This window comes from Tenacibaculum holothuriorum (genome assembly GCF_002120225.1).
GTDB lineage: Bacteria > Bacteroidota > Bacteroidia > Flavobacteriales > Flavobacteriaceae > Polaribacter > Polaribacter holothuriorum.
On sequence record NZ_LAPZ01000001.1, the window covers coordinates 403,701 to 461,371 of the forward strand.

Genomic DNA, 57,671 nt, shown 5'->3' on the forward strand with positions numbered 1-57,671 from the left:
ATTGTGGGGATGCCGGACAAGAAGGAGAATTAATTCAACGTTGGGTAATTAACCAAGCTGGATATACAGGTGAAATTCAACGATTATGGATTTCTTCACTTACTGAAGAAGCAATCAAAGAAGGGTTTGATAATTTAAAAGCCAACGACGATTATAATAACCTTTACTATGCCGGATATTCTCGTGCTATAGGTGATTGGCTGTTAGGTTTAAATGCTACTCGCTTGTATACAGTAAAATTTGGTGGATATAAGCAAGTATTGTCTATTGGTAGGGTGCAAACTCCTACCCTAGCCATGTTAGTGAATCGATTTAAAGAAATTCAAAATTTTAAGCCACAACCTTATTGGGAACTACAGACTTTATATAGAAACACACTCTTTAGTTGTGAAGAAGGTAGATTCTTAAAAAAAGAAGAAGGAGAAGCTTTTGCCAATAAGGTAAAAGAAGCCGATTTCGAAATAACTTCTGTTGTCAAAAAGAAAGGAAAAGAATATGCCCCTAAGCTTTTTGACTTAACAGGATTACAAGTATACTGCAATACAAAATTTGGATTTTCTGCTGATGAAACTTTAAAAATAGTTCAGAAATTATATGAAATGAAAGTGGTTACCTATCCTAGGGTAGATACTACTTTCTTACCGAATGATATTTATCCTAAAGTTCCTAATATTTTAAAAGGAATGAAACAATTTGCGAGTTTAACACAGCCTTTATTAGGAAAGAAAATTCGTAAATCAACCAAAGTTTTTAACGACAAAAAAGTTACAGATCACCATGCAATTATTCCTACAGGAGTAGAAATTAATCTACAATACAATCAGCAACAAGTGTACGATATTATTGCGCGTAGATTTATTGCAGTGTTTTATCCTGATAGCGATATTGCTAAAACTGAAGTAAAAGGTGAAGCTGATAAAGTACCTTTTAGAACTTCTGGAAAAGAAATTTTAACCAAAGGTTGGCGTGCTGTATTTGAGTTTGGAAGTGATTCAAAGAAAGATGAAGAAAAAGACGTACTTCCTACCTTTGAAAAGGGAGAAAAAGGTCCACATGAACCTTCATTTTTAGAAAAAGAAACCAAACCTCCACGCAATTATACCGAAGCAAGCTTATTACGTGCTATGGAAACCGCAGGTAAACAAGTTGATGATGACGAAATGCGGGATTTAATGAAAGAAAATGGAATTGGACGACCATCAACTCGTGCGAGTATAATTGAAACCTTATTTAGAAGAAAATATATAGAACGTCAAAAGAAATTAATCATTCCAACCAAAACTGGAATTGACTTGATTGATTTAATAGATAATGAATTATTAAAATCTGCAGAACTTACTGGACTTTGGGAAAAACGTTTAAAAGAAATTGAACGTGGTGAATATAGTGCCTCTCTTTTTATAAAGGAGATGAAACGAATGGTAGATACCTTAGTATACGAAGTTCGTTCCAATAAAAAAACGGTTCGTTTATCTGCTGAAACTGCAACGAAAACTCCTTCAGCAAGACCTAAAAAAACTTCTAAAAAGAAAGAAGTAGCTGGTAAAGAATGTCCGAAGTGTAAAAAAGGACAATTGTTAAAAGGAAAATCGGCTTATGGTTGTTCTAACTATAAGAATGGATGTGATTTCGTTTTAAGTTTCCAATTTTTAGGAAAAAAGATTTCAGAAACCCAATTAAACCGTTTATTGGATAAAGGATGTACCACCAACCTAAAAGGCTTTAAACAAGGAGATAACAAAATTGAAGGTTTGGTACGTTTTGACGATAATTTTAAATTGAAATTAGAACCTAAAAAAGGCTCTTCAACTCCCAAACAAAGTTCAGCTCAGGACAGTGATAAAATTACGTGTCCAAAATGTAAAAAAGGTAGTGTTTTAAAAGGAAAATCGGCTTATGGTTGTTCTGAATATAAAAACGGATGTGATTTTGTTTTTACGTTTGATAACATCAAAAAAATAGCCAATGGAAAACCATTGACTAAAGAACTGGTGTTACAAATATTACAATCTAAGATTTAACCTCTGCTTCGTAATATTGCTTTAATTTATCAACATTTTTTATAGTACTTTCAACCCATTCAGAATACAATTCAGTTTGTTCATCTTTGGTTAGTTGCCATTCAATATTAGATTTTTTCAGTCTATTGGTAACATCCTGTAAAGTAATCGCTGCTGCTACAGATATATTTAAGCTTTCAGTAAAACCAACCATGGGTATTTTTAAAAATCCATCAGCATTTTCTTTTACATAATCAGAAATTCCATCTTTTTCTTCTCCAAAAACAAAAGCAGTTTTTTTAGTAACATCAAAATCTGCTAACATACAAGAATCTGTATGCGGTGTGGTACCCACAATTTGATACCCTTTCTCTTTTAAATCTTTAACACAAGTTTTTATGTTATTAGTTCCTTCTTTATAACGATGAAATGTTATCCATTTTTGACTTCCTTTAGCTACTCTTCTCGATACTTTACGTATATAATTATCTTCTACAGTATGTACATCTTGAACTCCAAAAATATCACAACTTCTTACCACAGCACTTGCATTATGCGGCTGAAAAATATTTTCTAAAACTACGGTAAAATGTCTTGTACGCTCTGCTAAAACATCTTTAAACTTTTGCTTACGTTCGTCAGTAACATAGTCTTCTAAAAAAGTTAACAAATCTTTATCCATCATACAGCAAACATACTAAAATTTGTTATTTTTAATCATCGGTTTTTATAATGAAACCTTAAAAATTCAACTCAAACTAACTATTTAAAATGAAAAAACTTGTGGTTCTTACTGGTGCGGGAATTAGTGCCGAAAGCGGTATAAAAACTTTTAGAGATGCTGATGGGTTATGGGAAGGACATGATATTTATGAAGTTGCTTCTCCTCAAGGTTTTGAAGCGAATCCGGAATTAGTTCTTGATTTTTATAACCAACGAAGAAGACAATTACTTACTGTAAAGCCAAATAAAGCTCATTTTAATTTAGTTGAATTGGAAAAACATTTTCAAGTTGAAATCATTACTCAAAATGTTGATGACTTACACGAACGTGCTGGAAGTAACAACGTAACACATTTGCATGGTGAGTTATTAAAAGCTAGAAGCACCAACAATATTAATGATACTTTTGATTGGAAAAAAGATATTGTACTTGGAGATGTAGCTGAAGATGGAGCACAAATTCGCCCTCATATAGTTTGGTTTGGAGAAGATGTCCCAATGATTGAGACTGCCATAGAAATTGTAGAAAAAGCCGATATTCTTGTTGTTATTGGTACTTCAATGCAAGTTTATCCTGCTGCTAGTTTGGTAAACTATATACAGCCAAACATTCCAATATACTTTATAGACCCTAAGCCAAGTGTAACTAAAAATGCCTTCAATAACTTAACCATTATTGAAGACATTGCTAGTACTGGAACCGACAAACTTATTGAGTTATTAATCGATTAAAATATTCGTATAATTCTCCTTTTGAAATATTACTCCCCTTCTCTATTAAATCGAATATTTCGGTATTTCTTTCTTGAATATATTTTTTCGAACCACTTAAATATTCAACAGCATTGTCTTTTGGATTCTTCAATAACCATTCGTATCCTTCTTGCTCTTGAACATTAATATCTTTATTAATTTCAATTACAATACGATGCATTTTATCTTCTTCACATTTGAATAAGTTTACTACTTTTTCAGAGAAATGTTCTAAATATTCTGTTCTTGTTAAAACGTCATCCCACACAACATCACTAAACACATTCATTTCATCCTGAGCTACGTGTGGCTTTTCTTTCTTCAATGCTTCCCATTCTTTTTTATCGATACTTTGAGAAGCTAAAAAGCGTGCAAATTCTTCGTGCAAACTTTCGAATTGTTCTTTTGTAAGCTGTCTATATTTCATAAAAAAACCGCCTCTTTTTAGGCGGTTCAAATATCTGAATTTCTAAATGAATTCAAAAATTCATATAAAATTATCTAGATACATTTCCTGATATTGCTTTACCTGCATAATTATTATCAACTGTAAAGGCTGTACTTACTGCTTGGTTATTTAATGCTTGTACAAATGGTTTTAATCCGAAAGGAGCTTGAGCGTCATTCGTTGTTGGTTCTATACTAATAACAACCGTAGCACTCGTCAAATCTATAGGGAAGGTTACATTCGGATATCTATTATTTGGATCCACAATATAATCTTCTCCAGGAAATGGTGGCACCCCATTTGGTCCTTTAAACTCATTGTTATTTGCAGCTCCGAAGAAACTAACATCAGCTGCATTCGGGTCTGAAAATCTTCCTGTAGAAACTGGAACTTTATTTCCATCTTTCCCATCTACAACTACCCAACCTTCATAAATCCAACCATCTGCTAAAGTTGGTAAGTTTGTAAATCCTCCAGAAGTTGGTGGTAATGCATTAATAAACCAAATTCCGTTTGCATCACCACCAACTGTTCCTACTGATGGAGCTTTTAAAAATGCTTGAGCAGTAGCTGTTTCTAAATTAGTAGCTCCTTTATATAATGCATCATCGGTAGAAGGAGCTGCATTATTTCCTGTAAAAGCACCTTTTGAGAAAATCCAACCACTAGGGATTGCTAAATCTGCTCCTGTTTCGTTCGTAGACTCAATTGTCAATACATACATTGTAGCTGCTGATACTTTTGCAATATCTAAAGCACTACTTGTATGGTTTGCTCCTTCTGTATGTGAAAATCTTCCTGTAGAAATTTTCTCATTACCAACAATTAACCAACCTTCATATACATAATTGGATCCTAAATCAGGTAAATTTTGAAAAGACTGAGTAACCGTTTTTGTAGTTGGTAAATTATCATTATCGTCACTACAAGCTGTAAAAATTAACGTACTAATTACAGCTAAACTTAAAATTATTTTTTTCATTGTTTTTGTATTTTAGATTTTACAAAAACAAAGATATTTTGGATGTTTTTTTTAAAATGTCAGCTAGCTTACACTTAGGCAATTTTTTTGAGCAGTCTAATTTCTTTTCTGTTAAAATCAATTATTTGATCTTGTTTTAACTCATTCATAATTGCATTTAAAGTAGGGCGAGAAGTTCCAATTAATGTAGCTATATCCTTTTGAGTGTATGGATGTTTTATTACATTATCTCCTGTTTCATCACATTCATAACCATAATCTTCACATAGTTCATTAAAAAACTCTAATAATCGTGTTCTAGTATCTTTAAATAGTAGTAATTGTAAACGACGTTCTAATTTTTTAATTCTTAAACCTATGAATTTATATATTTTGAAACTTACTGAAACATTGTCTCTCATTAAAGAATACATAGTATCTTTTGAAACAGGACATATTATAGTAGAATTATCAATAGACTGGGCAAATTCACTTCTTTTTTCTATTCCTAAAATTGCCTTTTCCCCGAACAATTCTCCTTTAGTTAAAATGGCTTTTATCATTTCTTCTCCTTCTTCTGTATAATAGCCTATTTTAACTTTTCCTTTGTCTATCAAATAAATTTTATTGGCTGCATCTTGTTCAAAATAAATGTAATCGCTCTTTTTGTAGGAATTTAGCACGTGGTTTTTCTTGTACTCAGGATATTTATGAGGACAAAGTAGTTTGTAAAGGTTAATATCTTCTAAAAACCAAAGTGCAGACATAGTTTACTTTTACTTTAGAGTCGAAAAGTAAGCTACTTCCTTACAGTGTTTAAATACTAATTTTCTTTACAATATTTTCAATCATTTGTACTCCAAGGTTTAATTGTTCTATAGATACAAACTCATTTGCTCTATGTGCCTGTTCTATTGAACCTGGTCCGCAAATAATGCTCTCAAATCCAGCTTCAGCAAATTGTCCTGCTTCAGTTGCGTAGGCTACATAACTAGGTTTATTATTTCCAGTTACTTCGGAAATAAGATCTACGACAGAAGCTTTTTCATCGGTTTGTAATCCAGGAACTGGTGGGTGTAATAAAGTATTTTCTATTTTAAAATCTGGAAATAGTTTTCTTTTTTCTTCTTGTAATTCATCGCAATAATCCTGATATTCATTTACAATATCCATAATACTGTCTTCTGGAATTGAGCGAACATCCCATTGAAAAGTAGTTTTTCCTGCAACTACATTGGTTGCTATTCCTCCATTTATTTGTCCTACATGCATAGTGGAATATGGTGGTAAAAAGGATTCATTTCTACTTTGTTCCGACAACTCCTTCATTTTATTTTCTAGCCAAAGTATCAATCGAGTACTTTCATGAATTGCACTTACCTCCTTTTCTATTCTACTGCTATGCCCTTGACTTCCGTTTACCTCTGTTTCTACATATAATATCCCTTTTTGCCCCACTATAGGTTGCATCATTGACGGTTCTCCAATAATTGCATATTTTGGTTTTTCTGTATAATATGATTTGATATGTTCAGCCAATTCAGGAGCCCTTAAACACCCTATTTCTTCATCATAGGAAATGGCAAAATAGATGGGTATTGATAAATTAGCTTCGACCATTTGTGGTAATACAGATAAGAAACAAGCCAAATAGCCTTTCATATCACAAGCACCTCTTCCAAATAACTTTCCGTTTTTTTCTACCAACTCAAACGGATTGGTATCCCATGGTTGTCCTTTCACAGGAACTACATCTGTGTGTCCTGATAAAATAATTCCTCCATCTACTGCTGGACCTATTCTACAATGTAAGGAAGCTTGTGTTTTTTCTTCATTATACACATATACTGTTTCTACACCATATTGCTTAATATAATTATTGATCCAATCAACTAGATGTAAATTATTTTCTTTACTCAATACATCAAAACTCACAAGTTTTGCTAAAATCTCTTTGGCTGTCATTCTAATAATTTATTAAAGTAGCAATCGTTAAAACAGTCCATGAAAGTACTAATATTATAAGAACTAATGGTAAAATAAATTTAAACCATTTGTTCAAAGGTACTCTACACATACTCAACATGGCTATAAGCCCACCTAAAGTTGGGTTTACCAAATTGGTGACTCCATCTCCTATCTGAAATGCTAAAATAGTTGTTTGTCGGGTCAATCCTAATACTTCTCCTAAAGGAATCATTACGGGTAATGTCGCCAAAGCTTGACCACTACCAGAAGGAATGAATAAATTGATTACTCCTTGTGAAATAGACATCCCTACTGCTGCAAAATACTGCGGTAAACCTTGTAAAACATTTGCCATTTCAAAAGATATAGTATCGCTAATATTGCTCATATCCATCAATACTTTAATAGAAGTAGCAAAGCCTACCATAAATGCTCCTGGAGCAGCTTTTGCTACTGATTCTAGTACTGTTTCACTAAATACTGTTGGATTCATCCTTGATACCGAACCACAAGCTAAGGCTATCATTAAAAAAATTGCAGAAAGCTCAGTAAAGTACCAACTATGTGTAAACACTCCCCATAGTATAACTCCTAATCCTATGATAAAAATAGCCAATACCATATAGTTTTCTTTAGTTATGGTATATTCTGAAATCTCTTTAGACAACTTAATACCTTTTTCATCCAATCCTTTTCCTAAGGATTTTTCTGGATCATTCGATATTCTTTTTAGATATCGAATATTGTACAATGCCAACATACACAAAGCTAACAAACACAAAAATGTTCGTAATCCTGCACCTGAAAACAAAGGTAATTCTGCTATTTTATGACCAATTCCAACAGTATAAGGGTTTATGGGAGACAGACCAAAACCTACAGTAATTGCAGCAACTGATATTCCTGCGGCTAAAATTAAATCACCACCAATTGCAATACTCAATACTGCTGCCAATGGTACCATCGCAATATTATGTTCATACCCCACAAAGACGCCTAAAAAACCATAAAAGAAAGTGATTAAAAACACAATGAGATATCTCTTTTCGTTTCCTAGTTTTTTCACCAAAGTTCCTGCTGCATTTTCTATGGCTTGTGTCTTTTCCATAATTCCAAACATAATTCCACCTGTCAATACAATGAAAATAATATTTACAGCCGTTTTAAAACCCAAAGGAATTGCTTTAAATATCTCAAAAAAGCTTACCGGAGTACTTTGAATTACTGCATACGAATTGGGGATTACTCTATTTCTTCCTTCTACCAAAACTCTTTCAAATTTCCCTGCGGGAATTACATGTGTTAATGCAGCTATAAGAAGTATTATTACAAATAATAAAGTTAAGGCATGTGGTATTTTTATTTTATTCATAGTTTACACAAGCTTAGCGGATTTGGACAATTCTTTTTATAAAAATCTAAATCATGGATATTACAAACTCCTGGATAGTCTCCTTTATAATTTTCTATATCTATGATAATTTGAAAATGTAAATGTGGAGCATAATCACCATTTTCATTAGAAGTTCCTAACTTAGCAATCGCCTCTCCTCTACGAACCTTTTTCCCTTTTTTTAAACTTTCTATAGATTTAGCTGATAAATGCCCATATAATGAATAAAACTCTTTGCCTTCAATTAAATGCTTTAAAATAAGCGTTGGGCCATAATCTCCATAATTCTGATTGTTTCCAATACTATGTACTTCGCCTTCTAATACAGCTAAAACATTCGTACCTGCATCACACCAAAAGTCAACACCCAAGTGAATGTTTCTATCGTTCCCTTCAAAATAATCACTTCTACTATAAATATCTCTCTTTTCAAGATAACCTCCAAAGGCTACTTTTTTATTATTCCTTTTTAAATAGGAATCAATATAAACTTCCCATTCTTTGGAAGAAGAAATATCAAAATTTAAATCTGGATTGTCTGATGAAATTGAAATTGGAATATACTCTAATAAGCCTATTGAATTGTCTATAACCTTTAAAGGCTTCGTAGAAATTGAGTGTAAGAATTGTTCCATGAATTTCAAAAATAAAAAAGTGCAGTTAAAAACTGCACTTTATCTATAAAATATTTGATTTTAAGAATATTAAGCGTTTTGTTTCTTTATTAAATTCAACGCAGAACCTTCTTTAAACCATTCTATCTGTCCTTCATTATAAGTATGATTTGCAACAATGATGTCCTTAGATCCATCGGCATGTACTGCTTCAATCGTTAAAGGCTTTCCTGGTGTAAACTCATGTAAGTCTAAAAAGTTGAAGGTATCGTCTTCTTGAATTAAATCGTAATCCGATTCATTAGCAAAGGTTAAACCTAACATTCCTTGTTTTTTTAGATTGGTTTCGTGAATACGCGCAAAAGATTTTACTAAAACTGCTGCTACTCCAAGGTGACGTGGTTCCATCGCTGCATGTTCACGAGAAGATCCTTCTCCATAATTATGATCTCCTACCACAATTGTTTTAATTCCTGCTGCTTTATAAGCGCGAGCAGTCTTTGGAACAGCATCGTATTCTCCTGTCAATTGACTCTTTACAAAATTGGTTTTCATATTGAATGCATTGACAGCTCCAATTAGCATATTGTTAGAAATATTATCTAAATGCCCACGATAACGCAGCCAAGGTCCTGCCATAGAAATATGGTCTGTGGTACATTTTCCAAAGGCTTTAATCAACAACTTCGCTCCCTTTATCGTATCTCCCAAGGGTACAAAAGGAGTTAGCAATTCTAATCGTTCCGAATTAGGATCTACCACTACGTCTATTCCACTTCCATCGGCTACAGGCTCTAAATAACCATTATCGTCTACTTCAAATCCTTTTGGTGGCAATTCCCATCCTGTCGGTTCGTCTAACATCACTTCTTCTCCATTTTCGTTGATCAACGTATCTGTTAATGGATTAAAATCTAAACGACCAGCAATGGCAATCGCTGCGGTTAATTCTGGTGAAGCTACAAAGGCATGGGTATTCGGATTACCATCAGCACGTTTTGCAAAGTTTCTATTGAAAGAATGTACAATAGAGTTTTTAGGTGCATTTTTAGGATCTTCATAACGTCCCCACTGACCTATACAAGGTCCACATGCATTGGTAAAAATGGTCGCATCTAACTTTTCAAATACTTCTAAAATACCATCTCTTTCGGCTGTATAACGTACTTGTTCAGATCCGGGGTTAATTCCAAATTCGGCTTTGGTCTTTAACCCTTTGTCCAAAGCTTGCTGTGCTACGGAAGAAGCTCTTGACAAATCTTCGTACGATGAATTGGTACAAGAACCAATCAATCCCCATTCTACTTGTAAAGGCCATTCATTTGTTTTGGCTTTTTCCGTCATATCTTTACCTACAGCAGTCGATAAATCTGGTGTAAAAGGACCGTTTAATAAAGGTCCTAATTCCGATAAATTGATCTCAATAACTTGATCGAAATATTGCTCTGGATTTGCATACACTTCTGCATCTCCTGTTAAGTGTTCTTTAATTGTATTTGCTGCGTCAGCTACATCATTTCTATCCGTTGCACGTAAGTAACGTTCCATAGAATCGTCGTAACCAAAAGTAGAGGTAGTTGCTCCTATTTCTGCTCCCATATTACAAATGGTTCCTTTTCCAGTACAAGACATTCCAGTAGCACCAGGTCCAAAATACTCTACAATAGCACCCGTTCCTCCCTTTACAGTTAAAATTTCAGCTACTTTTAAAATCACGTCTTTAGGAGCTGTCCACCCAGATAATTTTCCAGTTAATTTTACCCCTATTAATTTAGGAAACTTTAATTCCCAAGGCATTCCTGCCATCACATCTACCGCATCTGCTCCTCCAACACCTATAGCTACCATTCCTAATCCTCCTGCATTTACGGTGTGAGAATCGGTACCAATCATCATTCCTCCAGGAAATGCATAGTTTTCTAATACTACCTGATGAATAATTCCTGCGCCAGGTTTCCAAAATCCAATTCCGTATTTATTAGAAACCGATTCTAAAAAGTTGAATACTTCATTAGAGTTATTTAATGCTGCTTGTAAATCTTTATCTGCTCCTAATTTGGCTTGAATTAAGTGATCGCAATGTACTGTGGTTGGTACTGCTACTTTTTTCTTTCCTGCTTGCATAAATTGCAGCAATGCCATTTGTGCAGTTGCATCTTGACAAGCAATACGATCAGGAGCAAAATCTACATAGTCCTTTCCTCTTTGGAACGCAGTTTCAGGAGTTCCATCCCAAAGATGTGCGTATAAAATCTTTTCAGCTAGTGTAAGTGGTTTTCCTGTAAGTTTTTTGGCTGCATTTACTCGCTCTTCAAACTTACTATAAACCGCTTTAATCATTTCAATATCAAATGCCATGTGTCTGTTTAGTTTTTGTTACCCTCTAAAGTTAGCAAAAAAAGGTGTAACCTGTTTTACTCAGCTATAATTAATACAAATACTAGTATCTGGTTTATTGATTGAAATTCTTTTAAAACAAAAAAAGTCCGAGCTATTAACTCGGACTTCTATTTATCTTAAAAGCATTATAATTATTACATTACTAATTGCTTCTGAGAAGGCTTAAACTTTGTTAATTCAATTCCTTCAACAGCAGCTTGATACTCTTCTATAGTTGGAGTTCTTCCTAAAATTGAAGATAATACCACTACTGGTGTTGATGATAATAAAGATTCTCCTTTTTTCTCATTGGTATCTCTTACCACACGACCTTGGAATAAACGTGTAGAAGTAGCCATTACGGTATCTCCTGGCTCTGCTTTTTCTTGATTCCCCATACATAAGTTACAACCCGGACGCTCTAAATACAATACGTTTTCATATTTTGTACGTGCTGCTGCTTTTGGCGCGTCATCATCAAATACAAAACCTGAATACTTCGCTAACACATCCCAATCTCCTTCGGCTTTTAATTCATCTACAATATTATAAGTTGGAGGTGCTACTACTAATGGAGCGTTGAATACTACTTCTCCTTGTTGTGCTTCGATATTCTTTAGCATTTGCGCTAAAATCTTCATATCTCCTTTGTGAATCATACAAGATCCTACAAAACCTAAATCTACTTTTTTAGTTCCTCCGTAGAATGATAATGGTTGAATATTATCGTGCGTATAACGCTTTGAAACGTCCTCATTATTTACATCAGGATCAGCAATCATTGGCTCTACAATCTTATCTAAATCGATTACTACTTCTGCATGGTATTTTGCATCAGCATCTGGTCTTAAAGCAGATCTTGAACCTGATTGAAGCTCAGCAATACGATTGTTCGCTTTATCTACTAACCCTTGTAATACTTGCTTCTCATTATCCATTCCTTTGTCGATCATAATTTGAATACGATCTCTTGAAATTTCTAATGATTCGATTAATGTTTCGTCCTCTGAAATACAAATAGAAGCTTTTGCTTTCATTTCAGCTGTCCAATCTGTAAATGTAAACGCTTGATCTGAAGTTAATGTACCAATGTGTACTTCAATAATTCTTCCTTGGAATACGTTTTCACCATCAAACTGCTCTAACATTTGCTGTTGCGTCGCATGTACCACATCACGGAAATCCATATAAGGAACCATGTTTCCTTTAAAGGTTACTTTAACTGACTGAGGAATTGGCATTGTAGCTTCTCCAGTAGCTAAGGCTAAAGCTACAGTACCAGAATCAGCACCAAAAGCAACTCCTTTTGCCATACGTGTATGTGAATCTCCACCGATAATTACATCCCAATCATCAACTGCTAAATCATTTAATACTTTATGAATAACATCTGTCATTGGATGGTATTTTCCTTTAGGATCACGACCTGTAATTAAACCAAAGTCATTCATAAACTTCATTAATCTTGGAATGTTCGCTTTTGACTTATCATCCCAAACTGAAGCGGTGTGACATCCTGATTGGTAACCAGCATCTACGATTGGAGAAATAACAGTTGCTGCCATCATTTCTAACTCCTGAGAAGTCATTAAACCTGTAGTATCTTGAGACCCTACAATGTTTACTTCTACACGTGTATTTGATCCAGCATGTAAAGTAACTCCAGGTGTATTTCCTACCGCATTTCTATTGAAGATCTTTTCTACTGCTGTTAAACCTTGTCCTTCTATTGAAATTTCTTTAGATGGAGCATATACTTGAGGAACATCCATTCCTAACGCTTTACAAGCAAACGTTTGTAATTTCTTACCAAATACTACTGCATAAGAACCTCCTGCTTTGATAAACTCCATTTTTTGAGGAGTTAATGCTGTAGAAATATCCTTTAACTCTTGAGTTCCGTTATATAATTTTTTCTCTTTTGTATTAATTTTTAGAACTGTACCCGTTTTAACAGAGTATACTTCTTTTAAGATTGGATCTCCATCTTCATCTACAATTGTATTTCCGTTCTCATCTTTCTGCTTTACCCAATTCTTTAAATCGATTCCAATACCTCCTGTTACTCCTACCGTAGTTAAGAAGATTGGTGCGATACCATTCGTTCCAGCAATTACTGGAGCAATGTTGATGAATGGTACATATGGGCTTGAAGGAATTCCTGTCCATAAAGCCACATTATTTACTCCTGACATTCTTGAAGAACCTACTCCCATGGTTCCTTTCTCAGCAATTAACATTACACGCTTGTTTGGGTGTTGCTTTTGTAATGCTAATAATTCGTTTTGCATGTCTTTATTATGCTCAAACATAGATTGTCCGTGTAATTCACGATCAGATCTTGAATGTGCATCAGCTCCTGGCGATAATAAATCTGTAGAAATATCACCAACTCCAGCTACATACGTTACTACTTCAATCTCTTCTTCAATCTCTGGTAACTTTGTAAAGAATTCAGCTTTTGCATAGCTTTCAATAATATCTTTTGCAATTGCGCTTCCAGCTTTCATAGCTTCTTCTAAACGCTCTGTATCTGCTTCATATAAGAACACTTGCGTCTTTAATACTTTTGCTGCTTCATTTGCAATAGCTTTATCGTTTCCTAAAGCTAGGTCTAACAACACTTCGATTGAAGGTCCTCCCTTCATATGAGATAATTGTTCGAAGGCAAATGTTGGAGTGATTTCTTCAACAACAGATTCTCCTAAAATAATTTCTTTTAAAAACTTAGCTTTTACACCTGCAGCACTAGTAGTACCAGGTAAAACATTATAGATAAAAAAATTAAGAGACTCTTTTCTGTGCTCGTTATTTACATCTTTTATCTGAGAAATAATACTGTTTAATAATTCGCTACCATCAATTGGTTTTGGATGAAGTCCTTGACCTTTTCTAACTTCTATCTCTTTTAAATAATCGTTATAAATGCTCATCTATATGTTATGTTAATTTTTGCAGAGCAAAAGTACAATTTTTCATCAAAAATTAAAAAATAACCAGCTTTATGCTGATATTATTAAATAAATTTTAAAATAACACCTCATTAAAAGTAATTCAATAATAACAGTCTTGTTTTAGATTTAAATTTTACGAATATGATAATTATACTTTTCGTTTTTTAGGCATAAAAACACGATAAATATTTGGAATAAATATAAATAAGAAAAAAGCAGACCAGTAAGCCGGATTCTGTTCTTCAATAAATTGAAGTCTTATCATTTATCTAGAATTGAAATTACTTTCAATTTCAATCTGCCTACCCCTTAGAATCGTGCGAGCACACTCAAGCTCTAATATACGTGGCATTGCACCGTATAGAGTTTACCTGATTTCACTACAGCATTACCTGTACATACTTTCTGTTGCACTTGTCCTCGGTTTTCACCGGACGGATGTTATCCGCTATACTACTCTATGGTGTCCGGACTTTCCTACTTAAATCTAGTTTAAGTCGATAAGAAAGGTCTGCTTATGTTGTATAATTTCTGATTCATAAAAAAACCCACTCAAAAATTGAGTGGGAAAATTGCTATGAAAAAGAAAAAGTATCTAGAACGTCTTCTAGATGGTACAAATATAAAAACTTTTTTTCAGTTTTTACAAAAAAAAATAAAAAACTTGGATTTTTTACAAAATAAAAAACCCACTTAAAAAATTAAGTGGGAAAATTGCTATGAAAAAGAAAAAGTGCCTAGACTAAGATGTCTAGACACTACAAATATAGTATTTTTTTTTCTCTTACGAAAACATATCTTTAACTTTATCAAAGAAAGATTTATCTGACTTCTGCGGATTAGGGCTGAAATTTTCATCAGCCTGCATCTCTTCAAAGAATTTTCGCTGCTCTTTTGTTAATTCTTGAGGTGTCCAAACATTAATGTGAATTAAGAAATCTCCGTTACCATAATGTTCGATACTTGGTAAACCTTTTCCTTTTAATCGTAAGATTTTACCAGATTGTGTACCCCCGTCAATTTTAATTTTAACCTTTCCTGTTACTGTTTCAATCTCTTTACTTGTTCCTAAAACAGCTTCCGAAAAATTAATATATAAATCGTAGTGAACATTGGTTCCTTCTCTTTTTAATTTATCATGTGGAATTTCTTCAATAAGGACTAATAAATCTCCTGAAATTGAATTTTTACCAGGAGCTTCATTTCCTTTTCCGGCTACTTTTAACTGAACACCTTCGGTAACTCCAGCTGGAATTTGAATAGAAACTGTTTCTTCTTTAGAAACCATTCCTTGAGCATCTGCTCCGTTAGGTTTAGAATCAATTATTTCTCCAGCTCCATGACAAGCGCTACAAGTTGTAGCAGTTTGCATTCTACCTAAAATAGTATTGGTAACACGCATTTGCTGCCCTGAACCGTTACACGTTGTACAGGTTTTATAACTAACTCCTTCTGCTTGAACTTTACGACGAACTTTTACCTTTTTCTCTACTCCTTTGGCTATTTCTTCTAAAGTAAGTTTTACACGAATACGCATGTTACTTCCTTTAACTCTAGCTTGACGCTGACCTCCGCCACCGAAACCACCAAAGCCTCCACCGAAAGCTCCACCAAAGATATCTCCAAACTGACTAAAAATATCATCCATGTTCATACCCCCACCGCCGAAGCCACCATGACCGCCTTCAAATGCAGCATGACCATACTGATCATAACGAGCTTTTTTATTCTCATCACTTAAAACTTCGTAAGCTTCTGCAGCTAATTTGAATTTTTCTTCAGCTTCTGCATTATCAGGATTTTTATCAGGATGGTACTTAATAGCCATCTTACGATATGCTTTCTTTATTTCTGCTTGTGTTGCAGATTTAGAAATTCCTAATATTTCGTAATAATCTTGTTTTGCCATTTTATTTCAATTGACAATTAACAATTAACAATGTACAATTGATAACTGGTAATTGGTAATTATTAATTGTTTATGCTTGCGCCACCACTACTTTTGGATGACGAATAATTTTATCTCCTAACTTATATCCTTTCTCTACACAGTCGATTATTTTTCCTTTTAAATCGTCAGACGGAGCAGGAATTTGTGTAATTGCTTGGTGTACTTCTGCATCGAAAACATCACCTTGCTTTACTTCAATTTCTTTTAACCCTTTTTGCTCAAGAGCTTTTACCATTTTTTGATAAATTAATAACACTCCTTTACGTAATTCTTCTGCTTCTTTATCTTCTTCAATATGTGTCAAAGCACGTTCAAAGTCGTCTAAAATTGGCAGTAAAACTGTCATTACTTCTTGTCCTGCCGTTTTAAAAAGCTCCATACGTTCTTTAGTGGTGCGCTTTTTATAATTTTCAAATTCTGCAAATAAACGTAAATACTTATCTTTTTCTACCTGAATTAACTCTTCAGTTGTTGGCTCTTCTTTTTTATCTTCAGTAGCTTCAACCTCTTTATTTTCTTGAGTTTCTTCATTATTTTCATCTAAATTCTGCTTGTCTAAAGCATCTTTTAGTTCATCTTCTTTTGTATATTGATCTTTACTCATTGTAAATCGTTTCTTTAATTTCTTTAGCATTCTTTTATCAATAATATTGCCAATGCAATAATCGTGTCAACATGACACTCTTGTTTTTAAGTTTTTGCAAACATAATTTTTTTATATTGTAATTCTAATTTAATCTCTTATGAAATCACCCTTACAAAATTCCTTATTGTTTTTATTTGTTTTAATAGTGTTGTCTTGCAAACAAAATCCTGCTGATTCTGATGAACATAAAGCTGTGGTTATAGAGCATGAAAAGATGATAAAAATACATGACGAGATGGAGAAATCTCATGCTCATATGGATCATGACCATTCTTATATGATGAAAGCTCACAAAGATGTAGAAAACGACTCACTACATTTAAAAATGGAAAAAGCACATAAAGCTATTTTAAAATCTCATGATACTTTAGTTAAGAAGCATAATACATTAATAAAAAAACATAAAGCTCTTGAAGAAAAACATATGACGGGCAAAATTTCTTTAGAACAAATGATGAAAGATCATAAAGAAATTCAAGAAGAACAAAAACAAATGATTGAGGATCATAAAAAAATAGTACGAGAACACAATACTATTAAAAAAGAAGATCATAAAATGATTTCTGAAGAAAAATCAAAAGAGCATCATGATTATTAAAATTTATCGAACTAGATAATTACAAAAAAGGGTGACTTATTAAAGTCACCCTTTTTTGTTTTAATCTTCAATTCTTTCAATCTTAGCTCCGATGGATTTTAAACGAGCTTCGATATTTTCGTATCCTCTATCTATCTGTTCTATATTATTAATTATTGAGGTTCCTTTAGCAGAAAGCGCCGCAATTAATAATGAAATACCTGCTCTAATATCTGGCGAAGTCATCTTAGTTGCTTTTAATTGGCTTTCAAAATTATGACCAATTACTGTTGCTCTATGCGGATCACATAAGATTACCTTAGCTCCCATATCGATTAATTTATCGACAAAGAATAAGCGGCTTTCAAACATTTTCTGGTGAATTAACACCGTACCTTTTGCTTGTGTAGCTACTACTAATACAATACTTAATAAATCTGGTGTAAATCCAGGCCAAGGAGCATCGGCAACTGTTAATACAGATCCGTCAATATAATTTTGAATTTCGTAAGAATCTTGTTCTGGAATAAAAATATCATCACCTTTTTTCTCTAACTTAATTCCTAATTTTCTAAATACATTTGGAATTTGTCCTAAGTCTTTCCAGCTAACATCTTTAATAGTTAATGCAGAACGCGTCATAGCTGCCATACCAACCCATGATCCTATTTCAATCATATCTGGTAAAATTCGGTGCTCGCAACCTCCTAAGCTTTCAACTCCTTCAATAGTTAATAAATTAGAACCAACTCCAGAGATTTTTGCTCCCATAGAATTCAACATTTTAGATAATTGTTGAATATAAGGTTCACAAGCTGCATTATAAATTGTTGTTGTTCCTTTTGCTAAAACCGCAGCCATAATAATATTTGCTGTACCAGTTACTGAGGCTTCATCTAGTAACATATCGGTTCCTACTAAACCTGTTTCGGTTTCTACTCCGTAAAAGTATTCTTCTTTATTATAACGGAACTTTGCTCCCAAATTAATAAACCCTTCGAAGTGTGTATCTAAACGACGACGGCCTATTTTATCTCCTCCTGGACGTGGAATATATCCTTTACCAAAACGAGCTAATAACGGACCAACAATCATAATTGAACCTCTTAAAGAACTTCCGTCTCTTTTAAACTCAGCACTTTCAAGATATTTTAAATTGATTTCATCTGCTTGAAAACTATATGAATTTGGTGCTAATTTTTCAATTTTAACTCCTAATTCTCCTAATATAAATATCAGTTTATTTACATCAATAATATCAGGAATATTGTTAATTATTACTTTTTCTGGAGTTAATAAAACTGCACAAATAACTTGTAAAGCTTCATTTTTTGCTCCTTGTGGTGTAATAGTACCGTTTAATTTATGTCCTCCTTCTATTTTAAATGATGCCATTTATTTTTTTCTGTATTTATTGTTATGCTTATTGTTTTTGTTTTTACTGTTTTTGTGTTGTCCTTGAGAACTTCTTTTACGCAGTAAATCTTTGCTTTCTGTTAAAGCTTCTTCTGTATTTCTGATATCTAATTTCCCATCAGATAATTCGTATAAATGATCAAAAATCACAGTATCTTCAACAGTATCTTTATTCCAGTTTAAGTAGCATTTTTTCATGTGATTTGCTATTGTAAACACTAATGCTTCTTTCATATCTCCATCATCCCAAGTTAAAGCAACATCTATCATCGTTTGAATATTTGTTCCGTAAAAACGATATTTTGATGCAGATTTAGGATAATCCATTTTCTCTGGCTTCTCTGTTAATTCTTCTTTAGATGGCGTTTCGTAAGGTGATTCTACATCTAGTTTAAAATCTGCCATGATATGTAACTGATCCCACAATTTGTGCTTAAAATCTGGTACATCACGTAAGTGAGGTTGCAAATTACCCATCACTTGAATAATAGCTTTTGCCATGGTATTTCGTTCTTCTTTGCTTTCTAATGAAATACAATGATTTACGAGTTTTTGTATATGTCTACCATACTCTGGAATTATCAAAGTAGGTCTTTCTGAATTGTATTCTAAATCAAATGTCATTGTCGTATGATAAGTATTTTTTGAGCGCAATTTTGAAGTAATTCATAGATAGAAATTACGCCCAAATCAATATGATTTTACTAAACTGCAAATTAAGTATTTATTTTTACTTGCACGCTACAATTAAACTAAATATTTAACCAATAACTTTAAGTTTAGCAAATTGTAATAATAACTTCTTTTTTCCTACAGTACCAAACTCAATTTCAGCTTTTTTATTAGGTCCTTTCCCTTCTAAAGCTAACACTTTACCTGTTCCGAAACGATTATGCTCTACCAAATTGCCTACTGTAATTTCACTGTCGAATAAATTGGTTTTAGAACTTGCTTCTGAAACTTTTTTCAACCTGCTTTTCGATGGAATTAAAGTTGATTTATCTTTCTTATCCATGAATTCTTTTCGCTTCTTTTGAATTGGTTTTTGAAAGCGAATATTCTTAGGAGAATCGTCAAATAAGCTAGCATCGATAAACCTATTTACAGAAGGTTCTGGAGTTTTAGGTGTTAAGTATTCTAAAAACTGATCGTCTATTTCTTCTAAAAATCTACTTGGTTCACCATCGGTTAATTTACCCCAACGATAACGTGTTTGCGCATAGGTTAAATAAGCCACACTTTCGGCTCTGGTTAACGCTACATAAAATAAACGACGTTCTTCTTCTAACTCACTACGTGTGTTCATACTCATTGCTGATGGAAATAAATTTTCTTCTAAACCAACAATATACACGTAAGGGTATTCTAATCCTTTTGAAAGGTGAATCGTCATTAACGAAACTCTTTGTTCATCATCACCTTTTTCAGAATCAAAATCGGTAGCTAAAGCAACATCTTCTAAAAATGCGGTTAATGAAGCATCTAAACCTTCTTCAATTTTATCGGTAATAAAGTCTTTAATTCCGTTTAATAATTCCTGAACATTTTCAACTTTATTTACTCCTTCTGGAGTTCCGTCTTTCTGTAAATCTTTTACTAATTGTGTTTGTTTTACGACTAAATCGGCTACTTCAAAAGCATTTTTTGTTTGCGCTTCAATTTGAAAACGCTGAATCATACGAACAAAATTCTCTAACTTGGTTTTTGTTCCTGAGTTTATCTTGATATCTATTTTGTCAAGATTCAACAGTATTTCAAAAATTGATTTTTTATAATGATTGGCAGCAATTACAACCTTATCTAATGTTGTTGCTCCAATTCCTCTTGCTGGATAATTGATGATTCGTTTTAAAGCTTCCTCATCACTTGGGTTGATTAAAATTCGTAAATACGATAATAAATCTTTTATTTCTTTACGCTGATAGAATGATATTCCACCGTAAATTTTATACTTAATATCCTTTTTACGCAACGCATCTTCAATAGCTCTCGACTGTGCATTGGTACGATATAAAATTGCAAACTTATCACTCGTTAATTGATGATTCATTTGGTTTTCCCAAATAGATTGCGCTACGAAACGTCCTTCTTCTCCTTCAGAAATCGTACGCATCACTTTTACTTGCTCTCCAGCATCATTTGCTGTCCAAATTTCCTTATCTAATTTGGTTTTGTTTTTATCAATTACGCTATTTGCTGCACGAACTATATTACTACTCGAACGATAATTTTGTTCTAATTTAAAGGTTTTTACATCTGGATAATCCTTCTGGAAATTCAATATATTTTGAATGTTCGCCCCACGGAAACCATAAATACTTTGAGAATCGTCTCCTACTACACAAATATTTTGAAAACGATCTGCCAATGCACGTACAATTAAATATTGCGAGTGGTTGGTATCTTGGTACTCATCTACCATGATATATCGAAAACGATCTTGATATTTTGCTAACACATCAGGAAAACGGGCTAACAATTCATTAGTACGTAATAATAAATCGTCAAAATCCATTGCTCCTGCCTTAAAACATCTATCTACGTACTCTTTGTAAATATCACCTGTTTTAGGTCTGCTTGCCTCTAAATCGGCTTGTTGTAAATCTGAATTATTAAAATAAGCTCTAACGGTAATTAAGCTATTTTTAAAAGAGGATATTCTACTTAATATTTGCTTTGGCTTATAACGATCTTTATCCAACTGCATTTCTTTGATAATAGCCGTTATCAAACGCACAGAATCTTGTGTATCGTAAATGGTAAAGTTAGATGGATAGCCTAATCTATCTGCTTCAGAACGTAAAATACGTGCAAAAATAGAGTGAAATGTTCCCATCCATAAGTTTTTCGCTTCACTATAGCCAACTACAGAAGCAATACGCTCTTTCATTTCGCGTGCTGCTTTGTTGGTAAATGTTAACGATAATATGTTAAAAGCATCAACTCCTTCTTGCATTAAATGTGCAATTCTGTAGGTTAATACCCTTGTCTTTCCCGATCCTGCTCCTGCAATGATTATCATTGGGCCTTCTTTTTGCAAAACTGCAGCCCTTTGTGGTTCGTTAAGTTGCTCTAAATAAGTATTCAATGAAAAATATATTGAAGAATTTACAAAATGGAAAATTACGGATTCTTTTAAGTTAAATAAATACTCTACCAAACATTTTATCCACATTTTATTTTAGTAACGAAAATCTTATTCTTAATTTCGTTTTCACAGTATAAAAATATGGAAGATAAAATTATTGAAGGCTTAGCTTATGCCCTACCAGCTTTAATTACCGGAGGTGTTGCGTATTTAATTTTAAGTCGATTTATAGATCAAGATAATAGTGAAAAAAAGTTTAATGCTTTAGTTGAAAAAAAGCGAGAAAGCTTACCTGTTAAATTACAAGCGTACGAGCGTATGTTACTTTTTTGCGAACGTATTAACCCTGCAAAACTATTATTACGTGTTACACCTTTAAATGATAGCCCGAGTGATTATTTACAATTACTTATTGGTAATATTGAACAAGAGTTTGAGCATAACATGGTACAACAGTTATATATTTCGGAAGAGGCTTGGAAAGCTGTTTTAGGAGCTAAACTAGCAATTATTGCTAAAATTAGAAGTGTGGCTGAAAAATCTGAAACTTCAAAAGAAATGAGAGAAAACATTCTGATAGATTATTCTCAAACAGTGAGTCCTACGGAAACTTCAGTAGGAATTCTAAAATTAGAAGTAAAAAAGTTAATATAAAAAAAGCTCGCAATTGCGAGCTTTTTTATTGTTTATTATTCTTTGATTAAGATTTTGTATTCCCAAGGGGCTAGTTCAAAAGCATCTTTATTTAATGTGATGTTCGAATTAGCCATATAATCTTTAAATGTACCTTCTACTGGTGCAGCTATCTTAGTTCCTTCCTTAGAAAGGTTTGCAATAAATACAACTTCCGTATTTCCTTTTTTACGTACAAAAGCCAATATGTTTTTATCGGTTTCTAAGCGCTCGTATGAAGCTGCTTCTTTTCCTCCGTTTAAAGCAGTATTTGTTTTTTTAAGTTTTCCTAATTTCTGCAATACTTCCCACTCTTTTCCTTTTTCATGTGGTATTTCATCTTTTTCAAAAAACTTTAATCGATGTTTCATTCCGTATTCTTGTCCAGAATAAATTAATGGCATTCCCGGTGCTACATAACTTAAAGCAGTCATAGCTTCCCAAGCATCTCCCATGCGCTCTTCAATAGTTCCGTTCCAAGAGTTTTCATCATGGTTGGTTACAAACGTCATTAAAATATCATCATTTTCATAACGTGCAGTATCTTTTGCATAGTTTTCATCCCAAGCTTTTGCTCCACCATCTTTCGCTATGTGATTCATGGTATGATGACGATCCCATCCGTAAGCCATATCAAATAAACCTTCTTTTAATAATTCTGGTTCCCAAGCTTCTGCTAACATAAAAATGTCTTTTTTAGCTCTTAATTGCGGAATTGCTTCTTGCCAGAAATCTGTTGGTACCGATCCTGCAACATCACAACGGAATCCATCTACATTTTCTTTAGTAATCCAATGTTGCATGTCTTTTACCATTGCCTTACGCAATTCTTTATTGTCATAGTTTAAGTCAGCAACATCTGCCCAACCTACTGGAGTTCCATCTGCATTTAAAGGATCTGTAATTTCTCCTTTTGCATTCTTTGTATAAAATTCTGGATTGCTTGTTAACCAAGTATGATCCCATCCTGTATGGTTTGGAACCCAATCTAAAATTACATACATGTCATTTTCATGTGCTCTTTTTACTAATTTTCTAAAATCTTCTATGGTACCAAATTCAGGATTGATCTTAGTAAAATCTGTTACGGCATAGTAACTTCCTAAGTATTTTTTTCTTTCCTCTTCTGGAAACTCTGAAGCAAACTTATCTCCTGTTGCTTTTCTCTTCGTTTCTGAAATTGGAAATATTGGCATTAACCATATAATTTTTACGCCTAATTCTTTTAATTGAGGAATGTCTTTGGTGAATTGATCAAAGGTTCCTTCTTTTGAATACTGTCTAATATTTGCTTCATAAATAACCGCACTTTCCATCATGTCATCTGAAACAGGGGCTATTTTAGCTATCTCTACTGGAGTAGTAACTTTGGCTTCTTCCTTTTTTTCAGTTTTACATGCAAAAACGATACATAAACTTGCAATAATTAACGTTAGTTTCTTCATACTCTTTAGTTGTTTTCTAATAATACAATTGTATAAGGGGTGTTTATAACTATTTTTCCGTTGGTTACTTTTACTTCTTGATTTGAATACGCGTCTTTTAATAAAGTTCCGTCTTTAAATACAGCTTCTACATCAAGAATTTTCTCTCCTTTAGGTAGGTCTAAACCGATTACTACTTCTTCTTTAAAAGTGCCTTGCTCAAAGCTTCTTTTGAATAAATATGGTGTTTCAGAAATCATTTGATGTTTTCCTGCTCCAACCGCTGGGTGATTCTTTCTAAACTTTCCTAACTTCTGCCAATGTGCTAGCAATTCTTTGGTCTCTTGATTTTTTAGCTGCTCCCAATCCATTGGAGAACGTAAATTAGCATCTCCTTCTGCTCCTTCTATGATTAAAGGACGTGCTACTTCATCTCCATAGTATATTTGTGATGTACCTGGTGATAATAACAGTTTTGTAGCCGTTTCATAAGCTTTTTCTCTTTTAGGATCAAAAGGTTGTCCATCATCATGAGAGGTCATATAGTTTAAGGTTTCAAAACCTTTTAACTCATTATGCAAGGCTTTATCATATTTGCTAAACAAAGCTTCGTAACTCGGTAGTTGCTTTGCATTCCATTTAAACTCAAAGTTAATTAAACTGTTGAATGCCTTGTCGAAATAGTTTACTTTCTTATCTCCGAAATCATAGAACTGTCCGCCACTAATTCCATATCCATATACTTCTCCAACTAGATAAAAGTCTTTCCCTAAGTATTCTGTTGGATGTGCTGATTTAAACTCTTCGTATGCGGTATCACAAATGCTTTTAAACTCTTGCCATACATTTTCTTCTACATGCTTAACAGTATCCACACGATACCCATCAATTCCGAATTCTTTGACATAATCTGCCAACCATTTCATAATATAAAATCGTGGTGCTCTTGGGTATCCTGTTTTCTTAAAAAACTCGTCTAGTTCTTTTACTTCTTGCTCATAACGTCCTTCTGCTTTCCATTTCTTTACCAATTCTTCTGGCAAGGCCACTTCTTCGTTACTTTCTGTTAATACATCTGGTAAGTTTCTTACAAGTGTACAGGTTACTGTAGTTTCATAGTTTTTATAAACACATTGCGGAGTTGTACGTACCCAATTTTCTTCCCAAACCTTGTCTTTGGCTGTTACTGGGCCTATGTGGTTTACCACGGCATCTAACAAAATTCTAATTTTGTGTTCATGTGCTGTTTTGATAAGTTCTTTAAGATCTTCTTCGGTTCCAAAATTCGGGTCTAATCGTGTCCAATCTTTTGTCCAATAGCCATGAAAACCATAGGTATACCCCGTATCTTCATCGGTTCCATCATGAATTTGTTCTACAATAGGCGACATCCATATGGCATTGATTCCTAATTTATCAAAGTATCCTTCTTTTATTTTTTGGGTAATTCCTTTTAAGTCTCCTCCTTCAAAACCTCTGTATTTTGATGGTTCATGGGTTCTATCAAAATTCACATCATTGGAGGTGTCTCCATTGTGAAACCTGTCAGTAAGTAAGAAGTATAGGTTTGCTCCATTCCAAACAAACGGAACTTCCTGTTTTGGTTTTTTCTCTTCTTTTTTACAAGAGAATAAGGTAATACATCCTATGAAAACAATGAGTAGTTTCTTCATTTTTATAGTTTTATGGTAATTTTTTCGGTCTTTTTTGTATTCCAATCAAAAGATACTAAAAGACTTTTATTGGTTTGATTCCAAACAATTGCTTGTTTCTTTCTTCCTATTTTTACTTCTTTTGGCGCTTTTCGTACGTTGTGTACAATTAGCTTCATGCTCTTTTTTGATGCCTTGAATTCTTTTCCAATGACATCTTTCAGTTCAATAGTTAAACAATTCTTCTCAAATTGACTATTAAAACTTAACAATTCATATTGCTTTTTCTGAATCGCATTTGCCGTGACACCATCGTCATTGTACAAGTCTCTTTTACTTTTCTCTACAGATGCATCATGGTAATAGTGTACTTCTAAATTATTTCCTTTATAGCTATCTGTAGATTGTACAAGTTTGGTCATCGGTATAAACGCACCTGCTCTTACATAAGTAGGGATCGAATTCTCCTTAGTCGCTACTTGTTTTTTCTGTCCTCCGATAACTTTATCATCAGTATAAAAATCAAACCATACAGCATCTTTCGGAAAGTGTACTTCTTGCTTATCCACTTTTGAGTTTAAGATAGGTGTAATTAAGAAATCATTTCCCCATAAATAGGTCGAAGCTAACTTTTGTAATTCTTCATTGGATGAATTCTCAAAAAACAAAGGTCTCATTAAGGGGTTTCCAAACTGACTATTTTCATATACTAAGTGATAGTTATATGGTAATAATTTATAACGTAGTTCTATCGATTGCTTTGCAAGTTCTTTTGCTTTTTCTGAACGAAACACCGGTTCACTAGGTACTTCTTCTTGTGCATGAGGTCTAAAAATTGGTTGAAATACTCCATATTGTAACCATCGTGTATACAATTCGTCATCTAAGTTTGCGCCTGCGAAACCTCCTAAATCAGAATGCATATATCCTATTCCTTGCATTCCCATTTGCAATGATATTTCTGGCTGACTTTGTAAGCCTCCCCAAGTTCTATTTACATCTCCAGACCACGGCACCAAACCAAAACGTTGAGAACCTGAATATCCTGCACGCATTAGAATGAATGGTCTTTCATTTGGATATTCTTTTTGAAACCCTTCTGCAATTAATCTTGCCCAATCATGTCCGTAAATATTATGTACTTCATCGGCTGTTCCTGTAGCATGTTGTACCCATGATGGGTGCACTTCTGGTTCTCCTAAATCTCCCCAGAAACCTTGCACTCCCTTATTTTTGATTCCTTTATAGATGTTCCAAAACCACGCTCTTCCTTCTTTTTTATAGATATCTACAATACCCGTATTTCCGAAGTAAAAGTCGTATCTCGCTGGTTTTCCAACAGAGTCTTTTGCTAACACATCTTTCGCTACAGCTTCTTTCCATTTTTTAGATGTGGATAACACAAATGGTTCTGTTATTAAGACTGTTTTTACTCCTTTGTTTTTAAGGTTTTGTACCATCTGCTTCATATCAGGAAATGAGTCTTTATAGACTTCTAAATTCCCCATGGTTCCTTTTAAGTCTTTTCCGAACCAATATAAATCAAGGATGATAGCATCTACTGGGATTTTCTCTTCTTTGAATTTTGCGATGGTATTTTCGGTTTCTTTTTGAGAGTGATATCCAAACCTACTTGAAAAATTACCAAGCGCCCAACGAGGTAACATCGGTTGTTTTCCAGTTAACTGGGTATAATTTCCTATTAAATCTAACCAAGAGTCTCCTACAATTACTTGATAAGTTTTTCTTCCTGAGATTGTTTCATAGGTCAAGGCATTGTCTTTATGACTATCTAAGTCTAAATAACCTATAGGAGCGTTGTCAAAATGAATTGCATATTTCTTTGACGATAACACCAATGGCATTGAAAAGTTCATCAGTTTAGACCTATCTTCATATCCATAATGTGCTTTGTTATACAATTCTAAACGGTTTCCTCTACGGTTCATCCCTAAAGCTCTTGCTCCTCCTCCATATAAAACTTCTTCTGGAGTTAACGAAAATCGTAAGGTTTCGTAATCATCATTTTTTTGGTACCCATTTTTTTCTTCTGTTACTTTTTTTCCCTTGTACCAATACGAAACTTTAAATGGTTGCTTATTTATTACAATGGATAATTGATTTGTTTTAAACTCAATTTGTTTATCATTCTCCACAAACTTAGCCTTGCTATATGCTGATGTTAATACTACTGCATGGGATGCTTTGGTCGTTTCTTTTTCTCCCTTCGGAATAAAGGTTGTTTCTGAAATCTCAGGAGCATAAAATTGCATTTTATAGGTTCCATCAGACACCTTTATATTCAATTGATTATTTCCATAAGTAGCTCCTACGAATGTTCTAGGTTGCATGCTATCTTTAAACAACCAAGCAATAGCTTCTTCAAAATTGGTTCTCCAAAGTTTTTCATCATGTTTTCCCTCTGGAACTACTTTAGATTTGATATTCTCTGAGTTAAAACCTTCTTCTTTTAAGGTTTTAACCATGGCATTCATATCTCGTGCAGTTTGGCTGATTTCGTTAAAAGCAACATTGTTTCCTTCTTTAGCTCCTGCTAAAAAATACATCTTAGTATCGTTTAGTTTTCCATGTGTTTGAGAATATTCCTTTACTTCTGGAGCAAACCAAAATGCTGGAGAAAACACACCTACTTTTCCAAATACTTTTGGGTGTTTTAATGCTGCATAATGAGAAATTAGCCCTCCCATTGAGCTTCCAATAATTCCAGTATTAGTTTTATCTTTTAAAGTTCTATAGTTTTGATCGACATATGGCTTAAGGTTTTTTACTACAAAATCTAAATAAACATCTCCTTCCCCTCCTCCATATTTACTGTTGGTCCAAGGAGAATATTCATCTAAGCGTTTTTTACCACCATTATCAATTCCTACAACTATTAATTCTAAGTTTTTGTCTTTAAATAATTTATTTAGTGTTTCATCTACTTCCCACTCTCCAGAAAAAGATGTTTTCTTATCAAATAAATTCTGTGCATCATGCATGTACACTACTGGATACGATTTTTTAGAAGCATTGTAATTTGGTGGTAAATACAATCGAACCGTGCGTTTTCTGTTTAATTGAGGTATTTCAAACTCCTTTGTTAAAACTGTTACGTTTTTTGAAGCTGTAGATGCTTCTTCTGGACTAAATAAATGCGACCAACCCGCAATTTTAACCTTTATGATATCCTTTCCAGTGTTAAAATTATGGATTCTGTTGTCTATACTTTTTCCATTCGCATCACACTCAGCAGTTTTCCAAGTTCCTTGTGTGAACTTAAATAATACATTATTTGATTTTTGCGGAAGTGTTATGCTATACTTTCCATCTTTCTGGGTTAACTGATATTTTTCATTTCCACCAGTCCAACCTTCAAAATCACCTGAAATATAAATTGGTGCATTTTTAGGTGTACCTTCTGGTAATTCTTCAACAATAATAGTTACTTGTCCGAATAATGTGAATCCTATAAATAGGAATGCTATGTTTAGTATGTTTTTCACTTAGTTATTTTTCTTTGTTGTTAATAACAAACTTCCTTTTTCATTAAGCGTTATGCTTTTCTTCCACTTTAGTTTTTCTCCAGAAATTATATTCTGAAGTGTTGTATTTTCTAAACCTATTTCTTTAAAACGATTTAAATCAATCGTAACAGGTTTTACGTTCTTATTTAAAATCAACACCACGGTTTCATTCTCAGCCATTCTAGCCAATATGTAAACTCCGTTTAATGGTGCAAAATGTATGGTTTTACCTGTATGAATTGCTTTACTAGACTTACGATAATTTAAGAGTTTTCGCGTATAATCTTGCATTTCTTTTTGTTCAGAAGTTAATCCTTCTCCTGTAAATGCATTTACAGTATCTCCTTCCCAACCTCCAGGGAAATCGGTTCTAATTAAACCATGATCTCCTGGTTTTTTAGAATCATCCATTAAGATTTCTGTTCCGTAGTATACTTGTAAAATTCGTGGTAAAACAGCATAGGTGGTTAATGCCATCTTTGTATTTACCACATCTTCTTTGAGCTGTGTGTAAATTCTGCTTTTATCATGATTATCTGGAAAAATTAAGATGTCTTTCGGTGAAGCATAATGAAAATCATTTGCCAACCCTTCATAAATCTTTACTAGTCCTTTATTCCAACTTTCTGGTTCATTTAAAGCATCTACCACATTCTTTTGCATCCCAAAATCCATCGTTGATTTTAGATTTGACACAAAATCATCTCTGTTTTTAGCTCCTTTCTGCCAATATCCAATCAACAAGGGATTATAACTCCATTCTTCTCCTACAATAGAAAACTTTGGATACTCATTCATAATAGCATCTACCCATTTGGCCATAAATTCTTTATCTGGATATGGATAAGTATCTTGCCTTATTCCTCCTAAACCTATGGTTTCTATCCACCAAATTGAATTTTGAATAATATAGGTAGCCATAAATGGATTTCGTTGGTTCAAATCGGGCATGGTAGTCACAAACCAACCTTCTACATTTCCTTTTTTATCTATTTCTGAAGCATACAAATCTTGATTCGTTGTTCTTCTATGATTGGAAGTATGTACCGTTTTCCATGACCAATTTTCTTTGTTCTTTTCATAATACGCTTGGTCATTTACCCAATCTTCAAAAGGCAAGTCTTTCATCCACCAGTGTTCCAATCCACAATGATTGGCTACTTGATCCATGATTAACTTCATACCTCTTTTAGAAAGTTCTTCTGAGAGTTTTTTATACTCTTGTAAGCTTCCAAAACGAGGATCAACTTGATAAAAATCGGTCATTGCATATCCGTGATAAGAACCGCGAGGCATATCATTGGTTAAAACTGGTGTTGGCCAAATAGCAGTAAACCCTAAATCTTTTATATAATCTAAATGCTTAGTAATTCCTTCTATATCTCCACCATGTCGTTTATAATCGTGTGATCTATCAACTTCTGTTTCTTTTAAATTCTCAAAACGATCGTTTTTCGGATTCGCATTCGCAAATCGATCAGGAGTGATTAAATAAATGGCATCTGAACTATCAAACCCAACATAAGAATCAGCTTTCTTTTCTCTAGATTTTAATTCGTATGTATGTGTCTTCTTTGTACCATCTTTAAAAGTAAATACAATATCAAACTTCCCTGCTTTGGTCGTTTTATCAATCTTTAGATCTATAAATAAATAATTCGGACTTCTTCCTGTATGTACTTTATTTATATGTACTCCTTCATAAGAAATGCTTGGTGTTGAATTTCCTATATTTTCTTCCTTAACTAATAATTGAAGGGTATTGTTTTTAAAACCAACCCACCAATTAGGTGGTTCTACTCTTTCTAAAAAAGTATTAGAAACTTTATGTTCGGTTTTCGCATCACTTTTCTGTTTCGTTGTAGTATTACACGAAATATAAATGATTAAAACAATATATAAACCAATGTGCTTCATAAGATAAAAAACCTCACAAAAAATGTGAGGTTAGTGTCTAACTTCTAACTATACGGTTATTAAGTTATTAGGGGAAATTTTTATTAATTTATCATTTACTAAAATTTCTAAAGCGCTACCATTTTCTAACTCAAATTTGGTATCATCCTTACAAACAGAAATTTTAAGTATTTGTCCTCTAAAGTTTACCTTGAAAGAATATGCTTCCCATTGTTCTGGAATTTGCGGTGTAAAGCTTAAGGTATCATTTTTTACACGCATTCCTCCAAATCCTTCTACAATACTCATCCAAGTTCCTGCCATTGAGGTAATATGCAATCCTTCTTCTACTTCTTTATTATAGTCATCTAAATCTAAACGAGAAGTTCTTAAATAAAACGTATAGGCTTGTTCCATTCTACCTAATTTAGCAGCCTGAATACTATGTACACAAGGAGATAATGAACTTTCATGTACCGTAAATGGTTCATAAAAATCAAAATGACGTTCTAATTCTTCTTGACTAAATTGATCTTCGAAAAAATAGAATCCTTGTAAGGTATCTGCCTGTTTGATATACGGCGAGCGTAAAATACGATCCCAACTCCATTTTTGGTTAATTGGACGTTGCGCTTTGTCTAAATCAGCTACGGTGATTAATTCTTTATCTAAGAATCCATCTTGTTGTAAAAACACTTGGTGTTCTTCTGAATATGGGAAGAACATATGATCTGCTACTTTTTTCCAAGAAGCTAATTCTTCAGCATCAAACTTTACTTTTTCCTTGATTCTGATATAATCTGAAATATGATCTGACTCTACTTTTGCTATGGCTTCTAAGGCATAATCAATACACCATTTTGCAGCATAATTGGTATACCAGTTGTTATTTACGTTGTTTTCGTATTCATTTGGTCCTGTAACACCTAAAATTACATACTTATTCTTAGCCGTAGAGAAGGTTGCTCTTTGATGCCAAAAACGTGCAATACCAATTAGTACTTCTAATCCCTTTTCTGGAACGTAGGATGCATCTGAAGTATATCTTTCATAGTTGTACATAGCAAATGCTATAGCAGCATTTCTATGAATTTCTTCAAAAGTGATTTCCCATTCATTATGACATTCTTCTCCATTCATAGTTACCATTGGGTATAATGCTGCTCCGTTCGTAAAACCTAATTTTTCAGCATTTTCAATGGCCCTATCTAAATGATGGTAACGATATTCTAATAAGTTTCTCGCTACTTTTTGGTCTTTTGTAGCCATGTAAAATGGCAAACAGTATGCTTCAGTATCCCAGTAAGTACTTCCACCATATTTTTCTCCAGTAAATCCTTTAGGGCCAATGTTCAAGCGAGCATCGGTTCCTAAATAAGTTTGATTTAATTGAAAAATATTGAATCGAATACCTTGTTGCGCCTTCACATCACCAGAAATGGTAATATCTGACATGTCCCAAATTTGCTTCCATGCCTGAATTTGAAGTGCCAATAAATCATCAAAACCAATATTTAACGCCTTATCTAACGCTGTTTTCGCTGCAGATACTAACGCTTCTTTTTGATGATTTCTATCTACTGTATATCCAGCAAATTTATGCAATGTCGCTGTTTGGTTTTGTTGAACATCCACCTTATATGTGAATGCTATTTTACTATCAGATTTTTCTTCTTCTTTTGTTACATCTAACATTTTCCCATCAACAAACACTCGAGATTCCATAAATGTACATGTATGGAAATTTGTTTTCATGGTATGTGACTCTATGAATGCTTGATCTCCTTCTGATGTTACATTAAGGATATTCCAAAATTTATCATCCCAGTTTGAATCTTCATTGGTAATACCAGCATCTAAATACGGAGAAAAAGTAATAGTTGCGCCTGAATTTAAAGGGGTTACTTTATACTCAATTGCACCAACTTCATCCAATTCTAAACTTAAAAAACGCTTAGAACTTACTTCTAATTCAATACCATTAGATAAGATTGCTGTAAATGTTCTAGACAACCACCCTTCTTTCATATTCAATTCTCGCTTAAAGTTTTCAACTTTTTTACATGTATTTAAATCGAAAACCTCTTCGTTAATTTTAACATGAATACCAATCCAATTGGGTGCGTTTAATACTTTGGCAAAGTACTCTGGATATCCGTTTTTCCACCATCCTACTCTTGTTTTATCAGGATAATACACTCCTGCTATATAGCTACCTTGAAAAGTAGCTCCTGAGTAATCCTCTTCAAAATTGGCACGTTGTCCCATCGCACCATTTCCAATACTAAAAAGACTTTCAGACGATTTTACACGCTCTTTATCAAATCCTTCTTCAATAACACTCCATTCGTTGGGTATGATATAATCTTGATTCATTTCTTATTGGATATATAAGTAAAGATGAATACCTCTTTACTTTAAATTCTTTATTCTTTTTGTTAGTTGTTGTCATTGAGTGAATACTGATTCCTTCACTTCACTGGCAATGACATCTGTTTTATGGTTAATTCATTTCAATTATTTGAAATGATACTTTTTTCTTATTTTTTGATAATGTCTTCTATGAATTCTATTGAGATTTCTGTAAAGTCGTTGAAAACATAATCTGCTTCATGTAATACTTCTTTACTTCCAATTCCTATTGAAATCATATTTGCCGCATTTGCCGCTTGTACTCCTGCAACTGAATCTTCAAATACAACACAATCTTTTGGCTGTATTTCTAATTCCGTTGCTGCATTTAAAAACACTTCTGGATCTGGTTTTGCTTTAGATACATTGGTTCCATCTACAATTGCTTGAAATTTTTCAATCAAGTGTACCTTTTCCAAAATTGCTCTTGCGTTTTTACTTGCTGATCCCAATGCAATACCTTGTTCATTATCTATTAAATAGTGTAATATCTTAGGTACATCAGGTAGTATTTCAGAATCATCCATTTGGGCTATATAACTTAAATAGTCATCATTTTTTTTAGCCATTAATTCTGAAAATTCTTCTGGAGATAAGGTTTTGTTTCCCCAGCTTAATATTTTTTCTAATGATCTTACACGACTCACTCCTTTTAGTTGTTCGTTTTGTTCTGATGTAAAATCAATTCCTAAACCGTTTGCTAGCTTTTTCCAAGCTAGGAAATGGTATTTAGCAGTGTCTACAATAACACCGTCTAGATCGAAAATAAATCCCTTCTTCATTTTACTCTTCTACTGTTTGGTAAGTAATTGCTTTTGGATTGGTAATTAATAAATTAGCGATACCTGCAATAATTAAGCTGATACCTGCTACGGTCATTGCGTTAATAGCTTCGCTTCCTATTAAGTTTGACACAAAGTTCACTCCTCCTAAGGCAGCTACAATTTGAGGAATTACAATAAACATGTTAAAGATTCCCATGATAACTCCCATTTTCTTAGGGTCTACTGAACTTGATAGCATTGCATATGGCATTGATAAAATACTACCCCAAGAGAATCCGATTAGAACGAAAGAAATTGTTAAGTACTCATGAGATGGAATAAATTTCATCATTAGAAATCCGATTCCTCCTAAAATTAAAGATCCCATGTGTACATACTTTCTGTTGATTCTTCTTTTTGAAGTATATAATACTAAAAGCAACGCAAATGCCATTGAAGATAAACCATAAGTTCCCATATATGACCCCACCAAGTTTGATGATTTCTGGAAGGCAGTATTGGCAGTATTAAAAGCTTCTGCCTGTGCTGCTACAGTCATATCATAATTAGCCTCGATAGGTGCTGGGGTTTGGAAAACATGTTCAGTAAGTGCTGGATTTGCCATACTCCACATAGTAAAAAAGGCGAACCAACTAAAAAACTGAATTACTCCTAGTTTTTTCATGGTCATTGGCATACTACCAATATTGTTTACTATATCTGGAATAAATTGATTCTTCTTTGCCTTTTCTCTTTCAAACTCTTCCATGTCTTCTGGAGGATACTCAGTAGTTGTAAATACTGTGTAAAGTATACTCAACAGAAATACAAAAGCTCCAATTGCAAAAGCCACTTTAACCGACATTGGAACCACACCTGATGGAGCAGCGTCACTTACTCCGAATTGAGAAACCATCCAAGGTAAATTACTCGCTACCCAAGTACCAATACCAATAATTAAAGTTTGCACAACAAAACCATATGAACGCTGAGATTCTGGAAGTTTATCGGCTACCAAAGCTCTAAATGGCTCCATCGAAATATTAATAGAAGCATCTAAAATCCATAAAAATCCTGCAGCTACCCATAACGTTGGCGAGTGGGGCACAAAAAATAATGCTAATGAGCTTAACACAGCTCCAATTAGAAAGTAAGGTCTTCTTCTCCCCCATTTCGGACTCCAAGTTCTATCACTTAAATATCCAATAACTGGTTGAACAATTAACCCTGTTAAAGGAGCGGCTATCCATAACAATGGAATATCATCTTTTGCAGCACCAAGAGTTTGAAAAATACGAGACATAAAGCCTCCTTGTAAGGCAAAACCAAACTGAATTCCTAAGAACCCGAAACTCATGTTCCAGATTTCCCAAAAACTTAACTTACGCTTATTCATTATCGTAATTATTAATTAATATATAATACGATAAGCGCTACGACTTATCTTATTCTTTTTGTGGAAAGTAAATTTATTGATAAGTCTGTTTGTTGGTGTAAATATATAATTTTTCTTCTTATAGAATATAAAAATCTACTATTACGATTTCGTAGATTCTCTCGATTTAATATTACTTGAAATTACTTTAGTTTGAGATTCTTTTCGTTCTTCTTCGTTTTCTATTCTATCAATTAACATTTCTGCTGCTTGTTTTCCCATAGTAAATCCATGCTGTACAACCGTTGTTATTGAAGGAGAAGAATATTCGGAAATTAGTCCATCTGTAAAACCTATCACTGAAACATCTTCTGGTATACTTAGACCTCTTTCTTTAGCTATTCGAATAGCAATAGCTGCATAAATTTCATTTACTGCAAAAATTGCATCAATCTTATTTTCAAATAATTCCTCAATTTGATCTTTGATATTACAGTCTTCATCAACTTCTATTATCAACTTCCTATTAACCTTTATCCCTTCTTCTTTCAAGGCTTTTTCATAACCTTGTTCTCTATGAAGCCCAACAGTAACGTGCTCTGGAGTTGTTATTATTCCTATATTCTCACATCCACTATTTAATAAGTGTTTTGTAGCTTTATATCCTGCACCAATATCATCTACAATTACTTTATCACAATCTATTGATTTATGAGTCCTATCAAACAATACTAATGGAACTTCATTATCAATTAATCTATTAAAATGAGAAAACTTTCCGTTCTCAAGAGTTTCCTTTGCAATTGAAACTAATAAACCATCTACACTTCCATTTGTTAGTACATCAATAGTTTCAGCTTCTTTTTGCTCTTCATTGTTAGAGAAACAAACCATAATATTATATCCTCTATTAGAAGCCTCGTTTTCCACTCCTTTAATTACAGTAGAGAAAAAATGATGCACAATCTTCGGTAAAATAATACCGATTACCTTGGTTTTTTGATTACGTAATTGTAATGCTAAATTATTAGGTCTATAATTATAATAATCAGCATAAGCCTTAATACGATCTTTGGTTTCCTGACTTATTTCATGACTATCTCTCAAAGCCTTTGAAACTGTGGAGGTTGACACTCCAAGCTCCTTAGCTATTATCTTTATGGTAATTTTTGGTTTCATATTTTACAAAACTCATAATTTTTTTAATCTTATTTTATCAATACGTTAAGTTAAAGTTAAAAAGTTATCAACACGAAAACGTTTTCGTAGTGTTTTCAATAGTTACAGAGTCACTTTTATTTCTATCTTCACAACGTGGAAAGTGAAATTATTGATAAATTTTATATCAAAACTTTATGTATTTAATCTAAAATAATGAAAGATTTTAAAATATTTTTATTTAGTATTCTTTTATTGATTTCCTCTCAAATGTTTGCTCAACAAACTCTTAGAGGAACAGTGATTGAAAAATCTACAGGCCAAGGTTTGCCTGGAGCAAGTGTAGTTATTAAAGGAACTACCAAAGGAACATCTTCAGACTTTAACGGAAAATTCGAATTGAATGACGTTAAATCTGGAGATGTTTTAATTTTTACCTCTATTGGTTTTATTAATAAAGAGGTAACCATCAGTAATAGCTATAACATTACCGTTAGTTTGGAAGAAGATTCTCAACTACTTAACGAAGTTGTAGTTGTAGGATATGGTACAACGACCAAAAAAGATGCCACGGGTTCAGTGGAATCTATTACCTCTAAAGGTTTTACAAAGGGTAACATTGTTACTCCTGAAAACTTATTAAGTGGTAGAGTATCAGGTGTAAGTATTACTACAAGTGGAGCACCAGGTTCAGGTTCGGAAATTAGAATTCGTGGTGGTTCATCATTATCTGCTTCAAACTCTCCATTAATCATTATTGATGGTTTACCTATTGATAATAATGGAACTACAGGTTCTAGAGGTGTTTTAGCAAATATTAACCCTAATGATATCGAATCTTTTTCAGTATTGAAAGATGCTTCTGCTACAGCTATTTATGGTTCTAGAGCTTCTAATGGTGTTATAATTATTACTACTAAAAAGGGAAAATCTACTTTTAGTTTTAACTATGATGTACAGTATACCTTTGGAGAAATTAAAGATCGTATAAATGTGTTTTCTGCAGATGCTTTTAGAAACATTGTACAGCAACAGCAACCTAGTATGATTAATCAACTAGGGAACTCTGATACAAATTGGCAAAATGAGGTTTTAAGAAAATCTGTTTCTTCATTACATAATTTATCTTTAAGAGGTACAATTTTTAATACTGTTCCTTTCAGAATTTCTGCAGGTTTTACAAATCAAGAAGGAAATATTATAACTTCTGATTTTAAACGAAATAATGCTTCATTATCATTAACACCTAGCTTCTTTGAAGATCATTTAAAAGTTAATTTTAATGTAAATAGAGTTCATGAATTTAGTAGATTTGGAGATTCAGGGCAATTAGGTGCTGCATTACGTTATGATCCTACACATCCTGTTTATGATTCTAGTTCAAGGTTTGGTGGTTTTTATCAACACTTAACAACTAGTAACGGTACTACAATTGTAGAAAACGGTACTACTAACCCAGTTGCAGCTTTATTACAAAGAACTAACTTAGGTCAAGCTAGTAGAACTTATGGAAATATTCAATTAGATTATAAATTCCATTTTTTACCAGAGTTAAAAGCTGTTCTAAATTTAGGATATGATGAAACTAATGGTATGGGAACAGATATAACTACTAAAACTGTACCTGTAACTACTTCAAACCCTAATTTTATTGGCAATGAATCTTTTAGTAATCAAAAAAGAACAAATAGGTTATTAGATGGTTATTTAAATTATAAAAACAATCTTACTAAAAACATTATAGGGGATTTTACAGCTGGATATTCTTATCAAAAATTTACTAATGAGGGATTAAATTCTGGTAACAGAAGAGACCCGAATAGTGAAGCTGACCCCTATACAGATGATCCATTAGTTTTAATTGGTTTCTTTGGAAGAGCTAACTTAACTTTTTGGGATAAATATTTAGTTACACTAAATTACAGGAGAGATGGTACATCTCGTTTTTCAGAAGCTAATAGATGGGGTAACTTTGGTGGTGCAGCTATTGCTTGGAAAATTAGTGAAGAAAGCTTTTTAAAAGATTCAAAAATAATTTCTGATTTAAAATTAAGAGCTAGTTATGGTACTACTGGTCAACAAGATATTGACGCTAGAGGTTTATTTTTAGAAAAGTACAGATTAGGAAATAACAACTCTCAATATATACTTGGTGGTAATCCAATTACTATCGCGATTCCATCAGCAATTAATCCTGATATTAAATGGGAAACAACTAGTACTATTGAAGTTGGAGTAGATTATGGGTTATTTAACAATAAATTTACTGGAGCCGTAAGTGCATTTCAAAAAAATTCAACAGATTTATTGTTTAATGATGTATCTGTTGCTGACGGTAGTAACTTCTCAAATACGATTACTAGAAATATTGGTGAATTACAAATTAGAGGGTTAGAATTTTCTATTAATGGAGATATTTTAAAAACAGAAGATTTTGATTGGAACTTTAACTTTAATGGAATTATTTTTGACAGAGAAATTAAAGAATTAGCTCTAGGTCAAGATGTTAGAACTGGAGGTATAGCTGGAGGTACTGGAAACAATATTCAATTATTAAGAGAAGGATTTGCTCCAAACTCTTTTTATGTGTTAAAACAACTTTATAACGCTGATGGTACTCCAATAGAAGGAGCTTATGCTGATTTAAATGGAGACAATATCATCAATGATGACGACAGATATTTAAAAGGGAATCCAGATGCAGATATAGTTTTAGGTTTTCAGTCGAACTTCAATTATAAAAACTTCGATTTATCATTTAACTTAAGAGCAAATATTGGTAATTATGTTTATAACAATGTAAATTCAGCAAGAGCTCAGTTCGATTTATTACAAGATAATGCAGTTTTAGGAAACATTCCTACGTCTGTTTTGAATACTAACTTTCAAACCACTGCAGATGTGATTACTTCTGATATATATTTAGAAGATGCTTCTTTTGTAAGAATGGATAATATTACATTAGGTTATACATTTAACCCTATTAAGAAATTCTCAAACACTAGTTTACGTATTTGGGCAGGTATGCAAAATGTATTTATTATTACTGATTATAGTGGTTTAGACCCTGAAGTATTTGGAGGTATAGATAACACTATATATCCAAGACCTCGTAATATATTATTAGGAGCTAATATTAAGTTTTAAATTAGTTAAGAAATGAAAAAATATATAAAAAATATTAAAACTATAACTTGTACAGTTTTATTATCTGCATTAGCATTAACATCATGTACAAAAGATCTTAACGTAAATCCACAAGATGACGATAACTTACTAGCAAGTCAACTTTTTTCTAATGAAAACTCTTACAAACAAGCGTTAGCTGGAGTCTATGGAAATTTAGCTTTAACAGGTACAGATGGAGCTGGTTCTTCTATAGTAAAAGGGTTAGATGCAGGAACAAGTCAATATGGTCGTGTATTATTGTATCTGCAAACGTTATCTACAGATCAAATGGTATGGTCTTATGAGAATGACCCAGGAGTAAGAGAAATTCAACGTAATATTTGGACCGCTCAAAATCCATTAATTACTGGTATGTTTGGAAGAGCACACGTGTCTATTGCTTTAGCAAATAATTTTTTAAGAGAAACTACTAATGAAAAATTAGATGAACGTAATGTTTCTGCCGATGTAAGGTCAAAAATTACAAATTATAGAGCTGAAGTACGCTTCTTAAGAGCTTTATCATACTATCATATGATGGATTTATTTGGTCAAGCAAATTTTATAACTGAAGCGACACCTCTAAATAGCCAACCAGAAGCAGCAAATAGAGCTAGATTATTTGAATACATAGAAACAGAAGTAAAAGCTATAGAAAATGATTTATTAGACCCAAGAACTAATGAATACGGAAGAGTAGATAAAGGAGCTGCATGGATGTTATTAGCTAAAATATATTTAAATGCTGAAGTTTTTATAGGAGAAAATAAATATGCTGAGTGTTTAAGCTATTGTGAAAAAATTATTAATGGTGGTTATTCTTTGGCTACTGATTATTTACACAATTTTATGGCTGACAACAATACCAATAGTGCAAGAAACGAAATTATCTTTCCAATAATTTCTGATGGAGTAGTTACTCAAAACTACGGACCAACCACTGTTATGATTAATGGTGAAGTTGGTAGTATCGAAAAGAATGGTGCATCTTTAGGTGTTGGAGACGGCGGCTGGGGTGGAGCTTTAAGAATAAGAAAACAATTTGCTGAATTATTTAATGGAGCTAATTTTACTAATGATACTAGAAACACAATAATTTCGGCTAATAGAGATATTGAAATTGCTGATATTTCAGATAGAAATTCTGGTTATATCGTTACTAAATATTCCAACAAAACTTCAACTGGAGAAAATGGAAAAGACCAAACTTTTGTAGATACAGATTTCCCATTATTTAGATTAGCGGACGTTTATTTAATGTATGCTGAAGCTCATTTAAGAGGAGGTGGTGGTACAGCATCTACAGCTGTAAATTATGTAAACCAATTAAGAAGTAGAGCTAATAACTCTCAAACCATAACTACTGGAGACCTAACTTTAGACTTCATTTTAGACGAAAGAGCTAGGGAATTATATTGGGAAGCTAAAAGAAGGCAAGACTTAATTAGATTTGGAAAATACAGTAACGGTAACTTTAATTGGGCTTGGAAAGGTAATGTAAGTGGTGGAATTCCTATTTCTACAAATTTAAATGTATTCCCTATTCCAGCAAACAGTTTAGCTGCAAACCCAAACTTAACTCAAAACACAGGTTATTAATAATTATTTATAATACTACAATACAATGAAAAAAATAGTATCATTATTATCATTCATTTTAATATTTAGCTTTGTAGGCTGCCAAGAAAATGATAATTTAGAATTTACAGTACAACCTCCTAAAGATAGTGTTGAATTTACCAATGCTTTTTTAGACGAATATATAATTACTCAACAAACTTCAAATAACATTGCAGAACGTTTTGTTTGGAATCCTGTTGTTTTTGATGGTATACCTACACCTGTAACATATGAATTACAAGTGTCTTTAAAAAGTGATTTTACAGATTTACAATCTTTAGGAACTACTAATCAAACTAACTTACCAGTTAGTGTAGGTAAATTTTTAAGTTTAGCTACAGAGGCTGGTTTAGATAACGACCCTAATACTGATGATAAACCTAATACTGGAAAAATTTATTTTAGAGTTAAAGCTTCAGTTGGAACTAATGGAGGTCCAGAAAGCTTATCTTCAATTAAAGAATTAACTATCACTATTCCAGAAGTAACTTCAGGAGGTTCAGGAGTACAAATTTCTTCTTGGGGAATTGTAGGGTCAGGTTATAACGATTGGGGTAATGGTGGACCAGATGCTCCTTTTTACACTACAGATGAAGCTAATGTTTTTGTTTCTTACGTTACATTATTGAATGGAGAAATTAAATTCAGAGAAAACAACGACTGGGCAAATAATTTTGGAGATACTGGTGCCGACGGTACATTAGATGCTGGCGGTGACAATATAGTATCTACTGCAGGTAATTATAAGGTTACTTTAAACTTAAATGATAATACATATACAATTGAAGAATACTCATTTGGTATTGTAGGTTCAGGATTTAATGATTGGGGTAATGGAGGTCCAGATGCTGAATTCCACTATGATTATACTACAGATACTTTTAAAGCTGGTGTTAAATTATTAGATGGAGAAGTTAAATTCAGATTAAACAATGACTGGGGAACTAACTTTGGTGACACTGGTGCTGACGGAACTTTAGATGCTGGTGGAGATAATATTGCTACTACTGCTGGTTTCTATACAGTTACTTTAGATTTAAAAAACAACTCTTACACTATTGAAGCTTCAGATGTTTGGGGTATTGTAGGTTCTGGTTACAACGATTGGGGTAATGGAGGTCCTGACTTTAACTTTACAGAAGTTAATCCTGGAATCTTTGTTGCAAATAATGTAACGCTGTTAAACGGAGAAATTAAGTTCCGTTTAAACGAAGATTGGGGAACTAACTTTGGAGATACAGGTGCAGATGGTACTTTAGATGCTGGTGGTGATAATATTGCTACAACAGCTGGTAAGTACAGAATTGTAATGGATTTAACAGATTCTGCAAGTCCTAAGTATACTATAACTTCATTATAAATCATATTTTATTTGAGTTAGAAACCTGTATATTTTTTATATACAGGTTTTAACTTTTATAAATAGCAACTTTTCAATTATGAAAAAAATTCTTCTCCTTTTTAGTTTTATAATAAGTTACTCATTATTTGCGCAAGTAATAACTTCACCTGGTACACCAACTGTGCAAGATGAAATAACTATTACCTTAAATACTACTGGTACCGAATTAGAAAATTCTTCAACCGACATTTATGCACATACAGGAGTTACAGTAGATGGCACTCAATGGGAAAATGTAATTGGAAGTTGGGGAAATAATAGTACTCAACCAAAATTTACAAAAACAGCTGCTAATACGTATACCCTAACGATAACTACGAACGTTTACTCATTTTATAATGTAGATAATTCTAAAACGATCTCAGAAATTAATTTAGTTGCTCGTTCTGCAGATGGCTCTAAACAAACAAGACCCGATATTCATATCAAAATATTTTCGGCAGATTTGAATATTCAAATTACAAATCCAACCAACAATACTGTTTTTGATGCAAATAGCTCTGTAAATTTTACTGCTGAAGCTACTAAAAATGCTAACCTAGAATTATTTGTAAATAACAATTCTGTTGAAACAGCAAATAACACAAAAACAATTTCAAACAATTATACATTTACTACCACTGGTCAGCATACTTTAAAAGCTCAAGCTACCGAAAATTCAAATGTAAAAACTTCTGAAGTAAATGTATATGTAAAAACTCCTACACAAACAGCTACAAAACCAAACGGAATAAAAAACGGTGTAACTGTGAATGCTGATAAATCTGTTACCTTCGTTTTATTAGCCCCACAAAAAAATGATGTTTTCCTAATTGGTGAATTCAACAATTGGAGTTTACATCAAGATTACCAAATGAAAAAAGATGGTGACTATTTTTGGATTACCGTAAATGGTCTTGATGAAAATAAAGAATATGCATATCAATACTTTATTGATTACAATAAAAAGATAGCTGATCCTTATACCGAAAAAGTATTAGATCAAGCGAATGATAAATATATTTCTGCTGCAAATTATCCTGATTTAAAAAGCTTTCCAGAAGGAGCTTCAGGAATCGTTTCTACATTTAAAATCAACGAAACTGATTATACTTGGCAAAATACTTCGTTTACGAAACCAGCTAAAGATAAATTAGTTATTTACGAATTACTTGTTCGCGATTTTTCTGATAACGATAGCTACCAAGCTGTAATTGATAAATTAGACTATTTTGAAAAGTTAGGTATAAATGCTATTGAATTAATGCCAGTAAATGAGTTTGAAGGAAATGATAGCTGGGGGTATAACGTATCTCAATTTTTCGCTTTAGACAAAGCTTATGGGACAAAAAACAAGTTTAAAGAATTAATCGACAAATGTCATCAAAAAGGAATTGCTGTAATTGTAGATGTCGTTTTCAACCACTCATACAGTCAGTGTCCTCTTTTACAAATGTATGATTTCAATATTTCAAACGGTACAACGAGTAACAATCCGTTTTATAATGACGATCATAACTTTCAAAATGGTGCATTACGTTTTGGTTTCGACTTTAATCACGAATCTACTTACACGCAACAATACTTTAAAGATGTAATGTCTTATTGGATTAATGAATATAAAATTGATGGATTTAGACTAGATTTTACTAAAGGATTTACCAACACCTTTTACCCTACTTCAGGAGATCAATGGGGAAATGCATACAATCAAAATAGAATTGATCGTTTAAAAGACTATGCAGATTACGTTTGGAGCAATCACGGAAATGACTTCTACTTCATCTTAGAGCATTTAGCAGATAACTCTGAAGAAAAAGCTTTGGCAGAAGCTGGTATGATGCTTTGGGGAAAGATGACCAATAATTATAACCAAAACACCATGGGTTATAGTTCTGATGCTGATATTTCTTGGGGATATTACAAAAACAGAGATTATACAACTCCGAATTTAGTTACTTATATGGAAAGTCATGATGAAGAGCGTTTAATGTATAAAAATCTTCAGTTTGGTAATTCTAACGGTAGTTATAGTGTAAAGAATTTAAATACAGCTTTAAGCAGACAAGAATTAGCGGGAGTGTTTTTCTTCACAATTCCAGGACCAAAAATGATTTGGCAATTTGGTGAACTTGGTTACGACATTAGTATTGACCAAAACGGAAGAACGGGAAAAAAACCTGTTAAATGGGATTATTACGATGTAGCAGAGCGTAAGAAAATTTACGATGTTTGGGCCACTTTAATTGCCTTTAAAAAGAAACACGAAGTGTTTTCTACCGATAATGTTACTTTAGATGTTAACGGATTGGTGAAACGGATTAATTTAAACCATAGTAGTAATAATGTTGTGGTTGTTGGAAATTTTGATGTAACTGCTAAAACTGTAAATCCTAATTTTTCACAAACAGGTACTTGGTACGAATATTTTACGAATAGCAGTATGAATGTTACCAATACAACAGCTCCGATAACTTTACAACCTGGTGAATATCGTTTGTATAGTACAGCAGCATTTGAAAATCCACTATCTACAAATGATGAGTTAATTAAAGATAATTCAGTATTTGTGTATCCAAATCCTGCTGAAAATAATTTTAAAGTAAACTCGTATGTAGAAAAGCTAACTGTTTACGATTTATCAGGTAAAGTTGTGAAACAGTTTAATGGGAATTTTGCACAAGAAAAAGTTTATGATGTTTCTAATTTAAAAACTGGAATGTATTTGGTAAAAATAACAACAGATACCAACAAAACATCAGTTAAGAAACTATTAATTAAATAGATTAAAAAAATCCCAATTCAATTTGAATTGGGATTTTTATTTTATTTCAGATATTATTCTATAAATAGCATTGAAACCTATTAAGGCTAAACACACATAAAAATAATTACCCCAATAAATATCAAATACATAGAATACAAATGCCCCAGTTAATAATTTATAAATTAAATATAGATAATCATACTTTTTAATTGATTGTGGGTTTAAGCATTTTAATCTATCATCAAATGATTCTTCACTTAAAAGAAATTCTTCATGAAGCAATGTTAAAAACCAAAAAATTACTACTAAAAATATCCCCCCAAAAAAACTATCAATGTTTTTTAAATTAAATCCTAATTTAATAGAAATACAAAAAATATTTATAATATGAATAAATGATATTATATGTATAGTATATTTTGTAGGGTAAAGAGAGTTTCTTTTATAGTAATAACTAGATGTTAATACTTTTTCATATAAGTTCATAACTACCCTTAACTACTTCTTTAAATTATCTAAAATAAAATTAATTGTTTGATTTGTGTTTTTATTTTCGGCATACGAATCGGTAATAAATTTCGATTCAACTGCGTATTTATTATCTATTAAATATTGAATGTCATCAATAAAGTCTAACGAGACTTTTCCTGTTAACAAAATACTTAAATCTTTTCCTTCTTTATAATAATTATAAATCTTCTTTAAGCCTGTTAAGTATCTGTAATCCTTAGTAAAACCTCCTCCTCTATAGGCTCTTACTGTGATATAAAAAGCATCTTCTCTATTTAAATCGTAGGTATTATGTAATGATCTAAAGGTTTTAGAAAACGAATACCCTTTCGCTAATCCATTAACTGCTAAAACTCTATATGCTAATTCTTTTAACCTTTTTAACGTTAAATTCCCCGACATATACTCACTAAAAACTGCCAATCCTTCTTGAGTTTCTACATTATTAGGAAAACCGTGAGAAAATATTTTTAAAGGATGCTCTAAACCGTTCATAGTTGTTACCATATGAACACCTATCTCATGATTGGTTAACACTGCCATTTCATTTTCAGAAAAAGTATGATTTGCATTTATAACCAAAGTTTTAATATTATTTAAAACCATAGCTATAGCACTCATAGTAGACGATTGTTTTATATTAAAATCGAAATCGTACTTTTTACTATATTCTCTAAAAATTTCTTCGGCTTGGTCTGGAGAAAATTTAGGTTGAAATATTTCTGATTTTAAATCTTCATCTTCAAAATGAAGAATAAATTTTGCATTTTCAACATCTTCTTCTGTTGGCGTACCAAAAGAACGCAAACTATTGTAATAAAACTTCTTCCCTTCTCCAATAGTTTCTATACACTGAATTAATCCTGAATAAAAGTATATGATTTCTTCATACAGATTTCTTATCTTATTATCTTCTATTAATTCTAATTGAAGTGTAAAAAATTCTCTGTGTAGTTTAAACTTATCAAAATCTCTTTTGGGATACGTAAAAACAGGATCGGTTAGGTATTTTGATGCAAAAAACTTCTCCTTTTCCTCTTCAATATTAGTAGGATTCACATAACTTAAAAGCTCTATTTTTTTTACAAGCTTATCTATGTAAGAATCAATATTTAGTAATGCTTTGGTTGCCACATTGGTCTCACTCATCATTTCTCGATTTTGAAGTATGCAAAATTACAATTTATGTTCTTTATAAAAAGTTTCTGCGTGATTTTTCAATTCAGTTTGTAGGTAGTTTTCTACAGCGTTTACCACTTCTGGATACATTATTTGATTTAATTCATCACAATACACTTTGGCTATTTCTGTAGCCAATACCAATGTATTCTTAAACTTTTGAGTAATGAACTTTAAAAAGTACCCGTTTCCTTGAAAAGTATCGTTAATCTTCGATGTTGATTTAATTCCGTTAGGCAACGGCATTTTTTCTAAGGTCAACCTCCAAGATTCTATGACTTCTGAAAAACGATTAGTATCAACATTTGCGGTTCCTAAATTCCATGTTGGTACTTCCCTATCCCAACGCTGCCAATTGTAGGAATGCATATCGTATACGATACAAATTCCAAATTTTTCTTCAATCTTACTAATCAAAGCTTCCACTACTTTATAAAAGTTTTTATGTTTATCTAAACTTTTATTTTTCATTTCTTCAGAAAGTGGCTTGTACCATAATTGCTTCCCCCAAGCATCTTCGTAAATTGCAGTATCTGGTGCTCTATTTAAGTCATATTCAAAACGAGAATCTAACCCAGCAATAACAATCGGATGAGAAATTACCATGTTTTTAGTTTCTGGATCTTCCTCATACCAACGTTCGTATTCAGTATGCTTGCAATTAGTCCATAATTCTTTTCTAAATTGGTGTCCATCATGTACTGCTCCACAAACGTAATGCACATACGAATCTATCTTTAAAGTGAATGAATAATCATTACTAACAGCTTCAAAAACTTCTTCGTTTTGTATTTTTTTAATTATTTCTTCAACGGATAACTTTAGCATTTAATTCAATATTTTTTGTAAAACACCAAATACTTTTTTCTCCATAACATCTACTGTGCCATCAGCAAAAAATACTTTTTTAATATCTCTTATTAATTTTTCTTTTTCAGCTTCTGAGTACTTATTGTCTCTTAGATACAGTTTTATCTTTTCTAGATTAATATGATCGCTTTCTGCTACAATTTCTGTATGCATTTTATTATAAGTAGCTTCGTCTACTTTAGAAAGAATATAGTTTCTTTCTTCTTCTGTTTCTATAAAATTACAGTGAGCCGCGTATAATAAAACGTATACTTCAAACTCTCTTTTACTCCAATCTAAACTCATTATTTTTCTATTGGTAATTCTAATCTACTCGCCCATTCTGTCCATGAGCCATCATAAACTTTATAATTTTTCTGTTCTGAAACTTCGGCTGCTAAAGCTAAAATACAAGCTGTAATACCAGATCCACAAGAGAAAATTAAAGGTTTGCTATGTACATTCTTCTCATTGAATATTGCCCTCAACTCTTCTTTTGATTTCATTTTACCATCTAATTGCACTTCGGCATGTGGTAAACTTTTAGAAGTTGGTATATGTCCTCCTCTTAAATCTGCTCTTGGTTCTGGGATAGTTGCATAAAATCTTCCGCTAGAACGAGCATCTAAAATTGTATATTCTTCTTTATTTATTTGTTCTAAAACTTCTTTAGTAAAACTGATTTTCTCTTTTTGAAAACTTGCTTGGAAGTTTCCTCTTTCTAATGCCCTTTTCTTTGGTTTTTCCACTGGAAAATTTAGTCTTTCCCATTCTGGTAAACCTCCGTCTAAAACGGCTACATTTTCAAAACCAAATAGCTTGAATAGCCACCAAGCTCTGGGTGAAGAATAAATTCCTAAATCGTCATAAACAACAATACAACTATCCTGATTTATTCCTAGTTTTTGAGCTTCAGTTTGAAAATGTTCTTCAGTAGGAATTGTATTTGGATACTCTCCTTCTACATTCAAAAACACTTTCTTTAAATCAAAAAATATAGCCGTTGGTATTTGCTTTTTTTCAATTTTCTTTTCAGTTTTGGTGCCAACTTTTTGAATTGTTGCATCTAAAACAATTAAATTTTCACAATCTAAATTGTTGTATAACCAATTAACAGAAACTAAAGAAGATGGAACTTTAAGCTTCATCAACTGTACGTTTAAGGTTTGTCATTCTTATAAAAGCAGCATTCTTTTCAAGAACTTTACTTTCTAAGAAATCTATTACTTTTTCTTGTAGTTTTGTTTTAGAAACCTTGTTTATGTATGTAATTCCTCCAGGACTCATTACATTAACCTCTACTAATTTACCTCCAATTACATCAATTCCTACAAAGTATAATCCGTCTTTTACTAATTTAGGACCTATCTTTTTACATAATAACTTTTCTTCAGCAGTTAATTTATGTTTCTCTACTCTACCTCCTGCAGTTACATTAGACCTATGATCTTTATCTCCTGGTATACGCTTCATTGCTCCAATTGGCAAACCGTTTAACAACAAGATACGAACATCACCTTTTTCTGCACCTTCAATATATTCTTGAAGTATTACATAATCTGAAGAACCATCACTTTTACTAATATAAAAATCTAATAATGAATTAATATTTCCCATTGCAGACTTTTCTATTAAAATTACTCCAGAACCACCATAACCATTTAATGGTTTTAAAATCATTTTATCTGAAGTAGACTCTTCAATAGTTTTTATCAAATAATTCTTGTTCTTAGATACATGAGTTACTGGAATAATCTCATTGTTTGGATCATCAAAAACAGCTGTATATAACTTGTTATTTGCTTCTCGCATTCCTTGAACAGAGTTTATCACAAACACATCGTCTTTAACTGAATCTAAAAAGTTTAACATCAGTGGGTCTAATGGTGGATTTGCTCTCATAAAAATAGCATCAAATCCTGCTAAAGGAAGCATTTCTTCTCGTAAAGTTGCTTTTTTGTAATATGATTTAATATTTGATGGTACTTTATCCATTCTGTTTATAATGGAACAAAATGCACTTGTAACACTATTACGAATTGTTAAATTAGAAGGTGTACACATCGCTACACCATGTCCTCTTTTAGCACATTCATGAATAAGTGCTAATGTAGAATCATTTTCTGCATCTATCTCTTCCCATGGATACATTAAAAAACAAATGTTCATGTTTAAAATTTTTATAATGTTTTGGTTGTTGTTATTTTGAACTATAAACACCAAATACTTTACAGTATTTGGTGTTTATAAATATAGTCTTTTTTTAGACTGAAAAAATAAAATTTTATTTTACTTCATCGTAGTTATCATCCCAGTTTTTAGGATTCGGTTTTCCTAGTTTTCCTACTGATTTTGCTACTAAAGTAGATACCGTAGCATCTCCTGTAACATTAATAACTGTTCTACACATATCTAACGGTCTGTCAACAGCAAAAATTAACGCTAAACCAATTGCTAATTTTTCAGCAGGAAAACCTACTGCTTCTAAAACAATTACTAACATTACCATACCTGCTCCTGGTACTGCTGCAGAACCAATAGATGCTAACAATGCTGTTAAAATAATAGTAAGTTGATCTCCAAAAGTTAAATCGAAACTTAGTGCTTGAGCAATAAATACTGCAGCTACAGCTTGATATAAACTTGTACCATCCATATTTATAGTTGCACCAACTGGTAATACAAAACTCGATACTTCTTTATCAACTCCTACGTGTTCTTCAACACGTTCCATAGTTACTGGTAAAGTAGCAGCACTACTACTTGTTGAAAAAGCTAATAATTGTGCAGGACTAATTTGTTGTAAAAACCATAATGGGTTTTTCTTGGTAAATACACTTACTAAAATCATATAGAAAACTACCATAATCAACAATCCTCCCACAACAGTTAACGCATATTTTAATAAGGCTAACAATAAATCTGGATCATTTGATGATACTACCACATTAGCCAATAATGCAAATACTGCATAAGGTGCAAACAACATGATTAAGTCTACCATTTTTAATACTACTTCATTCAAAGAATCGAAAAACTTCTTTAATGGTTTCGATTTTTTCTCTCCAACCAATAACATTGATATTCCTAAGAAAATAGTAAAGAAAATAACTTGTAGCATAGCTTTATTGTTACTCATTGCTTTCATAGCATTATCAGGAACCATATCTACTAAAAACTGTAAAGGTCCACTAGATTTTTGCTTACTAGCCTCAGCTATTTTTGCTTGTACACTTCCGCTATTTGCATAGGTTTCTGTTAATCTGCTAATAGTTTCTTCAGAAATTCCATCACCAGGTTTCACAATATTTACTAATAATAAACCAATAGTAATTGCTATAACCGTTGTACCAACGTAAATACCAATTGTTCTTAATCCAATATTTTTAAATTTTGAGATATCTTTTAAATCTGAAATACCTTTTATAAGAGAAGCAATAATTAAAGGAACTGCAATTAATTTTAATAACTTAACGAAGATTGTTCCGAAAGGTTTAATCCAATTTCCAACAAAACCTGCACCTCCATCAATCATTGTCATTGCTAAACCAAATAAAATACCTAGAACCATTCCTATAAGAATTTTCCAGTGTAAAGCGAGTTTTTTCATGTATAAAAAGTAGTATTAATAGTTTAAGTCGTAAAAATAATTATTTAAAATTAATGTGACTTTTAATTTGTATATTGTGTCACAATATATGAAAACAGATTACTAATCTTATAACAAAAAATAAAAAATGGCAGGAATATTAGATTTATTAAACAGTGATTTAGGAAAAACCATCATCTCTGGTGTAGCTGGTTCTACTGGTCAAGATACAAATAAAACAAGTAGTGTTTTAACTATGGCATTACCAGTTTTAATGAAAGCTATGCAACGTAATGCTTCTTCACAACAAGGTGCTGAAGGGTTAATGGGAGCTTTAAACAAACACGATGGCGGAATCTTAGATAACTTAGGTGATTTATTTAAAGGAGGAGTTAATGCCGATGTGTTACAAGATGGTGGAAAAATTTTAGGTCACGTATTAGGAAACAAGCAACAAGGTGTTGAACAAGTTATTGGACAAAAAGCAGGTATGGATGCTGGTTCAGTAGCTAACATTTTAAAAACTGCTGCTCCTATTTTAATGGGAGTTTTAGGTAAGCAATCTCGTCAAAACAATGTAAGCAATTCTGGTGACTTAGGTGGTTTATTAGGTGGTCTTTTAGGAGGAAACTCAACTCAAAGAGAACAAAGTTTCTTAGAGCAAATTTTAGATGCTGATGGTGATGGTAGCGTTGTTGATGATGTAGCTGGAATGGTTTTAGGAGGAGCTAGTAACCAAAAATCGGGAGGTCTTTTAGGAGGTCTTTTAGGAGGTTTATTTGGAAAGAAATAAGATAAAGAACATCACATTCTTTTTGAAAAAGGGTAAGCAAATTGGTTGTTTACCCTTTTTCTTTTAATTACTTTTGCCCCATGGAAAAATTAAAACAACGTTGGGGATTAAAAACTACTTGGGATGTTATTGCAGTCTTATTAGTTTTTTCTATCAATGGTTCTTTTGCAGCAAAAATAGGTGGTCCTATTTTATCTTACTTCGGAGTAACTTCTGATAATACACATTGGTTTTTATATTTTCTTTATAGATTTTTATTAATATTCCCTATCTATCAAACCACACTTCCTTTAGTTGGTTGGGTATTTGGAAAATTTGATTTCTTTTGGGAATTTGAAAAGAAATTTTTAAGCCGATTAGGATTTGGATTCTTATTTAAAAAATAAAAAAAGCTCCCAATAATTATTGGGAGCTTTTTAGTCTTATAAAGTTTTACCTTTATTGATTTCCTAAAATAATAGGCATTCCGTTTTTACCTGAACCAATAATAACTACTTTACTATTGTTAGATTCTGCCAACTTATTTGTTGCTTCAATACCTTTATCTTGTAAAATTTTATCAGTTAATGAAGCACTTAAAATTTTATTTGCATCTGCCTTACCTTTTGCTTCAATCCTTTGACGCTCAGCTTCTTTTTGAGCTTTTTCAATTCTAAACTGATATTCTAAAGCCTCTTGTTCTTGCTTTAATTTTCGCTCAATAGCATCACGAATAGTGTTTGGTAATTGTACATCTTCTACTAAAACACGTTCTACAACTACATATTGATCTTTTAATTCTTCTCTAGCTGCTTCTAATATTTCTTGTTCAATTACATCTCTTTTACTAGAATATAATTGTTCTGGTGTATAACGACCTACAACACTACGTGCAGCAGCATTAATTGCAGGGTCTAAAATTTCTGATATATAATTAGCTCCTTTTGTTTTAATTAAAAAACCTAGTTTATTGTATTCTGGTTTAAACCAAACTGTTCCGTCTACATTTACTTCTAATCCGTTTACAGAAAGTACATTCATTTTATCAGAAATAGATTGCTGACGAACTTTTTGAACAATCATTTCATTCCAAGGAGCAACGATATGAAATCCTTCTCCGTACGTTTTATCCGTATTAATACCATCTCCGAAACGCTCAAACAATACTCCAGCTTCACCAGGGCCAATAGTTTCTGTTGATTTTGCGATAAAAAATATAAGCGCTATAGCTACAGGAATTAATAGACCTGCTTTTGGTAATTCAAATTGTTGTCTTGCCATTTTAATTTATTTTTTATCAAATGTACGACTAATACCGTTTATGTGTCAATAAATAAACTGAGTTAAATTATAGCGTAATTAAAATTCCTGTATTAAAAATAAATCCATCGGTTGGAGCCCAAATATCTGTAAACCCAGGATTATGATGCGGTGGCATTATCATGGATTGATAATTCTGTTGTTTAGTATCTGTAAAGTTTTCAAAATTCATGTAAATACTAACCTTTCCAAAAGTACGCATTACCATAAACCCCATAGTCCAATAGTTTGGTGTAGTTGTTAAATTATTTCTTAATTGTGAACTTTTATAGTACGCTTCATAACCTATACGCCACTTATCATGAACTTCATACATTAATACTCCACCAATACTATGTTTTGGTGTTAGAGCTTTTTGATTTCCATTCATTTTTACATTATTATACGCATAATTGGTAAATAATATAAAATCTTTGTATTTCAGTTTTACATTCGTTTCCGCTCCATAACTATTTAAAGAATTAGAGGCATTTGTAAATTCATATTTAGTTCCATTTTGTTGAAGTAATAATGAGTTTTTTAAACGTGTAAAAAATACCAACTGATTAAATGACAACGATACGTTATCATTAAATATTTTGGTTTTATAATTTACATCTGCATTAAAACCAAGCGAGGTTTCTGCATCAAAATTAGTTGGATTAATTCCTAATACATTTTCATACGAACGTTGCTCAGCATCTTCAGTGAAAATTGTAGGGATTTTATATCCTAAACCACCTCCAATTCTACTTGAAACTACATCGTTGTATTTTATAAATAGTGAAATCCTAGGTAACACAAATACCCCATAGTTTTCATTATAATCTACTCTTAAACCACTTTCTAAGGTCATCTTTTCAGCAAATTCCCAATTATTTTGAGAAAAAGCTCCAGCTGTAAATTGATTATAACTACGATCTAATACAGCTGTCTTGTCTTCAATAAATTTTTCAGTAATTACATTAGCTCCAAAAACCCAGTCAGATTTTTCTTTATAAAGATTAAATGTAGCTTCTGTAAATGTAGCCCATTGTTTCCCTTTAAATTGAGTATTTGGTAGTAATAAATCTCGTTTAAAGTAGCTAATACTGTTTTTAAAGTTGAACGATTTATCGTCAGAAATTTCGTTCGTATAGCTTAATTGAGTTCCATAACGTTGTGATTTATTTTCTTCTGAAAAACTATGCTGTGGACTTGGGTTATTGTTGATAACATCTACATCTCCTCCTATTCTATTTTCTATTGTTGTATTAAAGTTTAATCGCCAAGTTTCTTTTTCATTTGGATAATAAAATAAAGATGGATTTAAACTAAAACTTCTCACTTTAGGAATATCAGTAAAATGGTCGTCATTTACATCGGTTGCATTTTGCATGTTTCCCGAAGTATACAAAGTAAGTCCGAACTTATTAAATTTTTCACTATAGAAAGCATTTAATGTACTTCCGCTTCTAGACGTTTGGTCGAACATTAACCTTACTTCTCGCTCTTCTTTTGGTTGTTTTGACACCAAGTTTACCAAACCAGCTATAGCTCCTCCTCCGTACAAAGTTGAAGAGCTTCCTTTTATAATCTCAACTTGTTTTAAATCTAATGGTGGAATCTGCATGATACTTAATCCGCTAGAAAAACCTCCAAACACAGGGAATCCGTCTTTTAATAATTGTGTAAATCTTCCGTCTAACCCCTGAATTCTTATAGATTGATTAGCCGAATTGGCAGAGGTCTGCTGCATTTGAATCCCAGTACTTTCCCTTAATACCATGGCTATATTTGCTGAATTCATCACAGCTTTTTCTCCTAACTCTTCAGCTCCTACAACTTCAATTCTTGTTGGTATTTCTGCAATAGAACGTTTACTACGAGTAGATTGAATTACTACTTCATCTAACGACTCTTCATCTTCATGAAGTTCAATTATTATCTCTGTTTGATTAGTTGGAAAACTAACATTTTTTTCCACAGTTTCAAACCCTATAAAAGAGACTATAAAAGTTTGATTACCATTAGGTATGTTATTAATTGTAGTTACTCCATCTATATTCGTTTCTCCTCCTAAAATTGTGTTTTTTATAAATACTGATGCGCCTGGTAATAGCTCTTTTTCATCAGAAATTACTTTAATCGTTACTGTGTTTTGTGCTATAGTATTTATAGCTAATAACCCAAAGAATAGGGTTATAATTATATTTTTTATCATTATTGATATCTAATTAATTATAAAATGTGTGCTAATAGACATCTTTTTCTATGAAAAGATGCATCTAAGAAGTTCAAGTCTGTACTCAAACTGACAAATAATAATTAATTAGTTTTTTGGTGGTTGAAAAACACCACTCAAATAAGAAGTATATTGGGGTATTTGGTAAAAACTATTTTGCTTTTGTATTTCTACAAAAGGAATAATTTCAAAACTATTTTCAACAGGAATAAAATCTAATGATAAACTCACTGTAGTGCAGTGATGATGGTGTTCTGTTTCTTTTTCTTCTTCAGTATCATTTTTATGATGCTCTTCTTCATGTTCAGTATCAACATCTAAATGTTCCAAAACATCTTCATATACCAGAATATCGTTATGTGCTTGCGCAGGCGGCAATAACAAAACAAATGTAAATATGAAGATGATTAGGTTTCTCATAACTACTGCAAATATACAGCTTTTATAAGTTTATTCATCAATATCTTGTAATCTGTCTTTAACGTATTCAATCTTTGTTTTTCCGTGAGCTACTGGTTTACCCTCAGTATCTAAACTTACCATAATTATTTTATCGATTGAAATAATTGTTTTACGAGTAATTTTATTTCGTACTTCACAAGATAATGTTATTGAGCTTCTTCCAAACTTTACAACTTCAATTCCTATTTCAATAATGTCTCCTTGTTTTGCTGAACTCACGAAATCTATTTCAGACATAAATTTAGTTACCGTTTTCGGAATTTCTAACTGAATAATAGCATATAAGGCTACTTCTTCATCTATCCATTGTAATAAACGACCTCCAAATAAAGTTCCGTTTGGATTCAAATCTTCTGGTTTTACCCATTTACGTGTGTGAAATCTCATAGTATCTGTTTTACAACAAAGTTTACGTTTTTATCTCTTTTGAACCAATAAAAACAATTGGTAATTTATATTTTACCATAATATTTTCTGATAAACCATTCTAAAGACAATAATGCTACAGCAAGAAATAAAATCCATTTCCAATCAATTAAATTCTTTTCTTTTACAATAGTCTTTTGAGTTGTATAATACTCTTCAGCATTATTTAGTAACGATATTAAATCTTGTTCTTGGTTTAGATGGAATAATTTTCCTCCAGAGTTATCGGCTAACTTTTGTAGCTTTTTAACATTTGCATTCGTAAACTGCTCTTCTACATTATATTCAGAAACTTTAAAACGACCATAAGCGTTAATAACTTGTCCATCAACACTAACTTTATAAGAATAATCTCCTTCTGGAGTATCTTCTATATTTAGTTGATAAGAATTTCCTTTTAAAGACATGGGTAGTCTTTTTACTTCTTTGGTCTCTTTATTAGTTAAAGTTAGCCATAAAGAAGCTCTATCATCAAACACATAATTCTTATCTAAATATAAGGCTGATATGGTAATGATTTCATTGGCTTGGTACAATCTTTCTGAAGTTACTTCTAACCTTTTTCTCTTTTTATTAGAAGCCAAATACTGCATTAAGCTTCCTATAAAGGCATCAAATTCTTCAAATGACTCTTTATCTCTGTATACAGCAGCTCGCCATTTCCAAATTCCTTC

General features: G+C 32.4%; 44 protein-coding genes and 1 other RNA gene (2 of these 45 cut by a window edge). 10 read left to right on the forward strand and 35 right to left on the reverse strand.

All coding sequences use genetic code 11. From position 1 onward, the window contains the following. Window positions 1–2,021, forward strand: partial view of a type IA DNA topoisomerase gene (locus WH52_RS01985; RefSeq protein WP_086029239.1) — the 3' portion only. It extends 298 nt beyond the left edge of the window; 2,021 of the gene's 2,319 nt are visible here — the last part of the coding sequence; its start codon lies beyond the left edge, outside the window; it ends in the stop codon at window positions 2,019–2,021. Here the strand turns inward: WH52_RS01985 and WH52_RS01990 are convergent. Continuing rightward, window positions 2,011–2,685 (reverse strand): TrmH family RNA methyltransferase, encoded by a 675-nt coding sequence (locus tag WH52_RS01990; protein WP_086029240.1) that lies wholly within the window; start codon window positions 2,683–2,685, stop codon window positions 2,011–2,013. The genes WH52_RS01985 and WH52_RS01990 overlap by 11 nt on opposite strands. An 86-nt stretch (window positions 2,686–2,771) precedes the next feature. Between WH52_RS01990 and WH52_RS01995 the strand changes: the two genes are divergently transcribed. Continuing rightward, complete coding sequence (locus tag WH52_RS01995) at window positions 2,772–3,455, forward strand: SIR2 family NAD-dependent protein deacylase (protein WP_086029241.1); 684 nt, start codon at window positions 2,772–2,774, stop codon at window positions 3,453–3,455. Here the strand turns inward: WH52_RS01995 and WH52_RS02000 are convergent. The 11 genes from WH52_RS02000 to WH52_RS02050 form a co-directional block, all read right to left on the reverse strand. Further along, a complete protein-coding gene (locus WH52_RS02000) occupies window positions 3,433–3,903 on the reverse strand; it encodes a DUF6495 family protein (RefSeq protein WP_086029242.1) in 471 nt (156 codons plus the stop codon). The two genes, WH52_RS01995 and WH52_RS02000, sit on opposite strands and share 23 nt — an antisense overlap. A 70-nt stretch (window positions 3,904–3,973) precedes the next feature. Then, a complete protein-coding gene (locus tag WH52_RS02005) occupies window positions 3,974–4,906 on the reverse strand; it encodes a hypothetical protein (RefSeq protein ID WP_086029243.1) in 933 nt (310 codons plus the stop codon). A 74-nt stretch (window positions 4,907–4,980) separates the two neighbouring features. Next, window positions 4,981–5,652 carry a Crp/Fnr family transcriptional regulator gene (locus WH52_RS02010; RefSeq protein WP_086029244.1) on the reverse strand — a complete coding sequence of 224 codons (672 nt, stop codon included), beginning with the start codon at window positions 5,650–5,652 and terminating at the stop codon, window positions 4,981–4,983. A 49-nt stretch (window positions 5,653–5,701) separates the two neighbouring features. After that, on the reverse strand, window positions 5,702–6,850 hold the full coding sequence (argE, locus tag WH52_RS02015) for an acetylornithine deacetylase (protein WP_086029245.1): 1,149 nt from the start codon (window positions 6,848–6,850) through the stop codon (window positions 5,702–5,704). Between the two features lies 1 nt (window position 6,851). Continuing rightward, complete coding sequence (locus WH52_RS02020; RefSeq protein ID WP_086029246.1) at window positions 6,852–8,225, reverse strand: YfcC family protein; 1,374 nt, start codon at window positions 8,223–8,225, stop codon at window positions 6,852–6,854. Then, complete coding sequence (locus tag WH52_RS02025; protein WP_086029247.1) at window positions 8,222–8,881, reverse strand: peptidoglycan DD-metalloendopeptidase family protein; 660 nt, start codon at window positions 8,879–8,881, stop codon at window positions 8,222–8,224. Before WH52_RS02025 ends, WH52_RS02020 begins: the two co-directional genes overlap by 4 nt. A gap of 69 nt (window positions 8,882–8,950) precedes the next feature. After that, window positions 8,951–11,218, reverse strand: coding sequence for an aconitate hydratase (locus WH52_RS02030; protein WP_086029248.1), 2,268 nt, complete (start codon window positions 11,216–11,218; stop codon window positions 8,951–8,953). A gap of 176 nt (window positions 11,219–11,394) precedes the next feature. Next, window positions 11,395–14,172, reverse strand: a complete 2,778-nt coding sequence (locus tag WH52_RS02035; protein ID WP_086029249.1) for a bifunctional aconitate hydratase 2/2-methylisocitrate dehydratase — start codon at window positions 14,170–14,172, stop codon at window positions 11,395–11,397. Window positions 14,173–14,401: 229 nt separating this feature from the next. Continuing rightward, an RNA gene (gene rnpB, locus WH52_RS02040) (RNase P RNA component class A) lies at window positions 14,402–14,711 on the reverse strand. 266 nt (window positions 14,712–14,977) lie between these two features. Then, the gene (gene dnaJ, locus WH52_RS02045; protein ID WP_086029250.1) at window positions 14,978–16,102 is read right to left on the reverse strand and encodes a molecular chaperone DnaJ; all 1,125 of its coding nucleotides are present in this window, start codon (window positions 16,100–16,102) and stop codon (window positions 14,978–14,980) included. Window positions 16,103–16,172: 70 nt separating this feature from the next. Then, entirely contained in the window at window positions 16,173–16,748 is a 576-nt protein-coding gene (locus WH52_RS02050) for a nucleotide exchange factor GrpE (RefSeq protein WP_086029251.1), read from the reverse strand. A gap of 139 nt (window positions 16,749–16,887) precedes the next feature. On the opposite strand from WH52_RS02050, the gene WH52_RS02055 reads away from it, so the two are divergent. Further along, entirely contained in the window at window positions 16,888–17,388 is a 501-nt protein-coding gene (locus WH52_RS02055) for a hypothetical protein (RefSeq protein WP_086029252.1), read from the forward strand. Between the two features lie 60 nt (window positions 17,389–17,448). Here WH52_RS02055 and murA read toward each other — a convergent pair whose 3' ends face one another. The 3 genes from murA to WH52_RS02070 all read right to left on the reverse strand — a co-directional run bounded on the left by murA (window position 17,449) and on the right by WH52_RS02070 (window position 21,871). Next, window positions 17,449–18,762, reverse strand: a complete 1,314-nt coding sequence (gene murA, locus WH52_RS02060; protein WP_086029253.1) for a UDP-N-acetylglucosamine 1-carboxyvinyltransferase — start codon at window positions 18,760–18,762, stop codon at window positions 17,449–17,451. After that, on the reverse strand, window positions 18,763–19,407 hold the full coding sequence (locus WH52_RS02065) for a DUF4290 domain-containing protein (RefSeq protein ID WP_086029254.1): 645 nt from the start codon (window positions 19,405–19,407) through the stop codon (window positions 18,763–18,765). It abuts the gene before it with no gap. A 136-nt stretch (window positions 19,408–19,543) separates the two neighbouring features. Then, a complete protein-coding gene (locus tag WH52_RS02070) occupies window positions 19,544–21,871 on the reverse strand; it encodes an ATP-dependent helicase (RefSeq protein ID WP_086029403.1) in 2,328 nt (775 codons plus the stop codon). Window positions 21,872–22,012: 141 nt separating this feature from the next. On the opposite strand from WH52_RS02070, the gene WH52_RS02075 reads away from it, so the two are divergent. Then, the gene (locus WH52_RS02075) at window positions 22,013–22,525 is read left to right on the forward strand and encodes a DUF7935 family protein (RefSeq protein ID WP_086029255.1); all 513 of its coding nucleotides are present in this window, start codon (window positions 22,013–22,015) and stop codon (window positions 22,523–22,525) included. A 35-nt stretch (window positions 22,526–22,560) separates the two neighbouring features. On the opposite strand, the gene WH52_RS02080 is transcribed toward WH52_RS02075, so the two are convergent. The 8 genes from WH52_RS02080 to WH52_RS02115 form a co-directional block, all read right to left on the reverse strand. Beyond that, window positions 22,561–23,988: an alpha-amylase family glycosyl hydrolase gene (locus tag WH52_RS02080; protein ID WP_086029256.1), complete on the reverse strand. Its 1,428-nt coding sequence runs from the start codon at window positions 23,986–23,988 to the stop codon at window positions 22,561–22,563. Between the two features lie 5 nt (window positions 23,989–23,993). Continuing rightward, window positions 23,994–25,640, reverse strand: coding sequence for an alpha-amylase family glycosyl hydrolase (locus WH52_RS02085; protein WP_086029404.1), 1,647 nt, complete (start codon window positions 25,638–25,640; stop codon window positions 23,994–23,996). A gap of 2 nt (window positions 25,641–25,642) precedes the next feature. Then, entirely contained in the window at window positions 25,643–29,125 is a 3,483-nt protein-coding gene (locus tag WH52_RS02090) for a TIM-barrel domain-containing protein (RefSeq protein WP_086029257.1), read from the reverse strand. After that, the gene (locus tag WH52_RS02095) at window positions 29,126–31,063 is read right to left on the reverse strand and encodes a glycoside hydrolase family 13 protein (RefSeq protein ID WP_086029258.1); all 1,938 of its coding nucleotides are present in this window, start codon (window positions 31,061–31,063) and stop codon (window positions 29,126–29,128) included. Window positions 31,064–31,111: 48 nt separating this feature from the next. After that, complete coding sequence (locus WH52_RS02100; protein ID WP_086029259.1) at window positions 31,112–33,418, reverse strand: glycoside hydrolase family 65 protein; 2,307 nt, start codon at window positions 33,416–33,418, stop codon at window positions 31,112–31,114. Window positions 33,419–33,582: 164 nt separating this feature from the next. Further along, window positions 33,583–34,236 carry a beta-phosphoglucomutase gene (gene pgmB / locus WH52_RS02105; RefSeq protein WP_086029260.1) on the reverse strand — a complete coding sequence of 218 codons (654 nt, stop codon included), beginning with the start codon at window positions 34,234–34,236 and terminating at the stop codon, window positions 33,583–33,585. A 1-nt stretch (window position 34,237) separates the two neighbouring features. Beyond that, the gene (locus WH52_RS02110; RefSeq protein WP_086029261.1) at window positions 34,238–35,614 is read right to left on the reverse strand and encodes an MFS transporter; all 1,377 of its coding nucleotides are present in this window, start codon (window positions 35,612–35,614) and stop codon (window positions 34,238–34,240) included. Window positions 35,615–35,755: 141 nt separating this feature from the next. Continuing rightward, window positions 35,756–36,772, reverse strand: coding sequence for a LacI family DNA-binding transcriptional regulator (locus WH52_RS02115; RefSeq protein ID WP_086029262.1), 1,017 nt, complete (start codon window positions 36,770–36,772; stop codon window positions 35,756–35,758). A 195-nt stretch (window positions 36,773–36,967) separates the two neighbouring features. Here WH52_RS02115 and WH52_RS02120 point away from each other — a divergent pair, with 195 nt between their 5' ends. From WH52_RS02120 to WH52_RS02135, 4 genes are all read left to right on the forward strand, one after another. Continuing rightward, window positions 36,968–39,898: a SusC/RagA family TonB-linked outer membrane protein gene (locus WH52_RS02120; protein ID WP_086029263.1), complete on the forward strand. Its 2,931-nt coding sequence runs from the start codon at window positions 36,968–36,970 to the stop codon at window positions 39,896–39,898. 12 nt (window positions 39,899–39,910) lie between these two features. Beyond that, window positions 39,911–41,518: a RagB/SusD family nutrient uptake outer membrane protein gene (locus WH52_RS02125; protein WP_086029264.1), complete on the forward strand. Its 1,608-nt coding sequence runs from the start codon at window positions 39,911–39,913 to the stop codon at window positions 41,516–41,518. A 25-nt stretch (window positions 41,519–41,543) separates the two neighbouring features. Continuing rightward, entirely contained in the window at window positions 41,544–42,899 is a 1,356-nt protein-coding gene (locus WH52_RS02130; RefSeq protein ID WP_086029265.1) for a SusE domain-containing protein, read from the forward strand. 79 nt (window positions 42,900–42,978) lie between these two features. Next, complete coding sequence (locus WH52_RS02135) at window positions 42,979–45,705, forward strand: alpha-amylase family glycosyl hydrolase (RefSeq protein ID WP_086029266.1); 2,727 nt, start codon at window positions 42,979–42,981, stop codon at window positions 45,703–45,705. Between the two features lie 36 nt (window positions 45,706–45,741). Here WH52_RS02135 and WH52_RS15010 read toward each other — a convergent pair whose 3' ends face one another. From WH52_RS15010 to WH52_RS02170, 7 genes are all read right to left on the reverse strand, one after another. After that, complete coding sequence (locus WH52_RS15010; RefSeq protein WP_086029267.1) at window positions 45,742–46,173, reverse strand: hypothetical protein; 432 nt, start codon at window positions 46,171–46,173, stop codon at window positions 45,742–45,744. Between the two features lie 12 nt (window positions 46,174–46,185). Next, window positions 46,186–47,346: a flavohemoglobin expression-modulating QEGLA motif protein gene (locus WH52_RS02145; protein ID WP_086029268.1), complete on the reverse strand. Its 1,161-nt coding sequence runs from the start codon at window positions 47,344–47,346 to the stop codon at window positions 46,186–46,188. A 27-nt stretch (window positions 47,347–47,373) separates the two neighbouring features. Continuing rightward, window positions 47,374–48,204 (reverse strand): N-formylglutamate amidohydrolase, encoded by an 831-nt coding sequence (locus tag WH52_RS02150; RefSeq protein ID WP_086029269.1) that lies wholly within the window; start codon window positions 48,202–48,204, stop codon window positions 47,374–47,376. Next, the gene (locus WH52_RS02155) at window positions 48,205–48,531 is read right to left on the reverse strand and encodes a hypothetical protein (protein WP_086029270.1); all 327 of its coding nucleotides are present in this window, start codon (window positions 48,529–48,531) and stop codon (window positions 48,205–48,207) included. Next, on the reverse strand, window positions 48,531–49,373 hold the full coding sequence (locus WH52_RS02160; RefSeq protein ID WP_086029271.1) for a sulfurtransferase: 843 nt from the start codon (window positions 49,371–49,373) through the stop codon (window positions 48,531–48,533). Before WH52_RS02160 ends, WH52_RS02155 begins: the two co-directional genes overlap by 1 nt. After that, window positions 49,363–50,394 (reverse strand): glutathione synthase, encoded by a 1,032-nt coding sequence (gene gshB, locus WH52_RS02165; protein ID WP_086029405.1) that lies wholly within the window; start codon window positions 50,392–50,394, stop codon window positions 49,363–49,365. The genes WH52_RS02160 and gshB overlap by 11 nt, the downstream gene beginning before the upstream one ends. A 115-nt stretch (window positions 50,395–50,509) precedes the next feature. Then, entirely contained in the window at window positions 50,510–51,835 is a 1,326-nt protein-coding gene (locus tag WH52_RS02170) for a dicarboxylate/amino acid:cation symporter (RefSeq protein WP_086029272.1), read from the reverse strand. Window positions 51,836–51,962: 127 nt separating this feature from the next. Between WH52_RS02170 and WH52_RS02175 the strand changes: the two genes are divergently transcribed. Further along, window positions 51,963–52,607 (forward strand): DUF937 domain-containing protein, encoded by a 645-nt coding sequence (locus tag WH52_RS02175; protein ID WP_086029273.1) that lies wholly within the window; start codon window positions 51,963–51,965, stop codon window positions 52,605–52,607. A gap of 80 nt (window positions 52,608–52,687) precedes the next feature. Further along, window positions 52,688–52,993 (forward strand): DUF6787 family protein, encoded by a 306-nt coding sequence (locus WH52_RS02180; RefSeq protein WP_086029274.1) that lies wholly within the window; start codon window positions 52,688–52,690, stop codon window positions 52,991–52,993. 52 nt (window positions 52,994–53,045) lie between these two features. On the opposite strand, the gene WH52_RS02185 is transcribed toward WH52_RS02180, so the two are convergent. From WH52_RS02185 to WH52_RS02205, 5 genes are all read right to left on the reverse strand, one after another. Further along, complete coding sequence (locus tag WH52_RS02185) at window positions 53,046–53,867, reverse strand: prohibitin family protein (RefSeq protein WP_086029275.1); 822 nt, start codon at window positions 53,865–53,867, stop codon at window positions 53,046–53,048. A gap of 67 nt (window positions 53,868–53,934) precedes the next feature. Continuing rightward, window positions 53,935–56,088: a TonB-dependent receptor gene (locus WH52_RS02190; protein WP_086029276.1), complete on the reverse strand. Its 2,154-nt coding sequence runs from the start codon at window positions 56,086–56,088 to the stop codon at window positions 53,935–53,937. Between the two features lie 108 nt (window positions 56,089–56,196). Then, a complete protein-coding gene (locus WH52_RS02195; protein ID WP_143592016.1) occupies window positions 56,197–56,529 on the reverse strand; it encodes a hypothetical protein in 333 nt (110 codons plus the stop codon). Window positions 56,530–56,559: 30 nt separating this feature from the next. Beyond that, entirely contained in the window at window positions 56,560–56,958 is a 399-nt protein-coding gene (locus WH52_RS02200) for an acyl-CoA thioesterase (RefSeq protein ID WP_086029278.1), read from the reverse strand. A 65-nt stretch (window positions 56,959–57,023) separates the two neighbouring features. Next, window positions 57,024–57,671, reverse strand: partial view of a VWA domain-containing protein gene (locus tag WH52_RS02205; RefSeq protein ID WP_233131500.1) — the final stretch only. The gene runs 1,368 nt beyond the window's last position; only the last 648 of its 2,016 coding nucleotides appear in the window; its start codon lies beyond the right edge, outside the window — the gene reads right to left on this strand; it ends in the stop codon at window positions 57,024–57,026.

Coding starts and splice junctions, on each gene's coding strand:
- WH52_RS01990 (WP_086029240.1), bottom strand. CDS start 2,685: ATGATGGATAAAGATTTGTTAACTTTTTTAGAAGACTATGTTACTGAC.
- WH52_RS01995 (WP_086029241.1), top strand. CDS start 2,772: ATGAAAAAACTTGTGGTTCTTACTGGTGCGGGAATTAGTGCCGAAAGC.
- WH52_RS02000 (WP_086029242.1), bottom strand. CDS start 3,903: ATGAAATATAGACAGCTTACAAAAGAACAATTCGAAAGTTTGCACGAA.
- WH52_RS02005 (WP_086029243.1), bottom strand. CDS start 4,906: ATGAAAAAAATAATTTTAAGTTTAGCTGTAATTAGTACGTTAATTTTT.
- WH52_RS02010 (WP_086029244.1), bottom strand. CDS start 5,652: ATGTCTGCACTTTGGTTTTTAGAAGATATTAACCTTTACAAACTACTT.
- argE (WP_086029245.1), bottom strand. CDS start 6,850: ATGACAGCCAAAGAGATTTTAGCAAAACTTGTGAGTTTTGATGTATTG.
- WH52_RS02020 (WP_086029246.1), bottom strand. CDS start 8,225: ATGAATAAAATAAAAATACCACATGCCTTAACTTTATTATTTGTAATA.
- WH52_RS02025 (WP_086029247.1), bottom strand. CDS start 8,881: ATGGAACAATTCTTACACTCAATTTCTACGAAGCCTTTAAAGGTTATA.
- WH52_RS02030 (WP_086029248.1), bottom strand. CDS start 11,218: ATGGCATTTGATATTGAAATGATTAAAGCGGTTTATAGTAAGTTTGAA.
- WH52_RS02035 (WP_086029249.1), bottom strand. CDS start 14,172: ATGAGCATTTATAACGATTATTTAAAAGAGATAGAAGTTAGAAAAGGT.
- dnaJ (WP_086029250.1), bottom strand. CDS start 16,102: ATGGCAAAACAAGATTATTACGAAATATTAGGAATTTCTAAATCTGCA.
- WH52_RS02050 (WP_086029251.1), bottom strand. CDS start 16,748: ATGAGTAAAGATCAATATACAAAAGAAGATGAACTAAAAGATGCTTTA.
- WH52_RS02055 (WP_086029252.1), top strand. CDS start 16,888: ATGAAATCACCCTTACAAAATTCCTTATTGTTTTTATTTGTTTTAATA.
- murA (WP_086029253.1), bottom strand. CDS start 18,762: ATGGCATCATTTAAAATAGAAGGAGGACATAAATTAAACGGTACTATT.
- WH52_RS02065 (WP_086029254.1), bottom strand. CDS start 19,407: ATGACATTTGATTTAGAATACAATTCAGAAAGACCTACTTTGATAATT.
- WH52_RS02075 (WP_086029255.1), top strand. CDS start 22,013: ATGGAAGATAAAATTATTGAAGGCTTAGCTTATGCCCTACCAGCTTTA.
- WH52_RS02080 (WP_086029256.1), bottom strand. CDS start 23,988: ATGAAGAAACTAACGTTAATTATTGCAAGTTTATGTATCGTTTTTGCA.
- WH52_RS02085 (WP_086029404.1), bottom strand. CDS start 25,640: ATGAAGAAACTACTCATTGTTTTCATAGGATGTATTACCTTATTCTCT.
- WH52_RS02095 (WP_086029258.1), bottom strand. CDS start 31,063: ATGAAGCACATTGGTTTATATATTGTTTTAATCATTTATATTTCGTGT.
- WH52_RS02100 (WP_086029259.1), bottom strand. CDS start 33,418: ATGAATCAAGATTATATCATACCCAACGAATGGAGTGTTATTGAAGAA.
- pgmB (WP_086029260.1), bottom strand. CDS start 34,236: ATGAAGAAGGGATTTATTTTCGATCTAGACGGTGTTATTGTAGACACT.
- WH52_RS02110 (WP_086029261.1), bottom strand. CDS start 35,614: ATGAATAAGCGTAAGTTAAGTTTTTGGGAAATCTGGAACATGAGTTTC.
- WH52_RS02115 (WP_086029262.1), bottom strand. CDS start 36,772: ATGAAACCAAAAATTACCATAAAGATAATAGCTAAGGAGCTTGGAGTG.
- WH52_RS02120 (WP_086029263.1), top strand. CDS start 36,968: ATGAAAGATTTTAAAATATTTTTATTTAGTATTCTTTTATTGATTTCC.
- WH52_RS02125 (WP_086029264.1), top strand. CDS start 39,911: ATGAAAAAATATATAAAAAATATTAAAACTATAACTTGTACAGTTTTA.
- WH52_RS02130 (WP_086029265.1), top strand. CDS start 41,544: ATGAAAAAAATAGTATCATTATTATCATTCATTTTAATATTTAGCTTT.
- WH52_RS02135 (WP_086029266.1), top strand. CDS start 42,979: ATGAAAAAAATTCTTCTCCTTTTTAGTTTTATAATAAGTTACTCATTA.
- WH52_RS15010 (WP_086029267.1), bottom strand. CDS start 46,173: ATGAACTTATATGAAAAAGTATTAACATCTAGTTATTACTATAAAAGA.
- WH52_RS02145 (WP_086029268.1), bottom strand. CDS start 47,346: ATGAGTGAGACCAATGTGGCAACCAAAGCATTACTAAATATTGATTCT.
- WH52_RS02150 (WP_086029269.1), bottom strand. CDS start 48,204: ATGCTAAAGTTATCCGTTGAAGAAATAATTAAAAAAATACAAAACGAA.
- WH52_RS02155 (WP_086029270.1), bottom strand. CDS start 48,531: ATGAGTTTAGATTGGAGTAAAAGAGAGTTTGAAGTATACGTTTTATTA.
- WH52_RS02160 (WP_086029271.1), bottom strand. CDS start 49,373: ATGAAGCTTAAAGTTCCATCTTCTTTAGTTTCTGTTAATTGGTTATAC.
- gshB (WP_086029405.1), bottom strand. CDS start 50,394: ATGAACATTTGTTTTTTAATGTATCCATGGGAAGAGATAGATGCAGAA.
- WH52_RS02170 (WP_086029272.1), bottom strand. CDS start 51,835: ATGAAAAAACTCGCTTTACACTGGAAAATTCTTATAGGAATGGTTCTA.
- WH52_RS02175 (WP_086029273.1), top strand. CDS start 51,963: ATGGCAGGAATATTAGATTTATTAAACAGTGATTTAGGAAAAACCATC.
- WH52_RS02180 (WP_086029274.1), top strand. CDS start 52,688: ATGGAAAAATTAAAACAACGTTGGGGATTAAAAACTACTTGGGATGTT.
- WH52_RS02185 (WP_086029275.1), bottom strand. CDS start 53,867: ATGGCAAGACAACAATTTGAATTACCAAAAGCAGGTCTATTAATTCCT.
- WH52_RS02190 (WP_086029276.1), bottom strand. CDS start 56,088: ATGATAAAAAATATAATTATAACCCTATTCTTTGGGTTATTAGCTATA.
- WH52_RS02195 (WP_143592016.1), bottom strand. CDS start 56,529: ATGAGAAACCTAATCATCTTCATATTTACATTTGTTTTGTTATTGCCG.
- WH52_RS02200 (WP_086029278.1), bottom strand. CDS start 56,958: ATGAGATTTCACACACGTAAATGGGTAAAACCAGAAGATTTGAATCCA.